General features: G+C 56.3%; 51 protein-coding genes (2 of these 51 running past the window's edge). 42 read left to right on the forward strand and 9 right to left on the reverse strand.

Translation table 11 applies throughout. The features are described from left to right. From KQI65_05695 to smpB, 5 genes are all read right to left on the reverse strand, one after another. On the reverse strand, positions 1 to 229 hold the 5' portion of the coding sequence (locus KQI65_05695; protein MCB2204224.1) for a T9SS type A sorting domain-containing protein. Its footprint begins 1,406 nt before the window's first position; only the first 229 of its 1,635 coding nucleotides appear in the window; it begins with the start codon at positions 227 to 229; its stop codon lies off the left edge, out of view. Between the two features lie 71 nt (positions 230 to 300). Beyond that, positions 301 to 459 carry a hypothetical protein gene (locus KQI65_05700; GenBank protein MCB2204225.1) on the reverse strand — a complete coding sequence of 53 codons (159 nt, stop codon included), beginning with the start codon at positions 457 to 459 and terminating at the stop codon, positions 301 to 303. Positions 460 to 669: 210 nt separating this feature from the next. After that, complete coding sequence (locus KQI65_05705; GenBank protein MCB2204226.1) at positions 670 to 1,215, reverse strand: arginine decarboxylase, pyruvoyl-dependent; 546 nt, start codon at positions 1,213 to 1,215, stop codon at positions 670 to 672. A gap of 39 nt (positions 1,216 to 1,254) precedes the next feature. Then, positions 1,255 to 2,442: a tyrosine--tRNA ligase gene (tyrS, locus tag KQI65_05710; GenBank protein ID MCB2204227.1), complete on the reverse strand. Its 1,188-nt coding sequence runs from the start codon at positions 2,440 to 2,442 to the stop codon at positions 1,255 to 1,257. A 32-nt stretch (positions 2,443 to 2,474) separates the two neighbouring features. Further along, entirely contained in the window at positions 2,475 to 2,930 is a 456-nt protein-coding gene (gene smpB, locus KQI65_05715) for an SsrA-binding protein SmpB (protein ID MCB2204228.1), read from the reverse strand. A gap of 149 nt (positions 2,931 to 3,079) precedes the next feature. Between smpB and KQI65_05720 the strand changes: the two genes are divergently transcribed. The 9 genes from KQI65_05720 to KQI65_05760 all read left to right on the forward strand — a co-directional run bounded on the left by KQI65_05720 (position 3,080) and on the right by KQI65_05760 (position 12,835). Next, positions 3,080 to 3,523 carry a ribosome maturation factor RimP gene (locus KQI65_05720; protein MCB2204229.1) on the forward strand — a complete coding sequence of 148 codons (444 nt, stop codon included), beginning with the start codon at positions 3,080 to 3,082 and terminating at the stop codon, positions 3,521 to 3,523. A 55-nt stretch (positions 3,524 to 3,578) separates the two neighbouring features. Continuing rightward, a complete protein-coding gene (gene nusA / locus KQI65_05725) occupies positions 3,579 to 4,835 on the forward strand; it encodes a transcription termination factor NusA (GenBank protein MCB2204230.1) in 1,257 nt (418 codons plus the stop codon). 39 nt (positions 4,836 to 4,874) lie between these two features. After that, complete coding sequence (gene infB / locus KQI65_05730; GenBank protein MCB2204231.1) at positions 4,875 to 7,766, forward strand: translation initiation factor IF-2; 2,892 nt, start codon at positions 4,875 to 4,877, stop codon at positions 7,764 to 7,766. Between the two features lie 3 nt (positions 7,767 to 7,769). Then, a complete protein-coding gene (gene rbfA, locus KQI65_05735; protein ID MCB2204232.1) occupies positions 7,770 to 8,123 on the forward strand; it encodes a 30S ribosome-binding factor RbfA in 354 nt (117 codons plus the stop codon). Positions 8,124 to 8,146: 23 nt separating this feature from the next. Further along, the gene (truB, locus tag KQI65_05740; GenBank protein MCB2204233.1) at positions 8,147 to 8,872 is read left to right on the forward strand and encodes a tRNA pseudouridine(55) synthase TruB; all 726 of its coding nucleotides are present in this window, start codon (positions 8,147 to 8,149) and stop codon (positions 8,870 to 8,872) included. After that, positions 8,850 to 9,827: a bifunctional riboflavin kinase/FAD synthetase gene (locus KQI65_05745; protein MCB2204234.1), complete on the forward strand. Its 978-nt coding sequence runs from the start codon at positions 8,850 to 8,852 to the stop codon at positions 9,825 to 9,827. Before truB ends, KQI65_05745 begins: the two co-directional genes overlap by 23 nt. A 5-nt stretch (positions 9,828 to 9,832) precedes the next feature. Continuing rightward, positions 9,833 to 10,102, forward strand: a complete 270-nt coding sequence (gene rpsO / locus KQI65_05750) for a 30S ribosomal protein S15 (protein MCB2204235.1) — start codon at positions 9,833 to 9,835, stop codon at positions 10,100 to 10,102. Between the two features lie 45 nt (positions 10,103 to 10,147). After that, positions 10,148 to 12,385 carry a polyribonucleotide nucleotidyltransferase gene (gene pnp, locus KQI65_05755; GenBank protein MCB2204236.1) on the forward strand — a complete coding sequence of 746 codons (2,238 nt, stop codon included), beginning with the start codon at positions 10,148 to 10,150 and terminating at the stop codon, positions 12,383 to 12,385. Between the two features lie 147 nt (positions 12,386 to 12,532). Beyond that, the gene (locus KQI65_05760) at positions 12,533 to 12,835 is read left to right on the forward strand and encodes a hypothetical protein (GenBank protein ID MCB2204237.1); all 303 of its coding nucleotides are present in this window, start codon (positions 12,533 to 12,535) and stop codon (positions 12,833 to 12,835) included. 3 nt (positions 12,836 to 12,838) lie between these two features. Here KQI65_05760 and dacB read toward each other — a convergent pair whose 3' ends face one another. Continuing rightward, on the reverse strand, positions 12,839 to 14,299 hold the full coding sequence (gene dacB / locus KQI65_05765) for a D-alanyl-D-alanine carboxypeptidase/D-alanyl-D-alanine-endopeptidase (protein ID MCB2204238.1): 1,461 nt from the start codon (positions 14,297 to 14,299) through the stop codon (positions 12,839 to 12,841). 100 nt (positions 14,300 to 14,399) lie between these two features. Here dacB and KQI65_05770 point away from each other — a divergent pair, with 100 nt between their 5' ends. The 15 genes from KQI65_05770 to KQI65_05840 all read left to right on the forward strand — a co-directional run bounded on the left by KQI65_05770 (position 14,400) and on the right by KQI65_05840 (position 33,403). Next, positions 14,400 to 15,719, forward strand: a complete 1,320-nt coding sequence (locus tag KQI65_05770; protein MCB2204239.1) for a hypothetical protein — start codon at positions 14,400 to 14,402, stop codon at positions 15,717 to 15,719. A gap of 67 nt (positions 15,720 to 15,786) precedes the next feature. Then, on the forward strand, positions 15,787 to 16,086 hold the full coding sequence (locus KQI65_05775) for a hypothetical protein (GenBank protein ID MCB2204240.1): 300 nt from the start codon (positions 15,787 to 15,789) through the stop codon (positions 16,084 to 16,086). A gap of 52 nt (positions 16,087 to 16,138) precedes the next feature. After that, positions 16,139 to 19,201 carry a preprotein translocase subunit SecA gene (gene secA / locus KQI65_05780; protein ID MCB2204241.1) on the forward strand — a complete coding sequence of 1,021 codons (3,063 nt, stop codon included), beginning with the start codon at positions 16,139 to 16,141 and terminating at the stop codon, positions 19,199 to 19,201. 69 nt (positions 19,202 to 19,270) lie between these two features. Further along, positions 19,271 to 19,996 (forward strand): hypothetical protein, encoded by a 726-nt coding sequence (locus KQI65_05785; protein ID MCB2204242.1) that lies wholly within the window; start codon positions 19,271 to 19,273, stop codon positions 19,994 to 19,996. Positions 19,997 to 20,014: 18 nt separating this feature from the next. Next, positions 20,015 to 20,755 (forward strand): putative N-acetylmannosamine-6-phosphate 2-epimerase, encoded by a 741-nt coding sequence (locus KQI65_05790; protein MCB2204243.1) that lies wholly within the window; start codon positions 20,015 to 20,017, stop codon positions 20,753 to 20,755. 231 nt (positions 20,756 to 20,986) lie between these two features. Continuing rightward, complete coding sequence (locus tag KQI65_05795; protein ID MCB2204244.1) at positions 20,987 to 21,685, forward strand: MotA/TolQ/ExbB proton channel family protein; 699 nt, start codon at positions 20,987 to 20,989, stop codon at positions 21,683 to 21,685. 38 nt (positions 21,686 to 21,723) lie between these two features. Beyond that, entirely contained in the window at positions 21,724 to 22,233 is a 510-nt protein-coding gene (locus tag KQI65_05800) for a biopolymer transporter ExbD (protein ID MCB2204245.1), read from the forward strand. 13 nt (positions 22,234 to 22,246) lie between these two features. After that, positions 22,247 to 22,660, forward strand: a complete 414-nt coding sequence (locus KQI65_05805) for a biopolymer transporter ExbD (GenBank protein ID MCB2204246.1) — start codon at positions 22,247 to 22,249, stop codon at positions 22,658 to 22,660. Between the two features lie 93 nt (positions 22,661 to 22,753). Continuing rightward, complete coding sequence (locus KQI65_05810; protein ID MCB2204247.1) at positions 22,754 to 25,216, forward strand: endonuclease MutS2; 2,463 nt, start codon at positions 22,754 to 22,756, stop codon at positions 25,214 to 25,216. 94 nt (positions 25,217 to 25,310) lie between these two features. After that, complete coding sequence (gene accC / locus KQI65_05815; GenBank protein ID MCB2204248.1) at positions 25,311 to 26,819, forward strand: acetyl-CoA carboxylase biotin carboxylase subunit; 1,509 nt, start codon at positions 25,311 to 25,313, stop codon at positions 26,817 to 26,819. A 95-nt stretch (positions 26,820 to 26,914) separates the two neighbouring features. After that, on the forward strand, positions 26,915 to 27,319 hold the full coding sequence (locus tag KQI65_05820; GenBank protein MCB2204249.1) for a biotin/lipoyl-binding protein: 405 nt from the start codon (positions 26,915 to 26,917) through the stop codon (positions 27,317 to 27,319). A gap of 24 nt (positions 27,320 to 27,343) precedes the next feature. Next, positions 27,344 to 28,618, forward strand: coding sequence for an outer membrane protein transport protein (locus tag KQI65_05825; protein ID MCB2204250.1), 1,275 nt, complete (start codon positions 27,344 to 27,346; stop codon positions 28,616 to 28,618). A gap of 10 nt (positions 28,619 to 28,628) precedes the next feature. Then, positions 28,629 to 29,963 carry a hypothetical protein gene (locus tag KQI65_05830; protein MCB2204251.1) on the forward strand — a complete coding sequence of 445 codons (1,335 nt, stop codon included), beginning with the start codon at positions 28,629 to 28,631 and terminating at the stop codon, positions 29,961 to 29,963. A 186-nt stretch (positions 29,964 to 30,149) separates the two neighbouring features. Further along, positions 30,150 to 32,378, forward strand: coding sequence for a phosphoribosylformylglycinamidine synthase subunit PurL (purL, locus tag KQI65_05835; protein MCB2204252.1), 2,229 nt, complete (start codon positions 30,150 to 30,152; stop codon positions 32,376 to 32,378). After that, entirely contained in the window at positions 32,375 to 33,403 is a 1,029-nt protein-coding gene (locus tag KQI65_05840; protein ID MCB2204253.1) for a YihY/virulence factor BrkB family protein, read from the forward strand. Before purL ends, KQI65_05840 begins: the two co-directional genes overlap by 4 nt. Here the strand turns inward: KQI65_05840 and KQI65_05845 are convergent. The 3 genes from KQI65_05845 to KQI65_05855 are packed head-to-tail and all read right to left on the reverse strand — an operon-like array spanning position 33,384 to position 36,585. After that, complete coding sequence (locus KQI65_05845; protein ID MCB2204254.1) at positions 33,384 to 34,481, reverse strand: thermonuclease family protein; 1,098 nt, start codon at positions 34,479 to 34,481, stop codon at positions 33,384 to 33,386. The genes KQI65_05840 and KQI65_05845 overlap by 20 nt on opposite strands. Then, positions 34,478 to 35,236: a slipin family protein gene (locus KQI65_05850; protein MCB2204255.1), complete on the reverse strand. Its 759-nt coding sequence runs from the start codon at positions 35,234 to 35,236 to the stop codon at positions 34,478 to 34,480. The genes KQI65_05845 and KQI65_05850 overlap by 4 nt, the downstream gene beginning before the upstream one ends. 50 nt (positions 35,237 to 35,286) lie before the next feature. Then, complete coding sequence (locus KQI65_05855) at positions 35,287 to 36,585, reverse strand: nodulation protein NfeD (protein MCB2204256.1); 1,299 nt, start codon at positions 36,583 to 36,585, stop codon at positions 35,287 to 35,289. 291 nt (positions 36,586 to 36,876) lie between these two features. Here KQI65_05855 and KQI65_05860 point away from each other — a divergent pair, with 291 nt between their 5' ends. The 18 genes from KQI65_05860 to KQI65_05945 all read left to right on the forward strand — a co-directional run. Next, on the forward strand, positions 36,877 to 38,637 hold the full coding sequence (locus tag KQI65_05860) for an activator of (R)-2-hydroxyglutaryl-CoA dehydratase (protein ID MCB2204257.1): 1,761 nt from the start codon (positions 36,877 to 36,879) through the stop codon (positions 38,635 to 38,637). Further along, positions 38,637 to 42,089 carry a CoA activase gene (locus KQI65_05865; protein MCB2204258.1) on the forward strand — a complete coding sequence of 1,151 codons (3,453 nt, stop codon included), beginning with the start codon at positions 38,637 to 38,639 and terminating at the stop codon, positions 42,087 to 42,089. Before KQI65_05860 ends, KQI65_05865 begins: the two co-directional genes overlap by 1 nt. Then, positions 42,086 to 43,084 (forward strand): hypothetical protein, encoded by a 999-nt coding sequence (locus tag KQI65_05870; GenBank protein ID MCB2204259.1) that lies wholly within the window; start codon positions 42,086 to 42,088, stop codon positions 43,082 to 43,084. Before KQI65_05865 ends, KQI65_05870 begins: the two co-directional genes overlap by 4 nt. 11 nt (positions 43,085 to 43,095) lie before the next feature. After that, the gene (locus KQI65_05875) at positions 43,096 to 44,256 is read left to right on the forward strand and encodes a PIG-L family deacetylase (GenBank protein ID MCB2204260.1); all 1,161 of its coding nucleotides are present in this window, start codon (positions 43,096 to 43,098) and stop codon (positions 44,254 to 44,256) included. 4 nt (positions 44,257 to 44,260) lie between these two features. Next, entirely contained in the window at positions 44,261 to 45,370 is a 1,110-nt protein-coding gene (locus KQI65_05880) for a glycosyltransferase family 4 protein (protein MCB2204261.1), read from the forward strand. Between the two features lie 6 nt (positions 45,371 to 45,376). Continuing rightward, a complete protein-coding gene (locus tag KQI65_05885; protein MCB2204262.1) occupies positions 45,377 to 46,561 on the forward strand; it encodes a glycosyltransferase in 1,185 nt (394 codons plus the stop codon). Position 46,562: 1 nt separating this feature from the next. Beyond that, positions 46,563 to 47,873, forward strand: a complete 1,311-nt coding sequence (locus KQI65_05890) for an oligosaccharide flippase family protein (GenBank protein ID MCB2204263.1) — start codon at positions 46,563 to 46,565, stop codon at positions 47,871 to 47,873. Between the two features lie 242 nt (positions 47,874 to 48,115). After that, the gene (locus KQI65_05895) at positions 48,116 to 48,442 is read left to right on the forward strand and encodes an acyltransferase (GenBank protein MCB2204264.1); all 327 of its coding nucleotides are present in this window, start codon (positions 48,116 to 48,118) and stop codon (positions 48,440 to 48,442) included. After that, the gene (locus tag KQI65_05900) at positions 48,439 to 49,503 is read left to right on the forward strand and encodes a GNAT family N-acetyltransferase (protein ID MCB2204265.1); all 1,065 of its coding nucleotides are present in this window, start codon (positions 48,439 to 48,441) and stop codon (positions 49,501 to 49,503) included. Before KQI65_05895 ends, KQI65_05900 begins: the two co-directional genes overlap by 4 nt. Then, the gene (locus KQI65_05905) at positions 49,500 to 50,036 is read left to right on the forward strand and encodes a GNAT family N-acetyltransferase (GenBank protein ID MCB2204266.1); all 537 of its coding nucleotides are present in this window, start codon (positions 49,500 to 49,502) and stop codon (positions 50,034 to 50,036) included. The genes KQI65_05900 and KQI65_05905 overlap by 4 nt, the downstream gene beginning before the upstream one ends. Continuing rightward, entirely contained in the window at positions 50,033 to 50,833 is an 801-nt protein-coding gene (locus tag KQI65_05910) for a PIG-L family deacetylase (protein MCB2204267.1), read from the forward strand. Before KQI65_05905 ends, KQI65_05910 begins: the two co-directional genes overlap by 4 nt. A 55-nt stretch (positions 50,834 to 50,888) precedes the next feature. Then, positions 50,889 to 51,638, forward strand: coding sequence for a hypothetical protein (locus tag KQI65_05915; GenBank protein ID MCB2204268.1), 750 nt, complete (start codon positions 50,889 to 50,891; stop codon positions 51,636 to 51,638). A gap of 9 nt (positions 51,639 to 51,647) precedes the next feature. Beyond that, complete coding sequence (locus KQI65_05920; GenBank protein ID MCB2204269.1) at positions 51,648 to 52,433, forward strand: hypothetical protein; 786 nt, start codon at positions 51,648 to 51,650, stop codon at positions 52,431 to 52,433. 22 nt (positions 52,434 to 52,455) lie between these two features. Then, on the forward strand, positions 52,456 to 53,220 hold the full coding sequence (locus KQI65_05925; protein MCB2204270.1) for a class I SAM-dependent methyltransferase: 765 nt from the start codon (positions 52,456 to 52,458) through the stop codon (positions 53,218 to 53,220). A gap of 60 nt (positions 53,221 to 53,280) precedes the next feature. Further along, positions 53,281 to 54,654, forward strand: coding sequence for a hypothetical protein (locus KQI65_05930; GenBank protein ID MCB2204271.1), 1,374 nt, complete (start codon positions 53,281 to 53,283; stop codon positions 54,652 to 54,654). Between the two features lie 170 nt (positions 54,655 to 54,824). Then, positions 54,825 to 56,315: a T9SS type A sorting domain-containing protein gene (locus KQI65_05935; protein MCB2204272.1), complete on the forward strand. Its 1,491-nt coding sequence runs from the start codon at positions 54,825 to 54,827 to the stop codon at positions 56,313 to 56,315. Positions 56,316 to 56,498: 183 nt separating this feature from the next. Then, complete coding sequence (locus KQI65_05940; protein ID MCB2204273.1) at positions 56,499 to 57,266, forward strand: methyltransferase domain-containing protein; 768 nt, start codon at positions 56,499 to 56,501, stop codon at positions 57,264 to 57,266. Between the two features lie 345 nt (positions 57,267 to 57,611). Further along, positions 57,612 to 57,671: the start of a glycosyltransferase family 4 protein gene (locus KQI65_05945; GenBank protein MCB2204274.1), read on the forward strand. It continues 978 nt past the right edge of the window; 60 of the gene's 1,038 nt are visible here — the first part of the coding sequence; the start codon lies at positions 57,612 to 57,614; its stop codon lies off the right edge, out of view.

Genomic DNA, 57,671 nt, shown 5'->3' on the forward strand with positions numbered 1-57,671 from the left:
ATGTGGTGTCGGATTTCGATGTGACGGCAAAGTCGTCGTATCCGTCTCCGTTGATATCCCCGAGTGGAGCCGAGTACCGGGCGAAATACGTCAAATCCGGCCGGTACACCTCCGCCCATTTCTTGATATGCCAATCCGGCAGCTCGGTCGTCTTCGGCACCTGCGCGTGCAGCAGTCCAGGAAAGCCGATGAGAATGAAGCACAAGATCGAAAAAAGAATACGCCGCATACAGCAAACCCCCAGTGGAATAAACGACGATCTATGGTACGGAAATACGAGGAGGGAATAAAGAGAGGAGATCACCCTCCATGATCACCTGGAAAATCGATAGCGATAACGATTTCGATATCGTATACGATTTCGATTTCGAATTCGATTTCGTGTGCGATATCGATTTCGATTTCGGTTTCGACTGCGATTTCGATTTCGATTTTCCGGCTTCGTTTCGCTTCACTCAACTACGCCGCGACAGGCGAAGTCAGTGGTACTTGGTTGATGTTGGGAAATCAGAGGGTGCGTGCCGACAACGCCGAACCGCAGGTGAGGCAAAAACGACTCCGCGCAGCGGAGGCAACACCGCCACGCGAAGCGGGGCAACACCTGTGAGTAAAAACGAAAAGGGCAGACCAAAACGCCTGCCCTTAACAAACAACGATGAACCCAGCCAACTACTCCGGCAGCAGCACTGCGCAGGAAATGACGGTGGTCCACAGGCCGAGTCGGCCTTCGGCGGATTGTGTGACGTTGAAGGATTTGAAAATCTTGCCACTGGTTTTGTATACCTGCTCGCGTTCGTCCCAGGCGGAGTCGGGATCGAAATCCACGCCCAGGGTCGTTGCCAGCATGGTTGCGGCGAGGTCTTCGGCGTAGTCGCCGGCCACTTTCTGCGTTTCGCCAAAGGGATGATGCTCTGAGAGGTAGCCGTAGGTGGTGCCGTCGGCCGGCATGGCGCCGCCGATGGAGGATGCGATCAGGCGATTGGCCTCGTTGGTGGCGTTGCGCGCCATGACCACAAAAGTGATTTCACCCGGATGCAGACGCTCGAGGCCGATTTTTTTGCTGATGCGCTTGCATCCCGGTGGATAAATACTCGAAACCGTCACGAGGTTCTGCTGTTCGAGATCCGCATCACGCAGCGCGAGCTCGAAAGACTGCAGATAATCCTTGTGTCGTCCGACGCCCTTGGTGAAAAAGATTCTTTTGGGAACGAACACGTGAGTATCCTCCGAAACTGGAAATGAGAAATGGGCTTTTCAGCCGCGAACTATCTTGATAAAACGCCGCTTGCCGACCTTGACGATGCTCTCCGCATCCGGCGGCACGGGTGCGGTGGGATCGGTGATGCGCTCGTCGCCGATGCTGACAGCGGACTGCTGCATCAGGCGGCGGCCTTCACCCTTGGACTTCACAAGTCCGGCTTCAAAAATAACTTCAAGTAACAACTTATCACTACCAGCCGGAAGCGCAAATTCTTCAATCTCCTCCGGCGCCATCTTGTTCTTGATCACGCGGTCGAAATGCTCTTCCGCCTGTACTGCTGCCGCGTCGTCGTAGTACATGGCCACGACGCTGCGGGCGAGTTCGCGCTTGAAATCGCGCGGATTCTCGCCTTTTTCCATGGCCGACTCGATGGCTGCCACACGCTCGCCGTCGACATCCGTCACGAGACGGAACCACTGCAGAATCTGCGGATCGGTAATCGACAGCGTCTTGCCGTACATGTCCTCAGGCGTGTCATTGAAGGCCACGTAATTATTCAGCGATTTGCTCATTTTTTCCACGCCGTCAGTGCCCTCCAGCAGCGGCATGGTGAGAATGATCTGCGGCGCCTGTCCGTATTCCCGCTGGATTTCCCTTCCCACAAGAAGATTGAATTTCTGATCGCTGCCGCCCAGCTCGACGTCAGACCGCACCGCGACGGAATCGTAAGCCTGCGCGAGGGGATAGAGGAATTCATGCACGCTGATGGCTTCCTGGCTGCGGTAGCGCTTTTCGAAATCGTCGCGCTCAAGCATGCGCGCCACGGTGTATTTCGCGCTGAGCTTGATGACTTCTTCGAAACTCATGGGTGCGAGCCAGTCCGAGTTGTAGCGAATCTGCACGGTGTCGATGTCGAGCACCTTGGCCGCCTGTTCGAAATACGACTGTCCATTCACCCGGGTTTCTTCCAGGGTGAGTGATGGACGTGTTTTACTCTTGCCCGTCGGATCGCCGATCATGCCGGTGAAGTCGCCGACGATAAGGATGGCCTGATGTCCGAGATCCTGAAACTGCCGCAGCTTGCGCAGCACGACCGAGTGTCCCAGATGTAGGTCAGGACGGCTCGGATCGCAGCCCAGCTTGATGTTCAGCGGCGTGCCCGTGGAAATCGATTTTTCCAGCTTGCGCACGAGTTCGTCCTCCGGCAGCAGCTCGGAAATGCCGCGGCGGATATGGTCCATTTGTTCGTTGACGGTGGGGAAGTGGGTGTTGGTCACAGCTGCCGTTCCATGTCTCGTTGAATTTCACGTTTTTTCAGCGCCTGCCGCTTGTCGTAAGTCTTCTTGCCCTTGCAGATTCCGAGTTCGATTTTCAGATGTCTGCCCGAGAAATAAATTTCCAGCGGAATCAGGGTCAGTCCTTTTTCATGCACCTTCTGTGCCAGCTTGCGGATTTCCTTGCGTTTCGCCAGCAGTTTCCGCACACGAATGGGATCGTGGTTGTGGATATTTCCCTTTTCGAAGGGACTGATGTGCATGTTGTGGAGGAAAAGTTCGCCGTTTTCGACCGTGGCGTAGGCATCCTGCACGTTGATTTTTCCGGCACGGACGGACTTCACCTCCGTGCCGCGGAGCACGATGCCGACCTCCAGGCTTTCCAGCACGTGGTACTCGTGCCGGGCGCGGCGGTTGTTGAGAATAAGATTGATATGTTCGGGGTCGTTTGCCATTCGAGTAATATGCGAAATGATCGCCTGCAATAATAAGAGAATTAATGAAAAAAGACCTGCCGTCAATTGCAAGTGAGACGGCAATCGGCTATATTAGGATGTTCTGAATGTGGGGCTACCCCGCATTTTTTATTATCGGTACGTTAACAATGAAGGCAGAGCTCAGAAACGCATTTTCACCCCTGATTTCCGATGCCGGAGCGCATCTCGTGGACGTTGAAGTCCGCCAGAAGGGGAAGAAGCGTCTGGTCGAAGTTTTCGTCGATACCGATAAGGGCATCACCGCCGACGAACTGGCGCAGATCAGCCGTTCGCTCGCAGATGCCGTCGAGAAGGGAGATCTCGTGCAGGATGCGTATACGCTGATCGTATCTTCACCTGGTCTCGAACGCCCGCTTGAGCATCCCTGGCAGTTCCGCAGGCACACGGGCCGCAATGTCCGCGTCCGCTGGAAAGACGGAGATGCCGAAAGCGAGTTCTGTGGAGAAGTCGCCGAGGTCACTGATGAGCAGCTTCTGCTGCGTGACGGCGAAGGTTTCCGCACCATTCCGCATGAAGACATTCTTCATGCGGTTGTTGAAATAACCCTGTAAACAACGTGTACAGCATATACTCTGCTGGAGGTAGAAGGTCACCATGATCCGCAGCATGAACTCAGAAATCGTAGAATCATTCGGCCAGATGGTCCGCGAAAAGGGCATCGACCGCGATCGCCTGATTTCGGTGATCGAGGACATCTTTGGCATGATGGTCAAGAAGAAATACGGCCTGGAGGCCAACTACGAGATCGTTGTCAACATGGACAAGGGCGATATCGAGATCTTCCTGATCCGTGAAGTGGTTGAAGAGGTTGAAGATCCTACCACGGAAATCGAAATCAACGCTGCACGCGACAAATCGGGTGAAGAGCTGGAAGTCGGCGAAGAGTATGTCGAGATCATCAATCTCGCGGAATTCGGCCGCCGCCTGGTTTCCACCGCCAAGCAGAATCTGAATCAGCGCATCAAGGAAATCGAAAAAGACCTCATCTACGACGAGTACTCCGACAAGGTAGGCGACATCGTGGTGGGCGACGTTTACCAGGTGCGCCGCAACGACGTGCTGATCAATCACAACCGCACCGAGCTGATCCTTCCGAAGCAGGAACAGATTGGCAAGGAACGCTACCGCAAGGGCGACGTCATCCGCTGCGTGATCAAGGATGTCGTGCGCAAGGGCAGCGGCATGCCGATGGTGATCGTATCGAGGGCGGACGTTCTCTTCCTGCAGAAACTTTTCGAGCAGGAGATTCCCGAGATTTACGACGGTGTCATTTCCATTCGCAAGATTGCCCGCGAGCCGGGTGAGCGCGCGAAAGTCGCCGTTGAATCCCATGACGACCGCATCGACGCCGTCGGCGCCTGCGTCGGCATGAAGGGCGTGCGCATTCACGCCATCGTGCGTGAGCTGAACAACGAGAATATTGACGTCATCAACTGGACCGATGATTCTCACCTGTTCATCCAGCGCGCACTGGCACCGGCAAAACTGCTGGATGTCAAGCTCGACCGCGAGACGCGCACTGCGCAGGTGCATGTGGACAGCGACCAGGCCTCGCTGGCTATCGGACGTAACGGACAGAATATCCGTCTCGCATCGGAGTTGACGGCATTCAAGATCGAAATCGTCAAGGAAGGCGAGGAGATCACGAAGACCATGGCCGAATACGAAATCGATCTGAACGAATTTATTCCCGACTTCGGCGAAGAGCTGATCAACAGCCTCGTCAATGCGGGATACCGGACGGCGAACGATATCATTCTCGCCCCGGTCTCCGACCTGCTCTCGAAGGTTCCAGGGCTCTCCATCGAACAGGTCAACGACATCGTCGTTGAAATGAAGAAGGCCTTTGCCGAAGAAGACTGATCCCGGCACGAAACATTTTTTTCATGCATGACTGGCGACATGGCTGTTACGGAAAAGAAGAAAAAAACACGTCTGTATAAAGTCGCGAAAGAGTTCAACCTCTCCCACGACACGTTGACGGAGTTCCTGACCAAGAAAGGTTATCAGGTCAAGAACCATATGTCCATCATCGATGAGGAGATGCTTGACCTTATCGAGAAACATTACAAGAAAGAAAAGACTGACGCCGAGCGCCACGCCCGGAAGCGCCGCGAATTCGACGAGATCGATCGCAAGCGCCGTGGTGATGATGAGACCGATGAGGACGTCGAGTCCACGGAGACGACGGAAGAGCCTGCAAAGGTCGAAAAGGAAGAAGCTCCGGCTGAGAAGGTAGAGGAGATTACTGCCGAAGCGGATGAGGAAGAAGAGGAAGCTCCCGCCGCTGAGGAAGAGGAGGATGCCGCCGAAGCCGAGGCCGAGGAGGAAGAGGTTGAGACGGAAGAAGAAGAGGCTGACGAGGACGTAGAGGAAGAGGCTCCGGAACAGGAGGAAGAAGAGGAAGCGCCGGCAGCTGAAGAAACTGAGTCCGTCGAAACGGAAGAAGCGGAGGCCGAGGAGGTCATCGCCGAGGAAGCCAGCGAAGAAGAACCGGCAGCCACGGAAGTGCAGGAAGAAACGCCCGCCGCGGAAGCGGAAGAGAAGGCGGAAGATGCTCCTGCGAAGAAGGCAGCAGAGAAGAAAGATAAGCCTCGCAAGAAGTCCAAAGAGGAAATCGACGTCTCGCTCGAAGCCAGCGTTCCGAAAATGCGCGGACTCACGGTCAAGGGCAAGATCGATCTCGAATCCACCATGGAAGCCGACCGCAAGGGCGGTGAAGAAGGCGCGGAAGGAGACGACAGCGGTGCTCCACGCCGGAAGAAGAAAAAGAAGAAGAAAGTTACCCGTACGGAAGGTACCGCCGAGCCCCTGGATGCAGAAGCGCTCAAGAAGAAAATGTTCAAGCGCAGCAAGAAGGGAAAGGCGCGCGAGGTGGACCAGGCGGAAGTCGACAGTGCCATCAAGAAGACCATCGCGTCGATGTCGGACTTTGGTCCCGTCACCGGACGCGCGGCCATGCGCAAGAAAAAACGCGCCCGTCGCGAAGAAGAGCATATCCGTGAGCAGGAGCAGCAGGAACGCGAGAAGCAGACACTGCAGATCTACGAGTACGCAACCGTAAGCGAACTCGCAGGCTTCATGAACGTCGGTGTGCCCGCGGTCATTCAGTCGCTGATCGGACTCGGTGTCATGGCTTCGATCAACCAGCGTCTTGACATGGAAACCATCGAACTGGTCGCGGCGGAATTCGGCTTCGATGTCGTGCAGCACGAAGAATTCACCGAAGACCTGCTCGTCGACGAGGGAGATGACGAAGACAGCCTCGAACCGCGTCCGCCGATCGTTACCATCATGGGTCATGTCGATCACGGTAAGACGAAGCTGCTCGATTTCATTCGCAAGACGAATGTCGTGGCAGGTGAAAGCGGCGGTATCACGCAGCATATCGGTGCCTACACCGTGACGCTCGAAAACCAGCGTAAAATCACCTTCCTCGATACCCCGGGTCACGAGGCCTTTACCGCCATGCGCGCCCGCGGTGCGCAGGTCACCGATATTGTCGTCCTCGTCGTCGCGGCCGATGACAGTGTCATGCCGCAGACCATCGAGGCAATCAGTCACGCGCAGGCAGCCAAGGTGCCCATCGTCGTGGCCATCAACAAAATTGACAAGCCTGAAGCCAATCCCGAGCGCATCAAGCAGCAGCTGGCCGACCGCAATATTCTCGTCGAGAGCTGGGGCGGTAAGTACGGCTGCGTTGAGTTGTCCGCCAAGGAAGGACTCAATGTCGAAGAGCTGCTCGAGCGTCTTGTGCTGGAAGCGGATATCCTCGAACTCAGAGCTGATCCCAACCGCGAAGCGCGTGGCGCCGTGATCGAATCCGAGCTCGACAAGGGCAAGGGTATCATTGCCACGGTGCTCGTGCAGAAGGGTACGCTGCTCGTTGGCGATACCTTCGTAGCTGGAAATGAGTACGGACGCGTTCGTGCGCTGCTCGACGAGCGCGGGAACCGGGTGGACGAAGCAACGCCGGCAACGCCGGTGCAGGTGCTCGGTTTCAACGGCTCGCCACAGGCGGGTGACGCCTTCGTCGTCGTCGAAACCGAACGCAAGGCACGTGAAATCGCATCCACCCGTCAGCAGATCAAGCGCGAAAGCGACTTCCGTCGCGTGCATCGCACGACGCTCGATGACATTTCCGAGCAGATCAAGCTGGGCGGCGTGCAGGATCTCCCGATCGTGGTCAAGGGCGATGTCGACGGCTCGGTCGAAGCTCTGTCCGATTCGCTGCTCAAGCTTTCGAACGAGGAAGTGCGCATCAGTGTCATTCACAAGAATGTCGGCGCCATTTCCGAATCCGACGTCCTTCTGGCCAGCGCCTCCAACGCGATCATTATCGGGTTCCGCGTCCGTCCCAACCTCAACGCCCGCAAGCTTGCGGAAACCGAGGATGTGGATATTCGCAACTACGAAATCATCTACGACGCCATTGAAGACGTCAAGAGCGCCCTCGAAGGCATGCTGCGTCCCGACATCAGCGAAAAGGTCACCTCCACCGTGCTCGTGCGTGAGGTGTTCAAGATTTCCAAGGTCGGCGTCATTGCGGGTTGTTACGTGCAGGACGGCAAGATCCATCGCAACAGCCGCGTGCGTCTGCTTCGCGATGGCATCGTGCAGTTCACCGGCGGTATCGATTCGCTCAAGCGTTTCAAGGACGATGTCCGTGAAGTCGACAGTGGCTTTGAGTGCGGTATCAGTCTTGCCGGCTATAACGATATCAAGGTAGGGGACGTCATCGAGTCGTTCGAAGAAGTTGAAATCAAACGTTCCCTGGATCAGGCGCAGAAATAAGTAATGTCCATTCGCACCGAACGTGTCGCGCAGCTGATAAAGCAGCAGATCAGCGATACCCTCATGCGGGATATCGAGACGGGAGGCTTTGGCCTGCTCACGGTCACCGAAGTGATGGTGACACCCGATCTCCGCATCGCGAAAGTCTATGTCAGCCATTATCAGTCCGGCAAAAGCGACGACGAAGTACTCGCCTTCCTCGAAGAGCATGCGAAGGAAATTCGCATGGCCGTGGGGAAGAGCGTGCGGCTGAAATTCACGCCGGAACTGCGCTTTTACATCGATCAGACACTTGATCGGGTGGAGCGGCTGGAAGAACTCATACGTAAAATCCACGAGGACGAAGATCAGCGTTGACCGCCTCGCAGGGACTCAATACCATCGAGCAGTTTTGCGCTCCTGCTGGGGGCGTCCTTCTGGTGGATAAACCCCGCGGCTGGACTTCCTTCGACGTCGTGAAGAAAGTGCGCGGCACATTGCGCGTCAAGAAAGTGGGGCACGCAGGGACACTCGATCCGATGGCAACCGGATTGCTCATTCTCTGCTCGGGTCCCATGACCCGCAGTATTGAAACCTTCCAGGCACTGGGAAAACGCTATGAAGGCAGTATGCGTCTTGGCGCGGTGACTGCCAGTTATGACGCAGAAACCCCGGAAGAGCAGCATCGTCCCGTTGGCGATATCGCTGACGATGCTATTCGTGAGGCCACACGTAAATACATCGGCGACATCCAACAGTTGCCCCCGATGTACAGCGCGGTCAAGGTTGATGGCAAACGTCTCTACAGTCTCGCGCGAAAGGGAAAGGAAGTGGAGAGGAAACCGCGTCCCGTGCATGTCAGTCGCTTCGATATTACCGCAGTGACACTGCCGGACCTCGCGTTCAGCGTTGACTGCTCGAAAGGGACATATGTGCGGACGCTCGCACATGACCTGGGACAGGATCTTGGCTGCGGTGCGTACCTGACGGCGCTGCGCAGGACGGCGATCGGAAATTTCCTGGCGGATGAAGCGTGGACAATCGACCAGATCGTCGACGCCGCTGTGCAGAACGGCATCTCTTTGCCGAGAAAGGAGCACAAGGATGCTGATCGCAAGGAGCCTTGACGAACTGTCGCACGGCAGTGCCACCGCGCTCACGCTCGGTACTTTTGACGGCGTGCATCGCGGACATCGCAAAATCATTCAGCGGACAGTGGACGAGGCGCGCGAACATGGATTACGTTCCATGCTGCTGACCTTCGATCCGCATCCCCGCGAAGTGATCGGACGGCGGGGCACGCCGACATACCTGCTGTCGACAATTGATGAGCGCATCGCGCTGCTCGAGGATACCGGACTCGATGTCTGCCTCGTGCTCCCGTTCACACGTGATCTGTCCATTCTCGACGCAGCAACGTTTTTTGAAGAGTATATCGTCCGCCGCCTCCATTCAAGCAGGGTTGTGGTTGGTGTTGATCACGCGTTCGGACGGGGGAGAAGCGGTACCGCTCCGGAACTGCAGCGGCTTGGTGCCGAGCATGGAGTGGACGTCACGGTTGTCGGCGAAATGATGCTCGACGGTGTAAAAGTGTCGAGTACAGCCATTCGCCATGCTCTGACAGAAGGCAACGTGCGCCGCGCGAACCGTTTCCTCGGTCGTCCTTATACCCTCAGCGGGGTTGTGATGCGCGGCGAGGGCATCGGCCGGTCACTGGGCTTCCCGACGGCGAATTTGCAGCTGTCGGGCAACAATAAACTTCTGCCGAAAAACGGCGTGTACATCGCCATGGTACAGGTAGACGGCGAAATGCATGAAGGCATCGTCAACATCGGACGCAGGCCAACGGTATCAAAACAGATGCATATTTCCGTGGAAGTTCATATTTTTATTACTTCGGGCGATTTATACGGACGCAGGCTGCATGTTGGACTGCTTGACCGCCTCCGTGATGAAATCCGCTTCGAAAGCCGTGAGCAGTTGTCCGCGCAGATTCGCACGGACATCGCCTATGCCAAGGAACTGCTGACTAAGAACAACGAAGAATACAACAAGGAACAATTCAATTTTCCCAAGGAGTAATTCCCATGCCTCTGACAAAGGAACGCAAAAACGAACTCGTCAAAAAATTTGGTGACCACGAGAAAGACAGCGGCAAGGCTGAAGTGCAGATCGCCATTCTCACCGAAACGATCAACCAGCTTTCCTCGCACTTCAGTGTGAACAAGAAAGACCATCACAGCCGTCGCGGACTGCTGAAGATGGTTGGCAAGCGCCGCCGTCTGCTGGCCTACCTGCAGAAGGTCGATATCACGCGCTACCGTACCATCGTGAAAGAACTTGAGCTCCGCAAGTAAGAGCGGACAGAATTTGACAGGGAAATTATCAGAGATAAGAAGGATATGATGACGAAGAAACATCTGGATCTGGGCGGTAAGACGCTCACCATGGAAACCGGCCGTTTCGCCCGCCAGGCGAGTGGTTCGGTGATGATTACCTACGGTGAGACTATGGTCCTTGCGACCGTCGTGCTCGCTGATTCACCGCGTGAAGGGATCGACTTTTTCCCCCTGAGCTGCGAATACCGTGAAAAAACCTCAGCTGCAGGGAAGATTCCCGGCGGCTTTTTCAAGCGTGAGGGCAAACCTTCCGAAAAGGAAGTGCTCTCCGCCCGCCTCATAGACCGCCCGATACGTCCGATGTTCGCGGATAACTACCGCAATGAAGTGCAGATCGTCGCCTCCGTGTATTCAAGTGACCAGGAGCATGACGGCGATGTTCTCGCCGCCACGGCCGCCTCGGCCGCGCTTATGATTGCAGGTGCACCGTTTGAAGGACCCATCGCGGAAGTACGTGTCGCGCGTGTCGACGGTTCGTTCGTCATCAATCCGACGTTTGAGCAGGTTCGTGCCGCCGACCTCGAAGTTGTTCTTGCAGGTACCGTCGATTCCATCCTCATGGTGGAAGGCGAGTCCGACGAGATTTCAGAAGCCGACATGCTGGCCGCGCTGCAGTTCGGTCACGAACATATCGTGAATATCTGCAACGCCATCTCGGAGTTTGCGGCGGAAGCCGGCAAGCCCCGCATGGAAGTGGAAGTAGCCGAGAAGCCGGAAGGACTCGAAGATCGCATCCACGGCATGTGCTGGGATCGTCTGGTTGAAATGGCGCAGACTGTCATGGCAAAAGAAGAGCGGGCAACCGCAACGAAAGCCGTGTACGAAGAAATCCAGGAAGCCCTGGCCGAAGATTACCCCGAGCAGGAAAAGCTCATCAAGGAAATCATTCACGACTACGAGAAAGTCGCCATGCGGCAGACCATTCTCGAGAAGGGCCAGCGCCTCGACGGTCGTACACTGACGGACGTTCGTCCCATCAGCTGCGAAGTCAGCATACTGCCCCGTGTCCACGGTTCAGCCCTGTTCACGCGCGGCGAAACGCAGGCGCTGATGAGTTGCACGCTCGGAACGAAATCCGACGAACAGATCATTGACGGACTGCAGGACGAATACCGCAAGCGCTTCCTGCTCCATTACAACTTCCCGCCGTTCTCCGTCGGCGAAGTCGGGCGCTTCGGTTTCACCAGCCGCCGCGAAATCGGTCACGGAAACCTGGCCGAACGCGCGCTGAAGAACATGATTCCTTCAGATGAGGATTTCCCCTACACGATTCGCCTCCTCTGCGACATCCTCGAATCCAACGGATCTTCGTCCATGGCGACGGTCTGCAGCGGTTCGATGGCGCTGATGGATGCCGGCGTGCCGATCAAGAAGCCCGTCGCCGGTGTGGCCATGGGTCTGATCAAGGAAGGGGAGAAGGTCGCCGTGCTGACCGATATCCTGGGCAACGAGGATCACCTCGGTGACATGGATTTCAAGGTGGCCGGTACCCGCGACGGAATCAATTCCTACCAGATGGATATCAAGATCAAGGGTATCAGCTTCGAGATCATGGAGCGCGCCCTTGAACAGGCGAGGGAAGCGCGTATGCACATCCTCGACAAGATGGAAGAAGCCATCGGTGGCGCACGCGAGGATCTCTCGAAATACGCTCCGCGTCTGACCACGATTTATGTGCCGGTTGACATGATCGGTGCGGTGATTGGTCCGGGTGGAAAGAACATCAAGAGCATCGTTGCCGAAAGCGGCGCCGAAGTCAATATCGAAGATGACGGACGCGTGATTATCGCCGCGATCAACCAGGAAAACAGCGACACCGCTGTGGAGATGATCAAGCGTATTACGGCTGTTCCGGAACCCGGTGAGACCTACACCGGTCCCGTCAAGCGCATTGCGGAATTCGGCGCTTTCGTGGAAATCCTCCCCGGCAAGGAAGGACTGCTGCACATTTCGCAGATCGACTTCCGTCGCATCAATTCGGTTGACGAAGTGCTGAAGGTTGGTGATATGGTCACCGTTAAACTCCTTCGCCTCGAAGACAACGGGAAAATGGTTCTCAGCCGCAAGGCGCTCATGGAACCGCCCGAAGGATACGAGGAGAAAGAAGAAGAGCATCGCAGTCGTGGTGGCGACCGTCGCGGTGGAGATCGCCGTGGAGGCGGGGATCGTCGCGGTGGACGCAGTGGTGGTGACCGCCGTGGAGGTGGAGACCGCAGCGGTGGCGATCGTCACAGATCCTGATCGATTTGAAGGAGCATGCTTCCGAGAGGGAGCATGCTTCCCCCTTAGAGGGGTTCTCGCTTACGAGAACAGTGCATTCCCTGAAATGCGCCCCCCATCCACGGGTGATGTAAAACAGCTTTTCACCATCGACAGCATGGAGTAATCATGCCGAAAGTCATCTTTTCGATATCCTATCCCATCATCGAGGAAAAACGGGACGATTACCTCGAGACCGTACAGGAACTCAAGAATTACCTGGTCAACGAACGCGGAAAGAATTACTCGGTGTTCGAGAGCAAGACGCGTCCGAATACCTTCAGCGAAGTCTATTTCTGCAATAGCATGGATGAATACGACGCGCTGGAAGACGACTCTGACGAGATCACGGAGCAGCTCATCAACCGCATCGTCGACGAGTTCATCAAGGATGGGAAAACCGAATACAAGACGCTGATCGAAACAGCGTAGCACTTACTTCGTGGCGGCACTGTAAGTGATACAGTGCTCCACGATCGCATCCTGCACCTCGCGGTATGGCCGGGGCCTGCCGTTGAAATTCTGCATGAGTATGACAACCGCCAGCAGACGTCCCCCGGGAGCCTGCGCGTAACCAGAAAGGGCGCTGACACCGCTGACCGTTCCGGTCTTTCCGCGGAAGAAGGCGCCCTTCCGCATATGACGCATCCGGCGCGCAAGCGTCCCGTCACTTCCGGCTTCAGCGAGCGTGGAGGCGTAGCGATCGAAATATCGTCCCAGCGCCATCTGCCGCAGCAGTCCCGACAACGCTCGCGGCGTAATTAAATTGTAAAACGAGATTCCCGATCCGTCACGCAGCGCAATCCCCTCGGTAGATATCCCGGCATGGCGCAGGATACGATCGATTTCCTTCAGTCCATCCTCCGCCGAAATTTCCCGGCTCTGCCGACGCAGGGCGAGTGCGCGCAGCAGCGCTTCCGCGCAGAGATTGTCGCTGTCTTTATTTGCTTCTTCGAGGACGGCTTCGAGTGGATGCGAGACCTCGGCGAGTTGCCGTACGGGTTCGTCCACGGAAGAGAACGCTATGACGGTGCTGTCGGCATCTACTCCCAGACCGCGGAAGGCATTCAACAGCAGATCTGCAAAAACATCTTCCGGACGCCAGAGGCTGAGTTTCTTGGCCGTTCGTCGCCCGGCGCGCAGACTTCCCTCGATAATGATATGATTGCTGCGTGGCAGCTTGCGGATGGAAAGCCGGTCATGCCGCCCGCTCGCCGCATGATTCTCCACATGCAGCAGGCTGCTTGAGGGAAAGACCTCAACTTCAATGGATTTCCCGTATTGCGCCGGTGCTTTCATGCGGAGTAGAACGGTATTGCCATCCACAGCGAAGCTGCCGAGATAGGGCATGAAGGGGTCGGACTCATCGTCCCACATCCACCCGGCACCGTAAAACTGTTCATCCAGTAACGAGGTGTCGAGCAGCAGGGTATCAATATGGCGCACGCCATTCTGTTGTGCGATTTCCGCAAGTTTTTGAATATCTTGGGAAGTCAGCAGAGGATCGGCAGCACCGGGACAGAGCAGTGTGCGAGCGCTGCTGTCTACGGCGAAGAGGCGCGTGCGAAAACGGAAATGCTCGTTCATTCCAAGTACAGCGGCAGCTGTCGTCACCAGTTTGGCGTTTGAAGCCGGCCGGAGGAGAAGATCGGCATGACGCGAGTACAGTTCCTTGCCACTGCGGATGTCAACGATATGCACAGCGGCAAGCGTCTTGTCGAAGAGCGGTGACTGCAGGGTTTTATCGATTGAAGAAACCAGTGCTTCCCGTGCAAGCTTTTCGGCGACACCGGGAGGATCATGCGATCCTTTCGCAACGATGCCGGACTGCGCCGATAGTCCGGGCGTGCAGAACATAAAAAGAGAGAAGAAATAAATCGCGATGCGCATTCTCATAGCACCCATATTTCTGACTGTGGTACTGACCGCAATTCCTGATTATGCAGAAACTGCATATTTTTCGGCCCCGGAATATGCAGAAACTGCATATTTGGTCGTGAATTCCTCGTTTTCAGATGAGAATCCATCGTTTCGGGAAGCTATCGCGACGCCCCGGGGACCAGCGGAGGGCGACAGCCTTGAATTCGCGGGTTTTTCCGAGGAACTGCAGAAAATTTTTTCCCGCGAAAAAATTCAGTCCATCATATCAAAACTCCCGCCGAACTGCAAAATCTACGGCTTTGACGTTGGCGACTATTCAGGCGACGATGGGATGGATGTTGTTGTTTCCACGAGGGATGCAGATGCGCGATCACGTGAAATGCGTGTACATTTCTTTATCAATGAAGGAGCGGAATTCCGCGTCGTCAACACATTGACGCGGCGCTTCGTGCTTGAACCCATTGAAGTAGGATTCTCCATTGAACGGGGACGCGTGCTGGTCACCGAAAAAACAGGGGATTTCGGGTGGCGCATGACAGGGTATGCCATTCGTGATCGCGTATTTCGACGAGTGTACGAGTGGCGTACGGGACGCGTACCGTACAGGGGAAGAGAAACCGCGGTCGCCTGGGAGCGCGCACGCGATTACATGGAGAATCTGGAGGACGAACACTACTTCGGCAGCAACACCAAGCGCAGTTTCCTTCGACAGAAATACTATGCGCTGCCGTTGTTCGCTGCGGGCTCCGAGCCACCGAAAGACATCAGGCAGTCCATCGGAGATTCCACCGCACTAATGATCGTGCAGGGGGGAAGCAGCTGGCATGGACCGGAAGACTGCAGTCTTTCCGTCTCCGGCCGTTATGACAGCAGCAACGTGTATTTCGATTTCCAGGTACGTGACGACCGGCTGCTGTACAACACGGACAGCGATTCAAGCGATTTCGCCGCCCTGTATTTCGATCTCAGCCGCAAACCGAGAATTCGTCCGGGCGGAGATGCGCAGGTGTATTCACCCAACACGCAGTTCGGCGTGGTTGTCCTCATGGGTGACGGCGAAGCACGGGGACCCGTGGTCGAACTTCGCGGCGCGAAACTGGCCAGGGCACACGCCTCCTCCATCAGTGTCAACATGCAGAAGCACGTCGACCCCTTCGCTCCGTGGCATTTCGAGGTCACACTCCCACGCGCGCTGTTTGCTGATGAATCCTCGCTGCCGCCCGCAGGATTTGTAGCTGTCTATCACGATGTCGACTATCCCGCCAATCTGCACTGGGTGTCGCTGGCTTCCACCTCGCGCGGTTATGTCGCGGATGCCCCGGAAACGTATGGACGCATGCATTTCGTACGTGACGTGCGCAGGGAGTGGGAATGGGAAAACCTGGCGACTCGCGACCTGTCGCGTGAGCTGCGCCGGGCGGGCGTTCTGCCCTGAGCGATTCTTGCTTCCCCAAATGAAATCCTGTAATTTGAATGATTGTGTAACGCGCAACCCGTAGGGTATGACTGGCTTTGTTTTCACATTTTCGCTTCTCTGTACTGCCGCGCTGCAGGCGGATCCCGCCGTGCTTCAGCGTCCGGAAGCGGCCATTCTGCGTCCCCTGCTCGAAGCTGCACTTCCCGCTGCCCACCTGACAAGTGCGCGGGGCAGCGAACTGCGCGTCCATCCCGTCTGTACCCGTCGATCCACTTCGGAAGAGGGGATCGACACCTACCGCACAACCTTCCTGTGCAGGGAATACCGGGCACCGGTGCCGCCGCTGCGGCGTCATCGTCCCATTCGCGCACCGACCTGCTGTTGAGTCATCAACCGTCTCCCAGGTATTCCCACACTACGAATTTACAAGAGGAAGCATGCTGAACTTCGTATCCAAATTCTTCGGCGGCAACAGGCATGATCGCGATTTGAAAACGCTGTATCCGATCGTCGAGGAAATCAATGAAATTTATGCGACACTGGAATCGTTGACGGACGATGAGCTCCGTGCAAAATCGCAGGGGTTCAAAGACCGTATCAAGGAAGCAACGGCTGAAATAGAGCAGGAAATTGAAGAGACGCAGCAGAAGCTGAAGGATGACGTCGGCGAGAGCGACAGGGATGCCCTCCACGAGAGCCTCAAGCAGCTGCGTGAGGATCTCAAGGACACCATTGAAGACGTCCTCGACGAGATTCTTCCCGAAGCCTACGCGGTGGTGAAAGATACCTGCCGGCGCCTTGTCGGACACGAATACGACGTGGTCGACGGCAAGATGACATGGAACATGATTCCATTCGACGTGCAGCTCATCGGCGGTATCGTCCTTCACAACGGGAACATCGCAGAGATGGCCACGGGTGAAGGAAAGACCCTGGTCGCTACACTGCCGATTTTCCTCAATGCCTTGCCGGGGAAAGGCGTGCACGTGGTCACGGTGAACGATTACCTGGCCCGACGCGACAGCGAGTGGATGGCGCCCGTGTTCGAATTTCACGGACTCACCATCGGCTGCATCCAGAATCACCTCGGTCCCCAGGAGCGTCGCGTTCTGTACAATCAGGACATCACCTACGGCACCAACAACGAGTTCGGTTTCGATTACCTGCGCGACAACATGGTCATCGATCCCATCGAAATGGTGCAGCGTCCCCACAACTACACCATCGTTGATGAGGTCGACTCCGTGCTCATTGATGAAGCGCGTACGCCGCTGATCATCAGTGGTCCCGTAGGCGAAACCGATCACAAGTTCGACGAGATGAAACCCCGTGTCGACCGCCTGGTCAACGCACAGAACGCCTTCGTGGCCAAAATCATTGCTGAAGCCGAGCGCCTGCTCAAAGATGGCAAGCCCGAGGAAGCCGGTGTGCTGATTTACCGCGCGCAGAGGGGACTCCCGAAGAACAAGCGTCTGCTCAAACTGCTCAGTAATCCGGAAAACGAAACGCTGATGCAGCGCACGGAAAACACCTATCGCGCTGACAACGCCAGGCGCATGCCGGAAATCATCGATGAGCTGTATTTCGCCATTGATGAGAAGACATACGTGGTGGATCTGACGGACAAGGGTCGCGAATTCCTCGCGCCTTCGAAGGATGAAACCGACTTCTTCGTTCTTCCCGACATCGCTGCCGAACTGAGCGCGCTCGAGGGACAGGGACTCGACCCGAAGGAACTGCAGAAGGAAAAAGACAAACTGCAGCAGATCTATGCTGAGCGCAGCGATCGCATTCACACCGTGCATCAGCTGCTCAAGGCCTACTGCCTGTATGAGAAGGATGTGGAATACGTCGTGCAGGACGGCAAGATCATGATCGTCGATACCTTTACCGGGCGTATCCTGCCGGGACGGCGGTATTCCGAGGGACTGCACCAGGCCATCGAGGCGAAGGAAAACGTCAAGGTCGAAGGCGATACGCAGACACTGGCGACAATCACCCTGCAGAACTATTTCCGTCTCTACAACAAGCTCGCCGGCATGACCGGTACCGCGGAAACCGAGGCAGGGGAGTTTTATGAAATCTACAAGCTCGACGTGGTCGTGATCCCCACCAATCGTCCCATCGTGCGCGACGACCAGGAAGATCACATCTACAAGACCAAGCGCGAGAAATACAACGCGGTCATCGATTACATCGAGGAAAACCGGGAAAACCGTCAGCCCACGCTCGTCGGTACCACCAGTGTCGAAGTATCCGAAACCCTGTCGCGCATGCTCAAGCGACGTGGGGTACCCCACAACGTACTGAACGCCAAGCAGCATCAGCGTGAGGCGGAAGTCGTCGCCAACGCCGGTCTGCCCGGCGCCGTGACCATCGCCACGAACATGGCGGGACGCGGTACGGATATCAAGCTGGGTCCGGGTGTGAAGGAAGCCGGGGGACTGGTGATCATCGGTACCGAACGCCACGAGGCACGGCGCATTGACCGTCAGCTCCGTGGACGCGCGGGACGACAGGGTGACCCCGGTGTGTCGCGATTCTACCTTTCGCTGGAAGATGACCTGATGCGTCTTTTCAAATCCGACCGTATCGCTTCGGTGATGACACGGCTCGGTGTCGAAGAAGGCGAGGTCATCAAGCACTCGATGATCACAAAGTCCGTCGAGCGTGCCCAGCGAAAAGTCGAAGAAAACAACTTCGGCATCCGCAAGCGTCTGCTCGAATACGACGATGTCATGAATCAGCAGCGTACGGTGATTTATTCCCGCCGTCGCCAGGCACTCATCGGCGAGAACCTGCGTGACGAAATCTACGATATGGTCGACCAGTATGCAGAGGATCTCGCCGAGCAGTACTGGGGAGCAGGGGATATGGACGGACTCCGTGAGGAAGTGCGCCGCAACCTGGTCATCGATCTTGAACTCGACAGCGAACGCATCAGTATTTCAGGCGCATCCGAGCTCAAAGAGCAGATCGTCACCACGGCAATGGATTTCCTGCGCCGCAAGGAAGAAGACCTCGGAAGCGACGTCATGCGCCAGCTTATGCGCATGTCGCTTCTTCAGGTTATCGACATTCGCTGGAAAGAACATCTGCGCGAGATGGACGATCTGAAGGAAGGCATTCACATGCGAGCGTATGGTCAGAAAGATCCCCTGATCGAGTACAAACGCGAGGCGTTCGACCTCTTCGTCCAGATGCTCGGCATGATCAACCGTGAAGTTCTCGGCATGGTCTTCCGCCTGTATCCTGTGCAGGAAGAAATCCAGCAGCGCAGACCGCAGGGACCGAGCGTTTCACAGCTCGTCACGCAGCATCAATCGGGCGCAGGCATGGGATACCATGCGAACCAGGAGGCGCAGCCCGGTCACGAGGCGCCGCAGGAGGCGACAGCCGGAAAGCGTCAACCCATCCGCGTGGAGAAAACGCCGGGACGCAACGAACCCTGTCCCTGTGGCAGCGGAAAGAAATACAAACATTGTCACGGCGCACAGTAAGAATATCTGTGCGCGTGTACGCCAGAACACGCAAGAGGAATACCTGATCACGCAGCAGGAGGTGACACCGTGACGATTCGCGGTGACGTAATGCTCTGCAGATCCTGCGGGGCGGAAAACTCCGCGCTGGATCTTCGCTGCCGGGAATGCGGAGCGTATATCCGCGACCGCGTGCCTGCGATGGACCTTTTTTCCTCCCTCTGGGGAATGATTGAGCGTCCTTCGTCCACGCTGCTCCGCTTTGCACGCAGTGAGCAGAAAAACTACGTGCATCTGCTGTTCGCGTTCACCGGTCCGCTCTGTATCACCGTGCTGTTCTCCGTGCTGCAGCTCGGAGACAGGGGAGTGGCATTCAGCTATCTCCTGCTCGGGATCGCGGGTGGTGGCCCCGTTGCCGGTCTGTTGCTTTTCCCGCTTCTCGCATTGCTGCTCATGCGCCTCCAGCCGATGTTCGGCGTCCGTCTCGGGTATCGATTGACTGCCGGTTACCTGGCCTACAGTATGTCGCCATTGATGTGGGCGTCGGTTCTGCTGGTCCCTCTGCAGCTCGGGATTTTCGGATTGACGCTGTTTTCCGTCAATCCTCCGGCATGGAGCATGCAGCCTGTTCCTTTCTGGTTGCTGTTCGGGCTCCAGGGCATCGCAATGATCTGGAGTATGCTGCTGCTGCCGCTTTCCCTGAAAGTGCATGGTGTCGCGTACGGACGCGGATTGCTGTACACTATGATCTGTTACCTTCTGCTCGCCGCGTTGCTCACGGTCTGCGGCCTGATAATAATGACGATTTTCCCCTGACCAATACCCGGATACCCCATGGCCGATGCCCGCATGACTCCTGACGCAATTCTCTCCGCATTCAATGACGGACTCATTGTTTCCTGCCATGTCGAAGAAGAGGCAGGGGAGAAGCTCGGACTCGATGCGCTACGGTATTTCGTGCATGCGGCCGTCGAGGGCGGGGCTGCCGGGCTGCGTATCGAAGGTGTCGAGCGCATGCGTACAGTTCGTGAGCTCACGAAACTGCCACTTATCGGCTTCATCGAAGGAAGCTATGCTGACGGGTCCGCGCTGATCACGCCCACACTCGACGATATCGACAGTCTGCTGTCCGCCGGCGCTGATATCGTGGCCATCGACGCGACAAAGCGGAAGCGTCCCGGAGACATCGACGGATTTATCTTCTTCGAACAGGCGCGGAAGCGCTTCAAAGCCCCGCTCTGGGCCGATGTCGCGACTTTCCGCGAGGGCGTACGCGCTGCCGAAATGGGTGCGGATATCGTCGCGACGACGCTGGCAGGCTATACTGCGGGCACCGCTGTGCAGGATTATCGTACACCCGATTTCGTCCTCATCCGCGAACTGGCATCCGCTCTTACCACACCGGTCATTGCCGAGGGTCGTATCTGGACACCCGAAGATGCCCGGCATTGCACCGCACTGGGAGCCCATGCCGTGGTCGTTGGCTCCGCCATCACCCGTCCCCAGCTCATCACGCGCATGTATGTCGATTCCCTGCAGGGACCGATTCCCCCCGCGCTGCAGCGTCCGCATTAAGGAGAAAAGGGGACGGATATTTCTCGCAATATTCTCATCGTTTTGTTGTACTTTAGAACCTATGCTTCCTTGAGTTTCGGTGCAGGGAGGCGTATTTTAGTGCTTATGCGACCGACCGGGAAGCCGGTCAACCACTCTTACCGGACAGCAGGGGCAGCGGCCCAGCCGTTCAGGTACCAACAGAGCTACGACGTGAACAACCACTAATCTCTATAATGGAGGCATATTAAAATGCAGCATGTTCTTGGAACCTTTTTACTGCTCCTTCAGGAAGCCGGGGACAACTCGGGCATCGTCAACTTCCTCGTTGAGAAATTCAACCAGGGTGGCGGTTTCATGTGGCCGATCCTTGCCTGCCTGGTGCTGGGTCTCGCCTTCGTGATCTTCAAGTTTATTTCCCTCGCTCGCGCGTCGGTGAACACCAAGAAGTTCATCGTTGAAGTCAAGAAAGCCCTCGATAACGGTGGCGTCGACAAGGCCATTGAAGTCTGTTCGACCAGCAGCGGTTCCGTTGCCAGCGTCTTCCAGGCCGGTCTGATGCGTGCCGACGAAGGTATCGATGCAGCAGAGAAGGCCATCATCAGCTACGGTTCCATCGAGATGTCCTTCCTCGAGCGCGGAATGATCTGGATCTCGACGTTCATCTCCATCGCACCGCTGCTCGGTTTCGCCGGTACGGTCGCAGGTATGATCCAGGCATTCGACAGTATCGCAGCCGCAAAGAACATCTCCCCGGAAATCGTCGCAAGCGGTATTTCCGTCGCACTGCTCACCACGCTGTTCGGTCTGATCGTTGCAATGATTCTGCAGGTGTTCTATAACTACTTCATCTCCCGTATCGACAAGCTCGTTGTCGACATGGAAGAGAGCTCCATCGAGCTCGTGGACTCACTTGTCATGCTGGAACGTGGAAAGAAGGTCGCCAACTAACCATCTCTTCCGTATCCAATCATCACTAGGAGTCACCCATGTTTCGTAAGAAAAAGAGACCGGGCGCGGAGATCAGCTCGAGTGGCATGGCGGATATCTCCTTTCTGCTGCTGCTGTTCTTCCTGGTGACCACGACGATCGACGTGGACACCGGTATTGATCTCGTTCTTCCGCCCTGGGTCGAAAATGCTGAGCAGGTTGCCGTCAAGTCGGACAACATTGCAAACCTCCTGGTCAATGAGGTCGGCGATGTGCTTCTCAATGAGAAGATCATCGGCGTGCCGCAGATCAGGGCGGAAATGATTTCCCGCATCAAGGCGAATCCCAAGCTCATCATTTCCTACAAAACAGTGCGCGATACACCCTACAAGATTTATATCGACGTCATGGATCAGCTGAAACTGGCATACACCGATCTCCGTGAGGAATACAGCCGTGAGAAATTCGGCAAGCCCCTCGACGAGCTCAACGAAGAACAGATTCAGGAAATCCGCAAGGCCATACCCCAGCGTATCTCCCTTGCAGAGCCGACCCAGGCGGAAGGGTAAGGAGTAACGCACCATGAAATTTCAGAAAAAAATCTCAACCTCTGACCAGGGCATTCCCACATCGTCACTGCCGGATATCATCTTCATGCTGCTGATTTTCTTCATGGTTTCGACCGTGTTGCGTGAAGTCGACATCCAGGTGCAGTACTCGCTGCCGGAAGCCATCTCGGTCGAGAAAATTGACAACAAGCGCCTGCTGTCCTACATCTGGATCGGCAACGACGAGCGCATTCAGATCGATGACAGCATCGTGCCTGTCAGCTCGATCAGCAACATTGCATATCAGAAACGCATGAACAATCCCAACGTGATCATGTCCCTTCGCATCGACAAGGGCTCGCGCATGGGTATTGTCAGCGATGTGCAGCAGGAACTGCGCCGCGCAGACGCTTTACGTATCAACTATTCGGCGCTGGTCAAACTCTGACCCGCCGTACCGAACGCGGAAAAGGGCAGACGTCTTCCGGCGTTTGCCTTTTTCTTTATACATGACTTTCCCTGTGAACCTGGAGGTACAGGATTGAACGAAACAGCAGTACCGGGGGACCATGATACGGCGCAGGACGCCGATGTGAACCCCATGTCTGAGGAGTCCGGTCAGCTTCCCGCGGATCCATATCAGGATGCAGCGCGAACGCTGGACTTCCCGCGTATCATCAATCACGTAGCCGGCTATTGCATCACCGGCTACGGAAAGGAACGCGTGCATGCGCTCGCGCCATCTGATGTCTTTGCCCTGGTACGCGATGAACTGAATCGTGTCGACGAGATGCGGGGGCTTATCGACGGTGAGGATTCCCCGCCGATTGAAGGACTCGAGGATACGCGTCCCGCGTTGCACCGCGCGGCAAAAGCCGGCAGTATGGTCGCAGCGGAAGACTTCCGAGACATTCTTCGCACCCTGATCACGTCGCGCAAGCTCAGGACGTTCTTCCTCAAGCGCAGAGAGCGCTGCGGCATGCTCGCCAACATGGCAGAGGAACTGCATGAAGACAAGATGCTGGAATACCACATCGACCGCGTGGTTGACGAGGAGGGAGGCGTCAAAGACGGAGCGAGCAAGGAATTGCGCGCCATACGCCGGGAAATCATTGAAAAATCCGGCCAGCTGCGCCGGCGCATGGAGAATATTCTCAAGCGGGTTTCCGAAGATGAAATTGTCATGGAGGAACTGGTCACCATGCGAGACGGACGCCTGGTGCTGCCGGTCAAAGTCGAGTACAAGCGCCAGATCGAAGGTTTCATTCACTCGACCTCGGCAACCGGACAGACGGTATACATCGAACCGACCGAAACCCTGGATCTCAACAACGAGATTCGCGACCTGCAGTTCGCCGAGATCCGTGAAGTCAACGCCATTCTCACCGAACTCACGGGACGACTGCGATCTGCGGTGGAAGCGCTGCTCCGCAGTATCGGCATGATTGCGGAGTTCGACAGCCTCTACGCCCGCGCACGGTATGGACGCGAGCATCTTGCGTCATCTCCCGTCGTGAAACTGGAGGGTCCTCTCGTCCTGCATCACGCGCGGCATCCGCAGCTGCTTCTGCACAGGCAGCGTAAGGACGTTGTGCCGCTCGATCTGACACTCGGCGATGAGGCAACGACGATTATCATTACCGGTCCGAACGCGGGCGGGAAAAGCGTCACAATGAAAACCGTCGGACTCTCCGCTCTTATGGTACAGAGTGGCATTCCCGTGCCCTGTGATCCTACCAGCGAATTCCCCGTGTACAAGAGTGTTCATGTAGACATCGGGGATGAGCAATCCGTCGAGAATGACCTCAGCACCTTCAGCTCGCATATCAGCCGCCTCAAGCGCATTGTCGAGCTGGCTGACCGCCACGCCCTCGTCCTCATCGACGAAATCGGCACCGGAACGGATCCCGCGGAAGGCAGCGCGCTCGGTGCTGCCATACTCGAGCATTTGACGCACACCAGGGCGCATGTCATTTCCACCACGCATCACGGCATGCTCAAGGCATTCGCGCATGCGCAGGAAGGAATGAGCAATGCCGCGATGGAATTCGATCTGCACACGCTGCAGCCCACATACGTGTTCCGTGCGGGACTCCCCGGAAGCAGCTACGCGTTTGAGATCACGCGCCGGCATGGCATGGCGAGGAATATCATTGATCGTGCGCGGGAGATACTCGGGACGCAATCGGACGCACTTGAACAGCTGCTGGCGGAGGTTGAACGGCAGTCGCAGGATCTCGGGATACGCCTGCGCAAGGCCGAGCAGCAGGAGGAGCAGTATCGGGCCCTGCTTGCGGAATACACAGCGAAGCAGAAGGGACTCAAGCAGGAGGCGCGGCAGATCAAGCGCCAGGCCCTCGAGGAAGCGGAGAACATCGTTCAGCAATCCAATGCCGTCCTCGAAGAAGCGATTCGTTCCATCCGCGAGCAGCAGGCGTCGAAAGAGGCCATCCGTGAAGCGCGTGATCGCATGCATGCACAGAGGCAGCAGGTCGAAAAGGCCGTCGAGGAAAACAGGCCGCAGGAAACACGCGGAGAAGACACCGGCGACGCCCAGCTGCAGCAGGGAGACCAGGTGGCCATGCGTGATACGCCATCGACCCAGGGTGTCGTACTTGAAGAACCATCAGGGGGAAAAGTGGCGGTCGCGTTCGGAAGCATCCGCATGCAGGTTGACGTTGACAGCGTTCGCGTTCTCCGGAAGCAGAAGCCGAAAGAAACCGTGTCCACCACCCAGCACCTTCCCGAACCCGTGAGCGGAAATGAAGTGGATGTGCGCGGGATGTACGGAGACGATGCGATTCGCGAAGTCGATCGTTTTCTCACGCAGGCATGGTCGAGCGGACTCAAGCGGGTGGACATCATTCACGGCAAGGGAACGGGCGCATTGCGCAAGCGTGTGCATAGTTACCTCAAGGATGTGCATTTTGTGCGTGAATTTGCCCTTGGCGAGTGGAATGAAGGCGGTTCCGGGATGACAAAGGTCTATTTTCGCGAGGATTAGCGCGCTTCGGGCGCTGCGCCTCTTCTTGGAATTGGGGGCTCTATTCCGTATTATGGGCGCGGAATAACCTGCCACAAATACGCAACAGAGCGTGATTCAGTCCATTCGTTCCATCCTCGTAGCGAATCGGGGAGAAATAGCAGTACGCATCATCCGTGCATGCCGTGAAATGGGTATACACACGGTGGCCGTGTACTCTGAACCCGATGCCGCAGCACTTCATGTACGTATCGCCGATGAGGCCTGGTGTATTGGTCCGGCCGAATCAGCCAAAAGCTATCTCCTGCAGGACACCATCATCGAGGTGGCGAAAAAGACAGGCTGTGACGCCATCCATCCCGGCTATGGCTTCCTGTCGGAGCGCGCCCCCTTTGCGCGTGCCGTACGCGAAGCAGGGCTTCTGTTCATTGGTCCCGATGCCTCGGCAATCGAAACCATGGGCGACAAGACCTCGGCACGAAAACTGATGATCGAACGCGGCGTTCCGGTCGTTCCCGGTACGGAGAGCGCAGTCACTTCGCCCGATGAGGCGGAACGCATCGCAGCTGAGGTCGGCTATCCCATTCTTCTCAAGGCAGCTGCCGGCGGCGGCGGAAAGGGGATGCGCGTAGTCGAGCAGCCGGATACCCTGCGCAAATCCCTCGAATCCGCACAGAACGAGGCGAGGGCAGCGTTTGGTGATGACAGGGTCTACATCGAGAAGTTCGTCGTCGAACCACGGCATATAGAAATCCAGGTGCTCGCTGATGCGCACGGGAATACCGTGCACCTCGGTGAACGCGAATGTTCGATACAGCGCAGGCATCAGAAAGTCGTTGAGGAATCGCCCTCCGCCATTGTGGACGAGGACTTGCGTCAGCGGATGGGCCAGGCGGCAGTGGAAGCTGCACAGGCCTGTGGCTATGTCAATGCCGGTACGATTGAATTCCTGGTAGACAGTGACCGGAATTTCTATTTCCTCGAAATGAACACGCGCCTGCAGGTTGAGCATCCCGTCACGGAGATGGTGACTGGGCTCGATCTCGTCAAGCTCCAGATCCGTGTCGCGGAAGGACACCCGCTGCCCTTCGAGCAGAAGGATATCAGCTTCCGCGGGCATGCCATCGAGTGCCGGCTGTGCGCTGAAGACGTACGGAATAACTTTCTACCCGATACCGGCATTATCACCACCTATCGTCCCTCCCAGGGCTTTGGGTTCCGTGACGATTCCGGCGTCACTTCAGGCAGCGAGATATCGATTCACTACGACCCCATGTTTGCGAAGCTCGTCGTGTGGGGAATGGACAGGGAAGACGCCATACTGAAAATGCGCCGGGCGCTCGATGAATTTGTCATCGAGGGAGTGGAGACCACCATTCCATTCTGTCGTTTCGTGATGGATCACCCGAACTTCATCAGTGGCGATTTCCAGATCGATTTCGTCCAGAAGCATTACAAACCTGAGAAGCTCGCGCTCCCCGATGAAGATGTCGAGATTGCCGCAGCCATCGCTGCAATCGAAGCCCTGGAAGTTCGCGTGCCCATGCCGGTCAACGGCAGCAATGGAGCGAAAAAACGCTGCTCCACCTGGGCACTCAAACATCGCGCGGGAGGGATGTTATGAGTCAGTGGACAGTACGTATCGGTGACAACGAATACCACATCGAACGAAGCGATGACGGCGGCTACATTGTCAATGACACCCCGTACGAAGTCGAAATGCATGCGCTGGCGGAAGGGAAGCTGCTGCGGTTTCAGCAGCGCAGTTATGAAACGAGTGTCCGCGTTGAGGATGCCGATACCGGTCACTGCCAGGTGATGGTCAATGGACGTCCCCTTCGTGTTGAAATAGAAGACGAACGCGCAGCACTCATGCGCGCCTACCAGTCCGACAAGGCGGCACAGTTGCAGTCCGCAACCGTACGTTCGCCCATGCCGGGAAAAATCACCCGCATTCTCGTCACAGAAGGCGAGCTGATCGAAGCGGGACAGGGATTGATTCTCCTTGAAGCCATGAAAATGGAGAACGAAATCAAAGCACCTACGGCCGGTATCGTCAAGGCGATACGAATTCAGGAGGCCGATGCAGTCGAGAAGAATGCCATTCTTATAGAGATCTCCTGATTCGCACACCTAACGGAGGATACCGTGAACAGATTCGTACTGTTTTCGGCGTTGCTGAGTTTCAGCATCGCCTGTACCTCTTTGGCATCAGCCGGAGGCTTCCAGCTCAATGAACATGGCGCCCGCGCCATGGCCCAGGCAGGAGCCTTCGCAGCTCGTGCCAACGATCCATCCGCAATTTTCTTTAATCCCGCCGGACTCTCGCAGCTTCGCGGCACAAACCTGATGATCGGTGCCACGCTCATCGCTCCCTCGTACACGTATTACGGTCCCAGCAACCTGAACAGCAACCAGGAATGGGAAATGAACAGCAACATGTTCTATCCGCCCAATGCCTACCTGACGCATACATGGACGGATGGCGTGCTCAAGGGACTTGCTGCGGGTATCGGTGTAACAACGCCGTACGGACTCGGAACCGAATGGCCTGATGACTGGGTGGGACGCGCTGTTACCCGTGAAATCGAGTTGCAGACCTTCTATGTCATGCCTACGGTCAGCTACGCCATAAACGACTGGGTGTCGGTCGGTGTCGGCGCCAACATCGTTTTTTCCTCCGTCATGCTCCGGCGAGCGGTCACCAATTTCGATCCCGTGATGGATCTCGAACTCGATGGTACCGGTAATGTCGCGTTCAGCTTCAACGCCGGCGTTCTGTTGCGTCCCACCGAAGACGTTTCCTTCGGCTTTACCTACCGCGCGGAAACACAGGTCGATTTCGAAGGCACGGCCGATTTTCATCCTTCTGCCGGACTCGCTTCGATGTTTCCCGGAGGTGACGTGACGACAGCCATCGCATTGCCCGAGACCTGGTTCGCAGGTGTTGCCTGGTCGCCGTCCGAAAACTTTGACGTCGAATTCGACTATCAGTTCATCGGATGGGAAAGCTACAATGAACTCGCCATCGATTTCGCAACCGATGCCACGACGAATCCGAATGTCGTGCAGGCGGATGTCGCTTCTCCGAAAGATTACGAGAACAGCTTCATCGCCCGCCTCGGAGCGGAGTATCGTCTCCCGGCCCTCGGACTCGCCCTGCGATGCGGGTATCTGTATGACAGTAATCCCGTACCCGATAAAAGTCTGGAGCCCCTGCTTCCGGATTCCGACAGGCATGGACTCAATATCGGCGTCGGCGTGAACCTGCTGCCATATATCACACTGGACGTTGCCTATCTGCACCTGTTCTTCATGGACAGGGTGACGGAGGAGACCTCCTATCCAGGAGGCGTGTACCTTGACGGCAAGTACCAGGGCAGCGGCGATCTCCTGGCTCTCAACATCAGTTATGCGTTTTAAGGAGGAACACATGAAGAACAAAACCTTTCTGCCTGTTCTCCTCGCCGCATTGCTCATGTTCGCGTGCTCGGAGGACGCTCCCATAGCCGATCCATCAATCGGCGATATCAATCCTGAAGTCTATGTGGCGATCGGCAACAGTCTTACCGCCGGTTACCAGTCCGGCGCCCTGTTCGCTTCCGCGCAGCAGTACAGCTATCCCAATCTGCTGGCGAAGGCGCTCGGCACGCCGACGTTCATACAGCCGCAGTTCGATGATCCGGGCGTCGGTGCACTCATGGTGCTGCGCCAGATTCTTCCTTCGCCAATCATCACATCAAATGATTCGACCTTTGCTCCACCGTCGAATTTCATGCAGCTCGCACCGTATCACAATCTGGGTATTCCCGGTGCGATCATGTACGATGCCATTGACAAGAGCAGTGTGCAGCAGCGCTACGAGCAACGCGGCAATCCGTTCTATTACCTGATCATGCGTGACCAGGAGAACCTGGGCGAGTCGCTGCTCGAGCAGGCTTTCAAGCTCAATCCCACTGTACTCACGTTCTGGCTCGGCAGCAACGATGTGCTCGGCTATGCCGCCAGCGGCGGTACGCGCGGCAGCAATCCCACGGGAACGGGTCCCACGGACGTCACTGCGTTCCAGACCATCGTGCGCAGTGCATTTGCGCTGATCAAGAACAATCTGCCTGATACGAAAGTCCTCATCGGGAACGTCCCTGATCCCACCGTGGCGCCGTTCTTCACGACCGTGCCGCGTGCGCTGCCCAATCCGACTGACCCCGAAAATCCCATCAGCCTGTGGTACCGCACGGCAGACAACACCGTCAAAACGGTAGGGGAAGGGGATTACGTCCTTCTCACCGCACAGGCCATGATTGCACAGGGGTACGGTCCCAATCCACAGCAGCCGCTGCCATCCATGTTCGTGCTCGATGCGGCTGAACTGAAGACTGCGCAGGACGCCGTACAGGCGTTCAACGATATCCTCGAAGCCGAAGCAGCCGCATCCGGGTTTACACTTGTGGATCTTCATCAGCTGCTGAACGATCTTCGGGACAACGGATACAATGTGGCCGGTGAGAGTTATGGCACGAGCTATATTTCGGGCGGACTCTTCAGTCTTGACGGACTGCATCTGATGCCGCGCGGCAACGCCATTGTCGCCAACGAATTCATCAAAGCAATGAATCGCGACTTCGGCGCGAACATTCGTTACATCCCGCTGTACGACCTTCCCGGGTTCCCTGCACCGACAGGCTTGCATCCGAAAGCGGCTTCGGATTGGTCGCCAGAGATGCGATACGAGCAGCCGGATATGCCATGGCTGTTCGGTTCCCGCTGACTCTGTGTGTCTGCCCCTGCAGGCACCAGCCAACACGAATAATCTGAGCCTGTTCGTGTATCCCGTCCCACACTCCGTGGGACGGGATTTTTTTCAGGGATTGTCGCCCCTGCTTCGTATTTTTGGTATTGGACACATTGATGTCCCTCCCGTGACATTTCTCATTACTCTTCCCGGAGCCTCTCCATGCAGCAAGAACCCGTGGTCACACTCGATATCGCCAGGGAACTCGGTCTCACCGACGATGAATACCAGATGGTGCTCGATTACCTTGGCCGTACACCGACCTATACCGAACTCGGCATGTACAGTGTGATGTGGAGTGAGCATTGCTCATACAAGAATTCCATCGCGCAGATCAAGACACTGCCGCGCAGCGGGGGACGTCTGCTGGTTGGAGCCGGGGAAGAGAATGCGGGACTCGTTGACATCGGTGACGGACTCGCGGTCGCGTTTAAAATCGAAAGCCACAATCATCCTTCAGCGATTGAGCCGTTTCAGGGTGCGGCGACAGGCGTCGGCGGAATTCTCCGCGACATCTTCACGATGGGAGCGCGTCCGATCGCTGCCTGTGATTCCCTGCGTTTCGGTGATCCGTCCAATCCCCGTGTCCAGTACCTGGTCAAAGGCGTGGTCAGCGGAATCGGTCATTACGGCAACTGCTTCGGCGTCCCCACGGTGGCGGGAGAGATTTACTTCGACAGTTCGTATCAGGGCAATCCGCTCGTGAACGCCATGGCCGTCGGCATCGTCAAGCACGATCAGACCGCCTCGGCGACTGCGGAAGGTGCAGGCAATCCTGTCATGATCGTCGGGTCGAGCACCGGGCGCGACGGCATTCACGGTGCCACATTCGCTTCCGTCGACCTGAGCGAAGACAGCGAGTCCAAGCGTCCCAGCGTGCAGGTCGGGGATCCCTTCACCGAGAAACTGCTGCTCGAAGCAACGCTGGAAATTATCCGCGAAGATCTCATTGTCGGCATTCAGGACATGGGCGCCGCTGGCATCACCTGCTCCTCCTGCGAAATGTCGGCAAAAGGAGAGAGCGGCATGAACATTGACCTCGATCTTGTCCCTGTGCGTGAGGAAGGCATGAGCGCCTATGAAATCCTTCTCTCCGAATCACAGGAGCGCATGCTTGTCGTGGTGAAGAAGGGGAATGAAGGACGGGTTCGCGAAATCTTTTCAAAATGGGATCTCCACGCTGTCACCATCGGAGAAGTCACCGATGACGGCATGGTGACCGTTGCACGCGGTGGGGAGACCAAGGCTGTCGTTCCTGCACACAGTCTCGTGCTCGGCGGCGGAGCCCCGGTGTACCAGCGTGAGACGCGCAGGCCGGAGTATCTCGATACGACGCAGGCCTTCCGTATGGAATCCATACCCATTCCTCCCGACAGCAACGCCGTTCTCCTCGAACTGCTCGCATCCCCGAATATCGCGAGCAAGCGATGGGCCTACGAGCAGTATGACACCTCCGTACGCACGAATACCGCGGCGGGACCCGGAGGCGACGCTGCGGTGATTCGTGTGAAAGACACGAGAAAAGCGCTGTCTGTCAAAACCGACTGCAACGGACGCTACGTGTACCTGAATCCCCGTCGTGGCGGATCCATCGCGGTAGCGGAAGCTGCACGAAATGTCGCCTGTACAGGCGCACAGCCGCTGGCCATCACGAACTGCCTCAACTTCGGAAACCCGTACAAGCCGGAAGTGTACTATCAGTTCGCCGAGGCTATTGCGGGAATGGGTGAGGCCTGTCGCGTTTTCGACACGCCGGTGACGGGTGGCAATGTCAGCTTCTACAATGAGAATCCCACCGGTGCGGTGTATCCTACACCGGTCATCGGTATGCTCGGACTGATCGAGGATCTCGATCACATCACCGGAAGTGTGTTCACGGCAGAAGGGGATGCCGTCATCCTTCTTGGCACGACGCGCAACGAAATTTGCGGCAGTGAGTATCTGGCGCAGCGACATGGCATCGTTGCCGGTGATGCGCCTTCGCTTGATCTGGAGGAAGAGAAGCGGCTGCAGAACGTTCTTCTCGCCGAGATTCGCGCGGGACACATTCGCAGTGCGCATGACGTTTCAGACGGCGGACTCGCAGTCACCCTGGCAGAAAGCTGCTTCCTCGGAACGAAGTCCATCGGTGCAACCGTTACGATAGAAGCCGGCGATCTTCGACGCGATGCGCTGTACTTCGGTGAGTCACAGTCACGCATCGTCATCAGCTGCAACCCGGATCACTCTGACGCCATTCTCGCGGCCGCAGCGGCGGCACAGATAGGAGCCACTGTCATCGGCAGCACCGGTGGCGACAGACTGCGTATCAACGACGATATCGACTGCAGCGTCGAGGACCTCGAACAGGCACATACACAGACACTCGACAGAATTCTCGAAAGCATGTGAAACACACGTACATTCAGCGGGTCTGGCAGGGATATCTCCGAAGGCTGCGATACTTCGTGTCCCTTCGCAGCGTGAGAGACGCCTGGATGTACACCCTGCGTATTTTCGACCGGCTGGAGGACAATCACCTGTTCCTCTCAGCCGCGGGTATCAGTTTCAATGCGCTGCTCTGTTTCATCCCCCTCGTACTATTGATTTTCTACGTCCTGGGTTTCTATCTCGAGACCAATACCGCTATTGCCACGGTTGACACCTGGCTGCAGAAACTCGAACTCTTTCCATACCAGCGCGAGCAACTGCGGGATCTCGTGATTCAGCTGATACAGGATTTTGTCAGCGGTTCACAACTGGCCGGTGTGCTTGGTGCGATTGGTCTGATATGGACCTCGAGCGCATTGTTTGCTGCCCTGCGTACCGTGCTGAACCGTATTTTCAGCATCCGCGACATGAAAAACATCGTGGTCTCAAAACTGAAAGATTTCGCCATGCTTTCCATTGTAGGCATGGCGCTGATTATCGTAACCGTATTCCTGTATACGATCAGTTTGATCAAGGGACTGGGGCATGATGTTTTCGGTCTGGAATTGAATTCCTGGATATTCAACGACGCACTGAATATCCTGTCTCCCTTTGTGCTCAGCTTCCTGCTCTTTTTCCTTGTATTCACCCTGGTCCCGGACAAACGCCTTCCCCTCCGACTGGTATTTACCAGCAGCGGCATTGCTGCGCTGCTCTGGGGCGTTGCGAAATTTGTATTCGCCTACTACCTCGAGCATCTCTGGAAATTCGGTTCGATATACGGTCCCTACGCCATTATCGTCGCCACGGCGATATGGGTGTATTATTCAAGCATCACCGTCCTGCTCGCGGCGGAAGTGGGTGAAATGAACGAAGAGCGGCGAGAACTCAAGAAGCTGTTCTCGCAGAATAATCTGCGTGGTGTTGTGGAACAGAGCCAGAACATCAATCTCGAATTCCCGCGTACTCACCCTGCAGACAGTAATGTCAGAGGGGACGACGACTGATATCGAGCAGATCGCTCACCTCGAGATACATGTGTCCGTCAGTCCCACTCAGCCTGCCTTTCACATAAACATACTGCTGCTCCATCTGCTCAACCCATTCCGCTGAAGGAGTGGAGGGGAGACGTACTTCGAGCGACTGATCTTCCTTGTGGGGAAGGCGAATACTGCGAACCTCGCTGTCATCGTCTATCCAGTCTACCGCGCCGAATACCACAACATCTTTCCCGTTTTGCAGCATGAGGCGTTCCCATTCGCCATCGCGTCCGAGGAAATAATGCGACGCATCGTCACTGTATTTCGAGAGATAATCCATGATGGCGTTTCCGCGCGCATCCCACCAGCGCATGCGTTCGTCGTAATCGGGATAGTGCTGGGTAGAGGGACTCCATATCCCGCGCTGCGCCTTACGCGCTTCTTCCTGGGCTCGTACGAAATCGTCATGGAAGCGTTCGCTGAATCCATACTTGCCGTAGTACGGCGACTGCCCTTCACGCACACATGCGAGGTTGTAGAGCTGCCACCTTCCGGCTTTCTTCGCGAATACGAGGGCGAGCCACCTTCCGAAATACCCGTACACATTGTCGTCGCTGTCACGCTCAAGGCGAATACTGTCCACATCCGAAAACCACGCACGTGCCCATGCGGCGGATTCCCATCCCATGGGAGAGGACATCTTGATGGGAAACGTCTTATCGCCGCGCCTGTCGTAATACGGCTGAGGCCAGGTCGCGCGCAGATCGGAAATCTCTTTTTCAGCCATGTTGCCGTGGGGAATTTCTTCCGTGTCGATGAACAGGAATCGCACGCCACGCTTGAGTCCTTCAATACGAAACGTATCTCCATCGACAACGCGAAACTGACCGTAGACACCGATAACAAAGTGCCCATCGTCCGTCTCCGAAGCGCTATGCATCGCGGAATGCGTATCAGCCGGATCATCATGATCAGCCGGATCATCATGATCAGCCGGATCATCATGATCCGCAGCGCAGGAAATGAATACAAACATTATCAGAAACGCGGCCGCGAAAACGTGCAGCCGGCCGTGGTTGGAAGGGACGGTGAATGTATGGATCACTTCGACAATTTCTCCATGAATGGTTTGAGAAGATCGATGGGAATGGGGAAGAGGGTGGTGGAGTTGTTCTCCGCGGCAACGATGGTCAGCGTCTGCAGGTAACGCAACTGCAGCGCGGCGGGGTCGGTACTGAGAATTTTCGCTGCGTCGGCCAGTTTCTGCGAGGCCTGGAACTCCCCTTCCGCGGCGATGACTTTGGCGCGTCGCTCGCGTTCCGCCTCCGCCTGCTTGGCCATGGCGCGCTGCATCTCCTGCGGAAGATCGATGTGCTTGACCTCGACGAGGCTGACTTTGATGCCCCAGGGCTCGGTCTGCATGTCGATGATTTCCTGCAGCTGCTTGTTGATCTTGTCGCGTTCGGCGAGCAGTTCGTCAAGCTCAGACTGTCCGAGAATGCTCCGCAGTGTTGTCTGCGAGAGCTGGCTTGTTGCGAAGAGGAAATTCTCCACCTCCACGATAGCCTTGGACGAGTCGAGGACGCGGAAATACACGACCGCGCTGACCTTCACCGACACGTTGTCACGCGTAATCACGTCCTGCGCAGGTACGTCGAGCACGATGGTCCGAAGACTGACCTTGACCATGCGGTCTACGAGGGGAATGAGTAGGATGAGTCCTGGTCCCTTCGACCCGACGAGACGTCCGAGACGGAAGATGACACCACGCTCATACTCGCGCAGAACGCGAATCGCGCTGGCGAGAATAAGAAGGACAAAGATAATGATAATGCCGAAAATACTGCTTGCGGGATCCATGACAGCTCCTGCATAAAATGGATAATGCATTGATTTGCGTTCAAATTGCGCTAGGACGCGGGTATTTCCTCCACGACCAGCGTCAGGTTCTCTATGGCGACGACGCGCACAGTGGCGTCTGACGGAATGCGTTCACCGCGGCTGCGTGCCTTCCATATTTCACCGTGCACACTGATGCTGCCGACGGGATCGATGGTTTCGCGTGTTTTACCCAGTTCACTGAGCAGTCCTTCAATTCCGGTGGTCGGCTTGCGACGCATGATGGCGATTCCCTTGCCCACGACAAAGAGGAAAAACGCCGCGGTACAGGCGGTGACCGTAATGATTACGGAGAGCGAGACTTCCATGAATTCTACACCCGGTGGTGATTCGATAAGCATGAGAGAGCCGAAGAAAAGGGAGATAATTCCACCGACGGATAGCAATCCATGACTGACGATTTTTATTTCCAGTAAAAACAGGATGACACCGAAGATGATCAGCGCGAGTCCTGCATAATTGACCGGCAGTGTATTCATTGAATAGAACGCCAGGATGAGACAGATACCGCCGACAACACCCGGGAAAATCGCCCCGGGATTGTAAAGCTCGAAGAAGAGTCCGTACATGCCGAGCATCAGGAGAATATATGCGATGTTCGGATCAGACAGAATATCCAGGATTTCCTGCTGGAAGTTCATGGCGCGCCATTCGACCTCTGCGTCGGCGGTCCGCAGCGTCACCACGCCCGACGCGGTCTGCACTTTGCGTCCGTCAATACTGCGCAGCAGCTCCCTTTCATTCTCCGCGATAATATCAATTACGGAATCACGCAGCGCCTCCGTTTCGGTGATGGAGGAGGAACCACGCACCGCACGTTCTGCCCATGCGACGTTACGTCCCCGCTTTTCGGCTATGGTACGCGCAAAGGCTGCCGCGTCATTCGTGGCTTTTGTGAGAGGAATGTTTGTGGAGTCGGCAATATTTTGCCCCTCGCCCATTGTGATGGGATGCGCGGCGCCGATATTCGTCCCCGGTGCCATGGCCGCGATATGTCCCGCCATCGTAATAAACGCGCCCGCGGAGGCAGCCTGTGCGCCGCCGGGAGCGACGTACACGATGACGGGGACGGGAGAGGAGAGAAAGGCGGAAACCATATCCCGCGTGGCTTTGAGGAGTCCACCTGGCGTATTCAGCTGCAGCAGCACGGCATGATATCCTTCACCATCGGCATCGCGCACGGCATCACACACGTACTTCGCGGATGCAGGATTGATACTGCCGTTGATTTCGATCCGCAGGATGTGTTCCTGGCTTTGCAGTGCCGCGGGGAGCAGCATAAGGACGAGAAGGAGCAGTATGGGGCGCATGACGTTCCCTCGCTGAAAATGTCTGTATATAGCGATACTACTGATACCCTCTCTGAGACGCAAGTGCCGGTCAGGCGGGGGAAAACACTCCCGCTTTCATGCCGGAGGCACACCCATTGTGGATATATTATATCTGCGATGCATTGAGACCACGCATCGGCCTGTATTAATGCGCAGAAATCCGTATTTTCTGTATTCATATGAACGTGTTTTTGAATTGTCTGATGGATGTGCGTAGTCACATGCATCATCAATGCAGAAATGCGGCAATGGCAAGCAAGGAAAAGACGATTGCACGATACGGTACATAATACCGGGGCGGAAGCACGCGGGGACGGGATTGATCCCGAACTCCTCGAGGCGTTGCGTGATGGCCGTCTGACGCTGGAAGAAGTTCTGGCGCGGGAGCGCACAAGGCTGGAAAAGGAATTCAGCCTGGTCCCACGCAACGGACACTGGCATCGTCCTGCCGAACATGCGTTCACCCGCACGCAGCGTGAGCACACCACCGTCCTTTTCGGCGGCCTGACCTGGAAGCATGAACGGCTCATCCAGGCAAACCTGCATCGACTCGGCTATCGGGCGGAATACCTGGAGGCACCGGATACCCGCGCATTCGAAACCGGGAAGGAATTCAGCAACAACGGTCTCTGCAATCCCACCTATTTCACCGTTGGCAATCTCATCCTTTACCTGCAGCAGCTCGAAGCGCAGGGGATGTCGCGCAAACACATCATCGATCACTACGTATTCTTTACCGCGGGTGCATGCGGACCCTGTCGCTTCGGCATGTACGAAGCGGAGTACCGCCTGGCCCTGCGCAACGCCGGCTTTGAAGGCTTCCGCGTGCTCATCCTGCAGCAGGAAGGCGGGCTCGATCAGTCCGTTTCCGATGCCGGACTCGAGATGAACCTGGATTTTACACTCGGTATCATCAATGCCTTCATGATTGCCGACCTTCTCAATGACATGGCCTATAAGCTGCGGCCATACGAGATCGAGGCAGGCAGCACCAATCGTGCGCTGGAAGAGTGTATGGAGCACGTCGCCGGGGCGATTGAACGTATGCCGGTTTATGCACTTTCTGCATATTTGCAGCGGGTGGGATGGCTGCGCCGACACCACCGGGGCGCGGAGAATATCGTGAAATTCATGCGCCAGCTGTTCGGCAGGGAACTCCCGACGCTGATGGACGAATGCCGCGAAATCTACGCGAAAGTGAAGGTCGACCGCAGCCGCGTGTGTCCCGTCGTAAAAATCACCGGAGAATTCTGGGCGCAGACCACGGAGGGAGACGGCAACTTCCGCATGTTCGATTTCCTCGAGAAGGAGGGAGCGGAGGTCATGATCGAACCCATCACACCGTGGCTGATGTACCTGCTGCACCAGGAGAAACAATCACGTCGTGATCGCCGCTGTCTCGACATACCGGATGACCTTACAGGATGGCGCCGACTTCGTGCGCGCTTGTCCTCACGCCGACGGTATCTGCGCGGTTGGCTGCTGCTGACCCTTTCAGAGCATCTCTATGCGCGCGCCTATCGAAAGCTGCGCGCACGTTTCGATGATGTACCGCAGGACATGCAGGACCAGGAACATCTGCAGCATATTGCCCATCCGTATTACCATTCCCGTATCGAAGGTGGGGAAGGACACCTGGAGGTGGCCAAGAATATTTATTACGCGCGGGAAAAACTCAGCCACATGGTGCTTTCGCTCAAGCCATTCGGCTGCCTTCCCAGCACCCAGTCAGACGGCGTACAGACCGCCGTCGTCGCACATTTCGACGACATCATTTATCTCCCCGTGGAGACCTCCGGTGAAGGTGAAATCAACGCGCAGAGCAGGGTGCAGATGACGCTGAACGACGCGAGGGAGCGGGCCAGAGAGGAGTTCGCCTCCACGCTGGAGGAATGCGGCCTCACCGAAGAACAGCTGCGGGCAGCTGCGTCCGAACCGAAGCATGGACATGCCTTCCTTAAACTTCCGGGTGGAAAGGCTGGTACCGCCGCACGGCTCGCGCTTCATGTAGCGAAACGGGGAGAGATGTGATGAAGGGACAACAGCCGCGGTACATCATCGGACTCGATGTCGGCAGCACGACAGTCAAGGCCGTGGTACAGCGAAGAGGGGATGAGGAAATTCTATGGAAAGACTACCGCAGGCATGAAACCAGGCAGGCGGAAACTGTACTGGATTTCCTGCGCCGTATTCTGTCGCATCTCGGTGCCTCCCCGGAGGCCTGTCAGCTGCTCGTCACCGGTTCCGGCGGCAAGAATATCGCGCCGACCATAGGCGCGAGATTCGTGCAGGAAGTCAACGCCGTTGCTCTCGCTGTGGAGCACCGGCATCCCTCCGCAGGATCTGCGGTAGAGCTCGGGGGACAGGATGCGAAGATTCTCATTTTCCAGCGTGATCCGGTGACAGGGAGGAGCAAGAAATTCACATCGATGAATGACAAGTGCGCCGGTGGAACCGGGGCCATCATCGATAAGATCAATGCCAAGCTTCGCATCCCATCCGAGCGTCTGGCACAGCTCGGCTACGACGGCGTTCGACTGCACCAGGTTGCAGGGAAATGCGGTGTGTTCGCCGAAACCGATATCAACAGCCTGCAGAAACAGGGCGTCCCACCGGACGAACTCATGGCGTCGCTGTTTGAGTCCATCATCCAGCAGAACCTCTCCGTGCTTACCCGCGGCAACACGCTGCGTCCTGAAGTCCTTCTGCTCGGAGGACCCAACACCTATATCCGCGGAATGGTCGAATGCTGGCGGCACAATATCCCTCTGATCTGGCAGGAGCGCGGTCTGCGTCTCGATGATGGGCGAAGCAACGAGCAGCGCATTTATGTGCCGGAGAACGCGCAATATTTCGCGGCGCTCGGCTGCGTCGTCTATGCAGAGCGGAATGAAGTGAGCGAGCGCTTCCGGGGGCTTGACGGACTCATCGATTACATCGAGCATGGACGCAGCGCACAGAGGAAAAGCAAAGTCGGAAAGGGATTGGTGGAAAGTGCCTCCGAGTTGGAGGAATTCCGCCGTCGCTACAGCGTCCCTGTGTTTACTCCCCGCAGGCTCCAGCCTGGAACAACGTTCGAGGCATATCTTGGCATCGACGGAGGTTCCACCTCAACGAAAGGTGTTTTGATCGACCGCGATCTCAATGTCGCGTTCAAATCCTACCGCCTCTCTGACGGCAATCCCATCGACGATACCAGGCGTATCATCGCGGACCTGCACGCGCAGGTTCGTGATCAGGGCGCTGAACTGCGCATCCTTGGAGCGGGCACCACGGGCTATGCGAAGGATGTACTGCGTGACACGATTGGCGCCGATGTAGCGCTGGTGGAAACCGTCGCCCACACGCAGGCCGCGCAGCGCTTTTATGAAAGTGTGGACGTGATATGCGACGTCGGAGGTCAGGACATCAAACTCATTCTGTTGCACCAGAATAGAGTGGTCGACTTCAAGCTTAATACGCAATGTTCTGCCGGCAACGGGTATTTCCTGCAGAGTACGGCTGAAGGATTCGGATACAGCGTCGAACAGTATGCGGATATCGCCTTCGAGGCAAAGCAGGTGCCGGAGTTCGGCTATGGCTGCGCGGTGTTTCTGCAATCGGATATCGTCGATTTTCAGCGACAGGGCTGGAATGCAGCGGAAATCATGGCGGGCCTCGCCCGCGTGCTGCCAAAGAATATCTGGCTGTATGTCTCACAAATCAGCAACCTGGAGATGCTCGGCAGTACCTTCGTCCTTCAAGGCGGAACGCAGCGCAATCTGGCGGCGGTGAAAGCGCAGGTGGACTTCATCGAGAACAAGTTTCGAGACCTCAAACCACGCATTCATGTGCACGAGCACACCGGGGAGGCAGGAGCGATCGGGGCAGCTGTCGAGGCGGCGCGTCTGCACGGCAACGGCCGGGAGACGACATTCATTGGACTCGAGTCCGCAGAACATATCCGCTTTGTCTCACGCCGGGATGAGAGCACACGCTGCAGCTTCTGCAAAAACCGCTGTCTGCGCACGTTCATCGACGTCGAGACTTCCGCAGGTGAAGCTGCCACGGACGATACCCGCCGCCTGATCATTGCAACCTGCGAGAAAGGCTGTGTCGAAGAGGTTTCGGAAATGCGGGATATCGCGAAAGACCTCGCCCGTGTGAGAAAACAGTATCCGAACTACGCCGAGATTGCAGGACGTGAAGTTTTCCGTCCCTTCACCGAGACGCACGAAGAGCGTGCACAGCATGCGCTGCAATGGCAGGGTCAGCGGCGTACACGCGGGGAACTCCGTATTGGAATCCCGCGCGCCTTGAATCACTATGCGCATGCACCGCTGCTCACTGCGTATTTACAGACGCTGGGCTTCCGTTTCGAAAACCTCGTGTTTTCAGAGTCCACCACCGATACACTGTACCGTGAAGGCAGCAAGCGGGGCAGTATCGATCCCTGCTTCCCAAGCAAGCTGGCGCTGGCACATGTGCACAATCTGCTGTATCGCAAACATGCGGAGAAAGCGCTCGACTGCATATTCTTCCCGATGATCGATGATATGCCCACGGATCTTGTCGGCACACAGGCTGCGAAAGCATGTCCCACCATTGTCGGCAGCGTGGAATCCGTCGAAGCCGCGTACACGAAGGAAGGCAACGTCTTCGCCCAGCTCAACATTCCTTACGTACACCCCTTCATCAACCTTGCGGATCCAGCCCTCGCATCGAGGCAGCTCTTCGAAGAAATGCATGTGCGTTTCGGTATCGGCCTCGAAGAGCATGCGGAGGCGCTCGCGAAGGGATACGCCGCGTTGCAGCAATTCCACACCGCGCTTCGTGAACGCGCTGCGGTGACCCTGCGTGAACTCGAAGAGGAGCGGCGCCTCGGCATCGTCCTGCTCGCGCGTCCCTACCACAACGACGAAGGTGTCAACCACGGGATTCTCGCCGAGTTCCAGAAGCTGGGCTACCCCGTGTTCACGCAGGACAGTCTGCCAACGGATGAGAAGTCGTTGCAGCGCGTATTCGGCCCGGATCTGCGCGAAGGCAGCATTGCACATCCGATGGAAATCTCCGACGTGTGGAAGAATTCGTACAGTGAGAATACCAATCGTAAGGTGTGGGCAGCAAAATACGTCGCGCGCCATCCGAATCTGGTGGCCCTTGAACTATCAAGTTTCAAGTGCGGCCACGACGGTCCGATCTACGCCATCGTGCAGGAAATCGTCGAGTGCTCAAACACACCGTATTTCAGCTTCAAAGACATCGACGAGAACCGTCCCACCGGCAGTATCAGAATTCGCGTGGAAACTATCGCCTATTTCCTGCGCCGGTATCGCGAAACCCTGGATACCCGTGCGATGATGGAATCCGCCGTCGATGCCAAGCTTCGTGAATACGAGGCAAAACTGCTCAAGGCACTGCACGAACAGCAACAGCAGCCGCATTTCTCAGGCACGGTGGACGCTCCTGTACCCATCGATCTTCCCGGACGACATTCTCATTGACCATGCGGATTCAGTCCCTCATCGGCGGCTTCTGCGTGTTTGTTTTCCTTCTGACCGCCGGGGCCCTCGCACAGCAGCGGCTCTGCTGTTTCGGTGATTCCATTGCGGAAGGATGGATCGACGCCGAGCGCAATCCGTCTGCCGCCTGGCCAGCGCTGCTCGATTCGATGCTGCGAACACAGGGACGGCAGGTGATGCTCTCGCGCGTCGCGCACGGGGGAGAGACCACGGGCGATGCGCTCCGCCGCGTTGAGCACGAAGTACTTCCGCTTGCGCCGGACTGCTGCATCCTCGCCTTTGGAAGCAACGACATGTTTATCTGGGGAGATCCACCGGCGGTACGTGTACCCCTTCAGCAGTTCAGGGAACAGCTGCGTCTCGTCGTGCGAAAGCTGCAGGGAAGTGGCTGCCGTGTCCTGCTTCTCGGCATGCCGCCGATGCTCGAACATCGCTTTTATCATTATGCAGATTCTGCATATTTCGCTCCGTACGGGGGCGCCCGTCAGCTGCAGCAAAAGTATGAGCAGGTGATGATGGATGTGGCTGCAGCAGAACAGGCCGGATATGTTTCCCTCAACGACGCATTCATGAATCCTGAAACACTGCTCGGTTTTGATGGTGTGCATCCTTCGAAAGAGGGACACCGGTCCATCGCCTCAGCCTTGCTCACAGACACCGGACATCAGCTTGACGCCGACGCACGAACATTCGCCGATGCGGCGCTGTCCGTTTTTCCTTCCCCATACATGCGCAAGAGCGAGGCATACCTGACACTGCAGGTTCGCGCAGCCGCAGGAATGCGTGTCTGCTTTACGATACTCGATCTCGCGGGACGCATGCGTCGAAAAATCGTATATTTCACGCAATCTGATGGTGTGCACTTCTACCGATGGGACAGCAGGGGAGACGATGGAACTCTGCTTCCGCCCGGTGCATATATTGTGCATGTGCGCATTTCAGGGCGCTCATATTTGAAAAGCATTCTGCTGTACTAATCCCCGCAGTCATGAAACATACCACTGTTCTCATCGCACTCTGTTTTCTGCTTCAACCCGCGTTTCCCGCATTCTCACAGGATACGCCACCAGGACTGGATCCTTCCAGGTATCGGGAGGGATACGACATTCCAGCAGGCGTGGATCATGGCACCTGGGACTTTGACGAATGGCCCGGCGTGGATCATGGCGCGGTGTATGTGCGTGATTTCATGTACGGGGATGCGGGCGATAAGGTGAAGATCGACTACACGCTCACCGTATTCGATGACGACGATCATACCGGTTACCTGCGCACACCGTCGGTACTTGCCGAGCGATTTTCCCCGATGTCGGATGTGCTTCGACGCGCGAAAAAGGTGATTGGTATTTTTGCGCATCCTGACGACGAAGTGCTGCTCGCCGGGGGACTCCTGGCCGCGGCAGCCGCGCAGGGAAAGGGCGGTGATGTTTTTCTGCTCTCCAACGGCGCCGATGGCTCTGCCGGTTTCGATGAGAACGAAACCGAGGGACTCGACGGATACAACTGTGCCGGGATCATGCCGGATGGGAGCATCCGTGTGGCGACGGATCTCAAAGGAATCGAAAAACCGCGCGTTGCACGCCGGTACGGAAAATCACTTGGTGTCGACATCCGCATCCTGCCAGTGCGCTATGAACTCGATGGCCAGACCTGCGTACAGATCGGGGAGTATCCCGGACTCGATTTCAAGAAAAGCTTTGGTCCCGGGACGGTGATGCGCCGCGCCATGGCGCGCAGTATCCTCGACCTGCTTCGCAGGGAGAAGCCGGACATCATCATTACCCACGGCTCAGGCGGCGAATACGGGAATTACTTCCACGTGACTGTGCATGATCTCGTTGCTGATGCCGCACGCAGGGCTGGAAACGAGTTCATCCTTCAGCTCTTTACCGGTTTTCCCGAATACAATTACAGCGATCATATCACGCATTACCTCGATCTCGATGCGGATGGTGGAGTATTGAGAAAACGCAAGTTTGATGCCTTCAGGCATATCAGTTACATCTACCGGGCCGGCAACGACTACGACAAGCCCTGGAATCCGAACGACAAGCTGATGGACGGCGTGTTTGTCAAGGATTACGGCTATACTCCCACCGAGGGCAAACCGCCGCGGTACGAGTTTTTCCAGCAGGTCAGACTCCGCTGATCCGATGCGCATCATCCACATCGTCAACCATTTTCTTCCTTCGCCCGGCGGCGTTGAATGGAGCGTCTTGCGGACAGCCGAGGCACAGAGCCGGCAGGGTGACGATGTGACGGTGATTACCGAAACATCCCGCGGTGATTATAACGATGATGCGCTGCCGTTTCGTGTACTGCGCTTCCGGGTTCATCTGCTGCGACCTTTGACACGTGTGTTCTACTGGCAATGGATGTGGAAACATCGCGACATGCTCGCCGCAGCGGATGTGCTGCATTTCCACGACTACACACCGTTCTTCCACTGGTTTATCCCTCTGCGCTTTGTGCTGCGGCGTCCACTCTACGCGATCACCTTTCACGGTTTTGAACACTGGCCGGTAAAGTTGCGGCACAGGATGATGCGCGGCATCACCGCAAGACTCTGTCACCTGCGCTTCGCCGTAGGGGAATACGTAAGAAAAATCTACCGCCATCCGGTGGATGTCGTGTACCTGGGTGCCCCGGTGCGGAGCGTGCAGTCCCGGAGTCCTTCACCCGATCCGGTATTCGTCTATGCCGGCCGTCTCGAAGAGGATACGGGTATTCTCGAAACAGCACGGGCGCTTTCGCGGACCGCTGCAACGCAGGGCATTGCCGTGCATCTCGAAATCGCAGGGGAAGGACGACAGCGTCACGCCCTCGAATCGCTACGGAGTCCGCATTTCCGTATCACATTTCATGGGCGCGTGGAAGATCCGGAGCGGCTCTTCGCGCATGCGCGCTTCGTCATAGCAGCGGGCTTTCTCGGGATGTTTGAAGCGATGCAGAGTGGACTCCCCGTGCTGGTCCCTGCACTGACGGACATCAGGAAAATGTACGCAGCTTCCATCCCTGACGTCGATGCGCTCATGACCGTCATGAGAAGCCCGGAAGGACTCGAAAAGACTCTCGCGGAAAGTCTGCAATCACCGTTGGCGGACGCCTTTCTGCGTCGTGCCGAAGCCGCCCGTATGTTTGTTTCTGAGCACACATGGAAGGATATTGCCGAGTTGCTCGCAGCGTCATATTCCGCCGCAATGAACGCACGGAATCGGAGCTCGGAACGCATGACAGGAGGGGGAGTAAAGACGGAGCACTGATAACACATGCAGAACGAATCCACATATCATTTCATTTTCTTCGGGCTGACCAGTTTCAGCAGTCTGCCGCAGCGTGAGCAGGGACTGGCGACGGAATGCGCAAGGCTTGGGCACCGGGTGGACTTCATCGAGATCGCGCCGTCCCTTGCAGGTCGTACGCATGCACTGAAAAACCGCATGTTCGAACCTCTCGCGAGAGACAGTGGATTTGAACGCAGCAACGGCATTCCCAATCTGCATATCCATACACCACCGACGCTGCCGACGGGGTTTCGCAACAGCCTGACGCCAGGTATCGATCGGACCGTGTTCCGCCGCTGGTTCCGTCGCCGTTTCCGCGACCTCGATCTGTCAGCCAGCATCGTCATGGTCATGATGCCGCTGTGGTGGGGAAACTTCATTGACAGGGACTTCCTGAATCCCCGCCTGCTCATCTACGATATCTGCGACGCGCTTGAAGTGCAGAGTCGCAGCCGAAGTACGCTCGAACGTCTTCGGGCAAGCGAATCCGCACTTGCCGCTGAAGCTGATCTCATTACCTACAGTGCGCGCGAAATGGAAACGGACATCAGCGAACGCTTCCCGGATACCTCCGCGTTTTTCCTGCCCAATGCGGTTTCACGTGATTTCATCGCCGCCATCGACGACGAGCCTGTTCGTTTCCGGAATGGTGACCCCAAGCACATCGGGTACATCGGCGCCACCAATGGAAAGTGGTTTGACGCGGATCTCGTCATCGAGACCATGAAGCGATTTCCCGACTGCAAAATTTCCGTTATCGGTCCGGTAGACAAACCGTTTGCCGACCGCTGCACAGCCCTTCCTCATGTGACCCTGCATGGTTTCGTTTCCCATGATGCGCTTCCGCAGCATCTGCGTTCTTTCGATGTCGCACTCATTCCGTTCCGCGACAATGATATCACCCGCGTGGTAAACCCGCTCAAGCTGTACGAGTATGCCTCGGCCGGACTGCCCGTCGTCGCTACACAAACGGCGGAGCTGCGGCATTACGATGCATACTGCTATCTCGCCGCAAACAGGGAAGACTATTTCTCGGGCATTCGGCGCGCACTGCAGGAGGACGATGACCACCTGCGTTTGGTGCGGCATCGTTTCGCCGCCGCGAATACCTGGGAGCAGCGCGTTTCCCAGTTGATCGCATTCCTCTACCGGCACGAGGCGGCAGCCTGATATGCGTCGACTCATCAACAGCATTCGTGAACTGCTCCCGCATAGCGCCCGCGACGCCGGCGTGGTGTTTGGTGGTGACGTATTCGCGAAATCGCTGACGTTCCTGATTACACTGTTGATGATGGATCAGCTTACTCCGGACGAATATCGTCTGTACGGACTCTTCATCACCGTCCTTGCTGCGGTCAACCAGTTCACCGACAGTGGTCTGCATCAGAGCTTCATCCGTTTCTCAGCGCTGTACAACAGGACAAATCCCTCCCGCGCACAGGCGCATTTTCATTTTGCCATCCGCGCCAAGACCATCATCATTCTCTTTACCGCGGCCCTTCTGTATTTCCTGGCTGACACCATCAGCAGCACGCTGCTGCGAACCCCCGAGCTCGGCGGACCGCTGCGTATCATGACGATCGCCATCATCGGCGGGGGAATGATGGAGTTTATCCTCGCCGTGCTTCAGGCGCGTCAGCAGTTCGTGCATTTCACCATCGTCCGCATCAGCGAAGCGGTGATCAAAACAGGAGCCATCTATGCAGGGCTCCTGGCCGGCGCATTCTCTCTGCTTCTCGTCTACTACTCCTACGCCGCCGCGCCGCTGATCGTCGGTTTTGTGGCGGCCTGGTTCGTCTCATCCCGTAACGGGGCAGCGGATGGCGTGAACTGGAAAGATGTCGGACGTGAAATCTGGGCATTCGGGAAATGGATGATGATTACATCCTTCGCGACAATGTTCCTCATGCGACTCGACGTTTTCATGATATCCCCGCTGCTGGCACATCAGCCGGAGGAGGCAGGACTGTACATCGCTGCGGCGAGACTCTGTACCCCGCTTATGGTTCTGGCGGGTTCGGTGTCCACCGTGTTTTTCCCGAAGGCCATGGAATTGCGTACGCTCGATGAAATGCGCCGGTACGTACGGCGGACCTTCAGTGTGAGTCTGCCCGTCACGGGGATTGGTCTGCTGTATCTCGTCGCCATGTATTTCATCACGCCGCAGTATTTCCCGAATTACACCGCGTCGATGCCACTGTTCGCCGTGCTATTCATCGGATATGCGTGGACGATCATCGGCAATCCACTGACCATACTCATCCTCAGTCTCAACCGCGCGCGCATCGCGACATACATCGCGCTGGGGCAGCTCGTGCTGACTGTGGCTTCCCACTACTATTTCATCACCACACTCGGTTCCATGGGGGCCGCGATCAGCAGCGTCCTCGTCTGGTTCATCGCTGGCACCGTGTCGATGCTGTACATCTACAGGCATCGGCATGAAATCGTAAGCGCGACGAACACGGAGGCGGCGTCATGAAATTGCTGATGGCGCGCATCGCTTCCTGGCTGTTTCGCAAAATGCAGGGCGCCGACCTGTTTCTCGCATTGCGGGATTTGCGCAGCCGCGGTCACGGAATTGATTCAACGGCCACGTTCGGTCCCCGCGTCCAACTGCAGATCGACGCATCCTCATCATGCCGTATCGGTGCCGGTACGGAGGTTCTGCATGACAGCTGGCTGATTACACATCCAGGCGACACGATGGATATCGGCAGCCGGGTGTTCATTTCCCAGCACTGCACCGTATCCGGCAGTGTGCGCATCGGTGACGATACGCTCATCGGTGGCTTTGTTACCATCATCGACGGCAATCACGTCACCCGGAATGCAGAGCGCAGCATACGTGAGCAGGGAGGAAAGCAGGTTCCGATCGAGATCGGCAGTGACGTCTGGATAGGCAGCAATGCTGTCATCCTCCAGGGCGTAAACATCGGCGATCACGCCGTCGTCGCCGCAAACGCCACCGTGACGAAGGACGTCCCGGAATACGCCGTGGTCGCGGGCACTCCCGCACGTGTGATCCGCGACAGGAGGGAGGAACGATGACCGTTGCACGCACGGACTTCAGCGATCGCGAACTCCTCTCCTGGTGGCAGTCCGCGTATGACAACAATCGCCTGCTGCGCAACACCTTCTTTCAATCTCCCACCTGGAATCATGGCTGGCACCGGTGCTTCGTGGAAAATGACGCGCGGCGGGAACTTCTGCTGCTGCGGATTGACGACAGCCATGGTATCGCGGCTGTCGCGCCGCTGTTTCTGCAGCAGCGCAGGACGGCCGGATTCGCCGTCTGGCGCTATGTGCTTTTTCTCGCCGACAGGTTGGCGCAGTACACCGATCTCGTCACGACGCGAAGCGATGTGGCGGAACTGTGGAAGGTTGTCCGCTCCTGGATCGCTGCCGAGCTGCCTGATACGTGGATTCAGCTGCACGACATCCTGCCTGAATCCTCAGCAAAGACGGCGGGAATTCATCCCGATGAAATTCTGCATGGTGATCCGTACCTGCGGCTCGTTCTTGAAGGACGCGATGAGGATTCTTTCCTGCAGCACTGCGCACCGCATATGCAACGGGAGATTTCCCGCGCCCGCAGACGCTTTGAAGCGGAAACAGACCTGACCTGGGAAGCCGTTTCCTCACCAACTCCAGCACTCGTCGAATCACTCATCTCTCTGAACCGTGCCCGCTTCGGATCAGCATCATGGTTTGAAGCCGCACAGGCGCGGGATTTTTTTCACAGTGTCTGCGCCAGGGCGGGCAGTGATGTCCTGTTCACGGTCCTCCGTCATCGAAGCGCCGTCATTCATGTCATGTGCAGCTACGTCCACGACAGTGAAATGCTGTATGTGCTTTCTGGAATGAACGAGGATTGGAAACGGCTGAGTCCGGGAAGCATGAATCTCGACCTGAGCATCCGTCACGCCCTGCGCTCCGGATACCGCGGCTTCGACTTTCTGCGCGGTGACGAAGCATACAAGAGGGAATTCAATCCCGCAGAGCGACGCAGCGAGCACTGGGTATTGCATACAGGCACAAGTGCGCGGCGGTATCGGCTGGCGACAGGATTGCGCCGCGCCGCCGGTATCGTGCAGGGAGGAGGCGCATGAAGCTGTTTTCCCGTCAGAGCCTGCGCTTCTACCGGCGAAGCTGTTTTCCCGTTGTGCTGCTGACGGGAAATCCATCCTATACGATACTCGGAGCGGATGATTTTCCATGGGACGCGCATCCATTGCAGGAGTTTCTCGGTGTGTACCGCGAACGTTTCGCGCGTGGGGATCGCGCGCTGCTCGGTCATGATAATGGCGCGATTGTATTCAGTGCCTGGATCTGTTCAGGTACCCTTGAGATCGATGAGCTCAACTACACGTGGCACATCCCGGAAGGGGACGCCGTTGCGTATGACTGCATCACCATGTCCGAACATCGTGGCAAGGGGATATACACTGCCGCGCTCAGGCGTGTAAGTGGACTGCTGGCAGAGGAGGGCGTGCAGCATCTCTGGATTTATGTCGATGAAGCGAACACGGCATCCCGGCGTGGCATTGAGCATGCGGACTTCGAATACCACGGCAGCATCACATCGCGGCGCATCCTAGGCCGCGTCTCGCTTGAGGGCAGCGTACCGGGAGTGAACGCATGATCGGGGTTCGTCAGTTGATGGACTATTTCACGGGGCGCAGGCTGCGTCTGCGTGTGCGTCAGATCGCGGCGCTGGCCGGGAACAGCAATGTGACGGTGTACCCGGTTCCGCTTGTTTTCGACGGACCGCCGCAGCGGGTCCTTGTGCTCACGCCGCACGCCGATGACGAAACGTTCGGCATGGGTGGGAGCCTGCAGCTGCATCGTGAGAGGGGAGACGACATTCACGTCCTGCTCTTTTCCGACAATGCAGCATCCATCGACGCCCCCGGAATGGCGACCGCAGAGAAAATCTCCCTTCGGGCGGAAGAGTTTGCAGCGGCCATGCAGGCACAGGGGATTTCCTCGCATCAGCATTTGCAACTCGGGAACCGCGACTTCGAAAAGGACGTATACCCGGAAGCGCTTTTTCAGTGCGTGATTGAGAAAGAACCCGAGGTTTTGTATCTTCCTTCGTTATTCGATAATCACCATGATCATCGGGTGCTGAATATCTGGTTACTGCGGGCGTTACGGACACCGTCCGGCGTTCGCCCCCTTATCAGAGGATTCGAAGTCTGGAGTCCGCTTCCTGCAACTGCCGTTACTGATATCACGCAACACATCGAAATCAAGCGCAAGGCAATGCGCTGCTACGCGAGCCAGCAGGAGGCCATCGACTACGCGCATCACATTGAAGGACTCAATGCATACCGTGCGATGACATTTGGTGAGAAGAAGACGCGATACGCCGAAGCATTTCTTGAATTGCCTGCAGATGCGTATCTTGACCTCGTAGAAACAACATTGCTTCAGTAGATCCCTGAATACGTTCCCAGGAGGAATTTCAATGCGGAAATCGTCGAAAGCGTTTATGAGCATCATCTTGGCAGTCACGGCCTTTGTTTTTTGCACAGTGCAGGTGGATGCCCAGATCGGTCAGAACCTTGTGATCAACAGGTTCGTCTCCGATCCTGACAACATCGAAACGCATGTGGTGATCAGCGACGTCGACGGCGTCGGTCCCAATCTGAAAATCACCATCTACAACGAGGAAGGCCGACTGGTGTACGAGCGTTATGAGACGCTGAACGCATTCGGGAAAATCAACTACAATCCTCTGACCTACCTGAACGCCTATCAGCATGGCTACAATCAGAACCCCAAGTTCACCGGTACCGTGCGCATCGAAAGTGACGGTGGCAATATCGCCGGACAGTACTGGGAAAAATACCGCAATATCGATCAGGCGTATCTGAACATCGCGGTGCCTGCAGCAGACGGCAAGGGATATGACAAGCTGGTGTGTCAGCACTTTGTCAGTGACAAGTCCGTCAACAGCCAGATCATCGTCAGCAACACCGAGGCAGCGCGTCCTGTGACCGTGGATGTGAAATTCTACAGTGATAACGGCGGGCTGGTCGGTGTCGAGAAGCGCGTCATTCCCGCCAACGGCGTGGTGGCTATCAACCCGTACAAATCGCTCAAGGGTGTGCAGATGACCGGAACGGCATACATCGTTGTCGTCGGCGCCGGAAAGATCACTGGCGAATACTGGCAGCAGGCCGATCGCGAAAAATACCAGGTCGCACTTCCGCTTGAAGGCGTGACGAAGATCCGGTAAGGACGCCCCATGGCGGCATCCCTCCGCGGCATATTCCTTCTGACTTTTGCAATTGCGTGCGCAGTTTCTCCACTGCGCGCGCAATTTGCGTTTGAAGGTGATCACGCCCCGCAGCTGCGCGTCGGGGATCAACTGGTCGTCAACTACTTCGAAGCAGACCCCGCAGTATTCGAAACGCATCTCGTCATTACGGATCACGAGGGCACGGGATCTGTCGTCAATGTGCTCTGCTACGATCTTGACGGCGCACTCGTGGATCAGCAGTCGTATTTCCTGCCCATCTTCGGGAAGGTAAACTATAATCCCGCAGAGCATATCGGGGACCGCAGCTTCAAGGGCACCATACGTATATACAGCGACGGCGGAAGCGTCTCGGCACAGTACTGGCAGTTCTATCGAGACTCCACACGTTCCGCGTTCAACACGGCCATACCGGCATCGGATGCGCACGGCGCACGAGCGCTGCTCTGCCAGCACTTTGTTTCTTCGCCCGATATTGATGCACGCCTGGTGCTGGTCAATCCTGCCGCCGACAGCGCCGTCACGGTTTCCGTCACCTTTTACCTCGATCGCGGGAAGCAGTTGACGCGGGACAAGCATGTCATTCCGCCCAACGGCATGAAGGTGCTGAATCCCTACACGGAGAATGAAGGTTTGATCAAAACGGGACTCGCATACTGTGAGGTCGTTGGAGAGGGACGCATCACGGGGGAGTACTGGCAGTACAGTGAAGCTGAGCAGTACCAGGTTTCACTGCCGCTGGACATCATTCCCGTCCGCAAGAAACACTGGTAACACCCGCGTGAAAGAGCAGCACATGAGCGAAGACGAAAACGTCAAATCCTTCATCGTCGGCAAATACGATGGGGAAGCGGAGGAGAAGGATAACCCGCAATGGATGGAAAAAGGGAAGAGCGTTCGCGTCCCTGAGTCCACCGCCGCACATTATTTCATCGACCGCAAGGTGGAGATGGCGCTGAAGCTGTCGCCGCCGGAGCCAGGGCTCCGCGTCCATGAAATCGGCTGCAGCTTCGGTCACATGACTTCGCTGCTCGCCAGGAAATTCGACCATCTCATCGCGTCCGACATATCTCCGAAAAGCGTGGAAATCGCTGCAGAGCGTTTTCGACACTACGGTATCGACAACGTGGACTTTGTCGTTGCCGATGCGGAAAACATGCCGCAGTTCAAGGACGAGGAATTCGACCGCGTGTATTCTTTTTCCACCATTCGTTTCTGTCCCAATCCCGATCGCGCCATGGCGGAAATTTTCCGATCGATGAAAAGCGGGGGGACACTGGTGGTGGATTTTCCGAATCGCGTGTCTCCCTGGCATGTTCTGATCAAGGCGATATCGGGCATCAACAAACACGAGCACGACAATCTCTACACGAAGCGCACCGCCGTGCAGCTTGTGGAGGATGCAGGCTTTGTCAACGTCGAGGCGGTAGAGTTCCTGTTCACCACCAAGCGGCTTCCCAAAACGGTCCTGCCCATATTCAAACTCGCCGATCGCGTCCTTGAGAAAACCCCGCTGCGCCGTCTCGCCGGCATCATCATGATACGCGCCCGCAAATCCTGACTCGAACAGTAAACCCTGACTCTACGAAAACCAGTGCCATGATATCCGCAGCCTGCTGCAATGACTGACGTGTGCCTGATATGGCCTCCGGCGCCATACGCGTCCGGATTCTGCATCACCGACGATACGGATGCGGCCACCATGGAGCAGGTCCGCTCCGTCTACAACTTTCTCTCGGATCGCGGATTCCCGACCACGAAAACCGTCTGGGCTGTTCCACCTGCGGAGCGCTGCGGACTGCCGCCACTTCCAGATTCCACGCTGCGCGGTATTACGCTGCAGGACGAAGAATACGCCGCGTACTGTGATGCGCTGTTTGCAAAGGGATTTGAAATCTGTCTGCACGGCGCATCCGCGGGAAACAACAGGAGGGAGGTACAGGCGCAGGCACTGGATCTGATGCGCCACCGCTACGGGAATCCCTCAACCTACATCTGTCATTCAAAGAATGCCGACAACCTGTACTGGGAAGAGCAGGTGACGCGTCTGCAACCGTTTCGCATGCTGTTGCAGCGGATGTCCCATCACCGCACGCTCGGCGCGGTTGAGGACAGTCCGTATTTCTGGGGAGACCTCTGCCGGGAGCATGTGAAGTACATTCGACTGCTGCGCACGCGTGCCACTGACACGTTGTCCGCCAATCCCTCCATGCCGTATTATGATCCATCCCGGCCTTATGTAAAGTACTGGTTCAGCGCGACGAAGCGAGCACTGAAGGACTGTGCAACACCAGAGGCGCTGCGCAGTCTGCGCGAGAATCACGGTCTCACTGTGCTGTACCAGTATCTGCACCGATACGCGTATCCTGAGACGCTGGAGTTGAACCCGGATTTTGCAGCGTCCGTTGAGCGCATCCTGCAGAGCGGGGATATCCTCGTTGCACCCGTGGGACGCATGATGGACCGTCTGCGTCTCATGCAGGGTGTTTTTCTGCTTACTCATGGTGAAAGAAACTGGCTGCTGAATATCAAGGATGAGGATGTGACGCATGTCCAGCTTGCGACTCTCGCAGCAAGCAGCAGTACTCTGGTACTCGAGTCCGTCCCTGCCGGTCATATGATCGAGATAGAACTCCCGCGCGACTGGCGTCCCACCGGCCGCAACGTCATTGAGCTGCAATCCGATCTGACGGCCGTACACAGGAGCAAAGCGGGCACGCTCACAGTCAATTGCTCCGACACTGAACGCCGCGCTGCAGACCGATCCATCGGATCTCAGGCAGGCACGCTGCAGCCAATGTCATGGCATTACACATCGCATACCGGTGCCGCACATCGTCCGCTTTCCGTTCTCAGCCGGAAGGAAGAATTCTCCATGCTGGCCGCTCAGAGCTGGATCATCCTGAGGGAAATCCTGCTCAGACGCCGCCACATGAATCCCGAAAAACACCTCGGCGAAGAAGAAATCGCGCTCGAGAACCACGACAACTGGTAAAAACCGAAAAAAATATGCAGTTTCTGCATATTCTGCTGTCTTGAATTATGCAGTTTCTGTATAATTCCCGGTCATCGCGGCTTTAAACGAAGGAACGATGCACCAGAGCAGGTGTCTTTGAGACAAGTACAGACCGCCGGATTGACAGTCATACAAGGGCTGGAGGGAATATGCACCCACTTTGTAAAATCACCATCGTCTGCGTCGCGATCGGAATCTGTGTTCCGCTGACCAGTTCAGCTCAATGGACAGAAGTCGATCTTCCTCGTCCTGACTACCTTGCGACGCCCCCTGCGATTCCTAACCTTGGTCCCTTCGAATGGGCGGATTCCCTCAACGGCTTCGTATTTGAGATGAATGGCTCGTTCTACCGCACGCAGGATGGGGGAGAGTCCTGGTTGCGTGATTCGCTTAACATGGCCGGATACGACAGCGTCCGCCACCATTTCACCGTCCGAACATGCGATTTCGCGAACGCGAGTTTTGGTGTCGTCACGATAGCGCGGTCATATGCTGATCGAGATAGTCTATTGTTCATTACGACCGATGGGGGGAGCAGCTGGGAGCGAAGACCTCTTTCTGTTCCTGACAGGTACAAGATGATTGCAGAGCAGTTGCTGCCACTCGACAACGGAAATCTGATTCACTTTCTGTCAATCCACGCACCGGACAGTCTCGGCGACTATAGCGTGCGACTGGATCTTATGCGGTTATCCACCGACCGGGGTAAGAACTGGTCCGTCTTTTCCATCGATACCGTGGATCGGCGGGTATCGTTTCTCCCAACTCGCTTCTGGATCCGTGTCGATTCTCTTCACTACTATAAAATCGAATACGGCTTCGAAACAGTCAGTGAGCATGTCGGATTCACGTCGTACAGTGCTGACGGCGGTCAAACCTGGATCATGCTCAAACATCCATACCCGAGCAATCATCCACTGTACGTTGGCCGCATCTCAGGAAGTGCAGGGCACGTGGCGAGAGTGAACGATACCGGAATAGTCGTTTCATTTGGAGGCAGGACGCTCGTTACCCGTGACGTAAAGCGTCATTATGCCGACTGGGGTTGGATTCGGTCAGAAGATGTTTTTCCTGAAACACCGGGTTACTATGTCACGGACATGTCCTATATCGACGGTTGGCTGCTTTGTTTTCGCAAAAGCCCTTACAACTCAGACGCATCTGACACCGTGTGGATTGCCAACATGCAGGGAAATCGCAAACAGCATGGATTCCCAGCTCCGAAAAAGAATCTCAATGAACCTCGACTTCACACTCCTGCGGCAACGCGCATTTTTCTCAAAGACGGTGCCCATATCTGGCGTTTCGATCGCGACGTTGTGACCGTACAGCGCTTCGAAATTCCAGCCGAAATTGGACCAGGTTTCGAGATATATCCGAATCCACTTATGCTGCGAAATACATCAAGGACACTACATGTGGATTTCAGCAGGGACGGAACGGGGTCGGATTTCGGTACGGTGCGGATCCATGATTTGCGAGGCAGGCTCTGCGCTGAACACAGATGGAACTGGCACGGACAAACAAATCACGTTGTCGATATCACGCTTCCGGAATGGCTGCCGGCTGGAATGTATCTGGTCACAACCGAGACAAATAAATTTCAGATGGACACCAAGAGACTCATCCTGATGGACTGACTGGCTTTTCGTCTTTGACGCAATACGAAAAGAATGTAATTTGAGGGAATGAACCGTGTAAGGACAAAGTCTGCGCAACGATCGCCGCTCTCAGGACGTCTCTGAAAGCAGGGCACAGGCAGACATTATGTTACTTTACATAATATTTATTATCGGAAGTTAATACAGCATATATAGAGCGTTATGAAGGAATCCACTAAAAAGAACTGGGACGATTTCTGGGATCAGAAATCCGATACCAAGGAAGTTTATGCGAATACGGATCGCATACGGCACAACCTTTCCCGCAATATGGATCTCGATGGCAAACGTATCCTTGAAGTCGGCGCCGGTACAGGTCGTGACAGTTTTTACATGTCACAGGACGGCGCGTCGCTCGTCCTTCTCGATTATTCAATGAATTCCCTGAAGATCATCCGGAACAATCTGCCGAACACGGACAATATTGGGGCTGTCGGCGGCGATGCTTTCGCGCTGCCGTTTCCTGATAATTCTTTCGATGCGGTGTTTCATCAGGGACTGCTGGAACATTTCCGCGAAACGGACGCGGAAAATCTGCTGAAGGAAAATATCCGTGTCCTCAAACCCGGCGGACTCCTGGTCGTCGACGTACCACAGCGCTGGCACATTTACACGGCCATCAAACACGTCCTTATAGCCCTGAATTCCTGGTTTGCGGGCTGGGAACGTGAATTTTCCGTCTCGGAGCTTCGTAAACTGCTTAAAAAGCTCGGAATGCAGCCCGTGGACGCCTACGGTGAATGGATGTATCCCAGCCTCTTTTACCGGACCTTCCGCGAGGCATTCTACAAAATAGGCGTCAAACTCCCTCTCTATCCGCGTATGATTCCGCCAGTTTCGCGCCTTCGTGAGAAAATCCGCAAAGGAATGGACGGTTCCCCGCTCAAACTCAACACCTCGCTCTCCATCGGCGTCATAGCGAAGAAATGACATACCTCAGATTGCAGATGTCAAATTGCAGATTACAGATTGCAAACTTGGCCGGAGCAGGGATTGCTTTCCCTGCCCTGTCCTCTGAAGCCTGTCAACTTCATGAAAGCAATCCCTGGCTACGAATCCGGAATGGAAAAATGAAATGAGTCAACGATGGAAATATCACATCCACGAAGTATGTTTCCATCTTTCCATTCTTCAATCTTTCCATTGTAAAGCTATATCTCTATATGCTATTATCAACATGAGATAATGACAGATAACAAGCTAAAAATACTGGTATTTAACTGGCAGGACCTTACAAATCCGTTAGCAGGTGGGGCTGAGGTACATCTGCACGAAGTGTTTGAAAGGTTGGCTGCGCGAGGACATGAAGTGACGCTGTACTGTCACTATTTCAAA

The organism is bacterium (genome assembly GCA_020444325.1).
In the GTDB taxonomy this organism is placed as follows: domain Bacteria; phylum Bacteroidota; class Ignavibacteria; order SZUA-365; family SZUA-365; genus BM516.

Bases quoted from the DNA above. Each gene is read 5' to 3' on its own strand.
- tyrS (MCB2204227.1), bottom strand. From the start codon at position 2,442: ATGGACCATATCCGCCGCGGCATTTCCGAGCTGCTGCCGGAGGACGAA.
- smpB (MCB2204228.1), bottom strand. From the start codon at position 2,930: ATGGCAAACGACCCCGAACATATCAATCTTATTCTCAACAACCGCCGC.
- KQI65_05720 (MCB2204229.1), top strand. From the start codon at position 3,080: ATGAAGGCAGAGCTCAGAAACGCATTTTCACCCCTGATTTCCGATGCC.
- nusA (MCB2204230.1), top strand. From the start codon at position 3,579: ATGAACTCAGAAATCGTAGAATCATTCGGCCAGATGGTCCGCGAAAAG.
- infB (MCB2204231.1), top strand. From the start codon at position 4,875: ATGGCTGTTACGGAAAAGAAGAAAAAAACACGTCTGTATAAAGTCGCG.
- rbfA (MCB2204232.1), top strand. From the start codon at position 7,770: ATGTCCATTCGCACCGAACGTGTCGCGCAGCTGATAAAGCAGCAGATC.
- KQI65_05745 (MCB2204234.1), top strand. From the start codon at position 8,850: ATGCTGATCGCAAGGAGCCTTGACGAACTGTCGCACGGCAGTGCCACC.
- rpsO (MCB2204235.1), top strand. From the start codon at position 9,833: ATGCCTCTGACAAAGGAACGCAAAAACGAACTCGTCAAAAAATTTGGT.
- pnp (MCB2204236.1), top strand. From the start codon at position 10,148: ATGATGACGAAGAAACATCTGGATCTGGGCGGTAAGACGCTCACCATG.
- KQI65_05760 (MCB2204237.1), top strand. From the start codon at position 12,533: ATGCCGAAAGTCATCTTTTCGATATCCTATCCCATCATCGAGGAAAAA.
- dacB (MCB2204238.1), bottom strand. From the start codon at position 14,299: ATGAGAATGCGCATCGCGATTTATTTCTTCTCTCTTTTTATGTTCTGC.
- KQI65_05775 (MCB2204240.1), top strand. From the start codon at position 15,787: ATGACTGGCTTTGTTTTCACATTTTCGCTTCTCTGTACTGCCGCGCTG.
- secA (MCB2204241.1), top strand. From the start codon at position 16,139: ATGCTGAACTTCGTATCCAAATTCTTCGGCGGCAACAGGCATGATCGC.
- KQI65_05790 (MCB2204243.1), top strand. From the start codon at position 20,015: ATGGCCGATGCCCGCATGACTCCTGACGCAATTCTCTCCGCATTCAAT.
- KQI65_05795 (MCB2204244.1), top strand. From the start codon at position 20,987: ATGCAGCATGTTCTTGGAACCTTTTTACTGCTCCTTCAGGAAGCCGGG.
- KQI65_05800 (MCB2204245.1), top strand. From the start codon at position 21,724: ATGTTTCGTAAGAAAAAGAGACCGGGCGCGGAGATCAGCTCGAGTGGC.
- KQI65_05805 (MCB2204246.1), top strand. From the start codon at position 22,247: ATGAAATTTCAGAAAAAAATCTCAACCTCTGACCAGGGCATTCCCACA.
- KQI65_05820 (MCB2204249.1), top strand. From the start codon at position 26,915: ATGCATGCGCTGGCGGAAGGGAAGCTGCTGCGGTTTCAGCAGCGCAGT.
- KQI65_05830 (MCB2204251.1), top strand. From the start codon at position 28,629: ATGAAGAACAAAACCTTTCTGCCTGTTCTCCTCGCCGCATTGCTCATG.
- purL (MCB2204252.1), top strand. From the start codon at position 30,150: ATGCAGCAAGAACCCGTGGTCACACTCGATATCGCCAGGGAACTCGGT.
- KQI65_05850 (MCB2204255.1), bottom strand. From the start codon at position 35,236: ATGGATCCCGCAAGCAGTATTTTCGGCATTATCATTATCTTTGTCCTT.
- KQI65_05855 (MCB2204256.1), bottom strand. From the start codon at position 36,585: ATGCGCCCCATACTGCTCCTTCTCGTCCTTATGCTGCTCCCCGCGGCA.
- KQI65_05865 (MCB2204258.1), top strand. From the start codon at position 38,637: ATGAAGGGACAACAGCCGCGGTACATCATCGGACTCGATGTCGGCAGC.
- KQI65_05875 (MCB2204260.1), top strand. From the start codon at position 43,096: ATGAAACATACCACTGTTCTCATCGCACTCTGTTTTCTGCTTCAACCC.
- KQI65_05880 (MCB2204261.1), top strand. From the start codon at position 44,261: ATGCGCATCATCCACATCGTCAACCATTTTCTTCCTTCGCCCGGCGGC.
- KQI65_05885 (MCB2204262.1), top strand. From the start codon at position 45,377: ATGCAGAACGAATCCACATATCATTTCATTTTCTTCGGGCTGACCAGT.
- KQI65_05890 (MCB2204263.1), top strand. From the start codon at position 46,563: ATGCGTCGACTCATCAACAGCATTCGTGAACTGCTCCCGCATAGCGCC.
- KQI65_05900 (MCB2204265.1), top strand. From the start codon at position 48,439: ATGACCGTTGCACGCACGGACTTCAGCGATCGCGAACTCCTCTCCTGG.
- KQI65_05905 (MCB2204266.1), top strand. From the start codon at position 49,500: ATGAAGCTGTTTTCCCGTCAGAGCCTGCGCTTCTACCGGCGAAGCTGT.
- KQI65_05910 (MCB2204267.1), top strand. From the start codon at position 50,033: ATGATCGGGGTTCGTCAGTTGATGGACTATTTCACGGGGCGCAGGCTG.
- KQI65_05915 (MCB2204268.1), top strand. From the start codon at position 50,889: ATGAGCATCATCTTGGCAGTCACGGCCTTTGTTTTTTGCACAGTGCAG.
- KQI65_05920 (MCB2204269.1), top strand. From the start codon at position 51,648: ATGGCGGCATCCCTCCGCGGCATATTCCTTCTGACTTTTGCAATTGCG.
- KQI65_05925 (MCB2204270.1), top strand. From the start codon at position 52,456: ATGAGCGAAGACGAAAACGTCAAATCCTTCATCGTCGGCAAATACGAT.
- KQI65_05930 (MCB2204271.1), top strand. From the start codon at position 53,281: ATGACTGACGTGTGCCTGATATGGCCTCCGGCGCCATACGCGTCCGGA.
- KQI65_05935 (MCB2204272.1), top strand. From the start codon at position 54,825: ATGCACCCACTTTGTAAAATCACCATCGTCTGCGTCGCGATCGGAATC.
- KQI65_05940 (MCB2204273.1), top strand. From the start codon at position 56,499: ATGAAGGAATCCACTAAAAAGAACTGGGACGATTTCTGGGATCAGAAA.